Annotated in this window: 48 protein-coding genes (1 of these 48 cut by a window edge); 40 read left to right on the top strand and 8 right to left on the bottom strand. The window is 67.9% G+C overall.

The genetic code is table 11. The features are described from left to right. The 5 genes from ABD134_RS13510 to ABD134_RS13530 all read left to right on the top strand — a co-directional run. Positions 1–312: flagellar biosynthetic protein FliO (locus ABD134_RS13510; protein WP_344230262.1), on the top strand; the 312-nt coding region annotated here is incomplete at its 5' end. Beyond that, positions 309–1151 (top strand): flagellar type III secretion system pore protein FliP, encoded by an 843-nt coding sequence (fliP, locus tag ABD134_RS13515; RefSeq protein ID WP_344230264.1) that lies wholly within the window; start codon positions 309–311, stop codon positions 1149–1151. The genes ABD134_RS13510 and fliP, both read left to right, overlap by 4 nt. A 1-nt stretch (position 1152) precedes the next feature. Next, a complete protein-coding gene (gene fliQ, locus ABD134_RS13520) occupies positions 1153–1425 on the top strand; it encodes a flagellar biosynthesis protein FliQ (protein ID WP_344230266.1) in 273 nt (90 codons plus the stop codon). Positions 1426–1437: 12 nt separating this feature from the next. After that, positions 1438–2199, top strand: coding sequence for a flagellar biosynthetic protein FliR (locus ABD134_RS13525; protein ID WP_344230268.1), 762 nt, complete (start codon positions 1438–1440; stop codon positions 2197–2199). Positions 2200–2206: 7 nt separating this feature from the next. Continuing rightward, positions 2207–3313 (top strand): EscU/YscU/HrcU family type III secretion system export apparatus switch protein, encoded by a 1107-nt coding sequence (locus ABD134_RS13530; protein WP_344230270.1) that lies wholly within the window; start codon positions 2207–2209, stop codon positions 3311–3313. Positions 3314–3404: 91 nt separating this feature from the next. Here ABD134_RS13530 and ABD134_RS13535 read toward each other — a convergent pair whose 3' ends face one another. Together ABD134_RS13535 and ABD134_RS13540 are read right to left on the bottom strand one after the other, a co-directional pair. Beyond that, positions 3405–4391, bottom strand: coding sequence for a hypothetical protein (locus ABD134_RS13535; RefSeq protein WP_344230272.1), 987 nt, complete (start codon positions 4389–4391; stop codon positions 3405–3407). 248 nt (positions 4392–4639) lie between these two features. Further along, positions 4640–5239 (bottom strand): hypothetical protein, encoded by a 600-nt coding sequence (locus tag ABD134_RS13540; RefSeq protein WP_344230274.1) that lies wholly within the window; start codon positions 5237–5239, stop codon positions 4640–4642. Positions 5240–5565: 326 nt separating this feature from the next. On the opposite strand from ABD134_RS13540, the gene ABD134_RS13545 reads away from it, so the two are divergent. The 8 genes from ABD134_RS13545 to tsaD all read left to right on the top strand — a co-directional run bounded on the left by ABD134_RS13545 (position 5566) and on the right by tsaD (position 14509). Next, positions 5566–7626: a flagellar biosynthesis protein FlhA gene (locus tag ABD134_RS13545; protein ID WP_344230276.1), complete on the top strand. Its 2061-nt coding sequence runs from the start codon at positions 5566–5568 to the stop codon at positions 7624–7626. Continuing rightward, on the top strand, positions 7613–8881 hold the full coding sequence (locus ABD134_RS13550) for a hypothetical protein (RefSeq protein ID WP_344230278.1): 1269 nt from the start codon (positions 7613–7615) through the stop codon (positions 8879–8881). The genes ABD134_RS13545 and ABD134_RS13550 overlap by 14 nt, the downstream gene beginning before the upstream one ends. A gap of 88 nt (positions 8882–8969) precedes the next feature. After that, on the top strand, positions 8970–9455 hold the full coding sequence (locus ABD134_RS13555; RefSeq protein WP_344230280.1) for a hypothetical protein: 486 nt from the start codon (positions 8970–8972) through the stop codon (positions 9453–9455). A gap of 105 nt (positions 9456–9560) precedes the next feature. Beyond that, a complete protein-coding gene (locus ABD134_RS13560) occupies positions 9561–9959 on the top strand; it encodes a hypothetical protein (RefSeq protein WP_344230282.1) in 399 nt (132 codons plus the stop codon). A gap of 127 nt (positions 9960–10086) precedes the next feature. Then, positions 10087–10572, top strand: coding sequence for a hypothetical protein (locus ABD134_RS13565; protein ID WP_344230284.1), 486 nt, complete (start codon positions 10087–10089; stop codon positions 10570–10572). Between the two features lie 13 nt (positions 10573–10585). Continuing rightward, positions 10586–12055 (top strand): hypothetical protein, encoded by a 1470-nt coding sequence (locus tag ABD134_RS13570; RefSeq protein WP_344230286.1) that lies wholly within the window; start codon positions 10586–10588, stop codon positions 12053–12055. Between the two features lie 62 nt (positions 12056–12117). Continuing rightward, on the top strand, positions 12118–13335 hold the full coding sequence (locus ABD134_RS13575; RefSeq protein WP_344230288.1) for a hypothetical protein: 1218 nt from the start codon (positions 12118–12120) through the stop codon (positions 13333–13335). A 10-nt stretch (positions 13336–13345) separates the two neighbouring features. Continuing rightward, positions 13346–14509, top strand: a complete 1164-nt coding sequence (tsaD, locus tag ABD134_RS13580; protein ID WP_344230289.1) for a tRNA (adenosine(37)-N6)-threonylcarbamoyltransferase complex transferase subunit TsaD — start codon at positions 13346–13348, stop codon at positions 14507–14509. 41 nt (positions 14510–14550) lie between these two features. On the opposite strand, the gene ABD134_RS13585 is transcribed toward tsaD, so the two are convergent. Further along, entirely contained in the window at positions 14551–15723 is a 1173-nt protein-coding gene (locus tag ABD134_RS13585; RefSeq protein ID WP_344230291.1) for a glutamate--cysteine ligase, read from the bottom strand. Positions 15724–15895: 172 nt separating this feature from the next. Here ABD134_RS13585 and ABD134_RS13590 point away from each other — a divergent pair, with 172 nt between their 5' ends. From ABD134_RS13590 to ABD134_RS13615, 6 genes are all read left to right on the top strand, one after another. Further along, a complete protein-coding gene (locus ABD134_RS13590; RefSeq protein WP_344230293.1) occupies positions 15896–17818 on the top strand; it encodes a glycoside hydrolase family 3 N-terminal domain-containing protein in 1923 nt (640 codons plus the stop codon). Between the two features lie 159 nt (positions 17819–17977). After that, entirely contained in the window at positions 17978–19015 is a 1038-nt protein-coding gene (locus ABD134_RS13595; RefSeq protein ID WP_344230295.1) for a siderophore ABC transporter substrate-binding protein, read from the top strand. Positions 19016–19315: 300 nt separating this feature from the next. Next, positions 19316–20275 carry an ABC transporter permease gene (locus tag ABD134_RS13600; RefSeq protein ID WP_344230914.1) on the top strand — a complete coding sequence of 320 codons (960 nt, stop codon included), beginning with the start codon at positions 19316–19318 and terminating at the stop codon, positions 20273–20275. After that, on the top strand, positions 20268–21347 hold the full coding sequence (locus ABD134_RS13605) for an iron chelate uptake ABC transporter family permease subunit (RefSeq protein ID WP_344230297.1): 1080 nt from the start codon (positions 20268–20270) through the stop codon (positions 21345–21347). The genes ABD134_RS13600 and ABD134_RS13605 overlap by 8 nt, the downstream gene beginning before the upstream one ends. Next, positions 21344–22099, top strand: coding sequence for an iron ABC transporter ATP-binding protein (locus ABD134_RS13610; RefSeq protein ID WP_344230299.1), 756 nt, complete (start codon positions 21344–21346; stop codon positions 22097–22099). Before ABD134_RS13605 ends, ABD134_RS13610 begins: the two co-directional genes overlap by 4 nt. A 193-nt stretch (positions 22100–22292) precedes the next feature. Then, positions 22293–23231, top strand: coding sequence for a hypothetical protein (locus ABD134_RS13615; protein ID WP_344230301.1), 939 nt, complete (start codon positions 22293–22295; stop codon positions 23229–23231). Positions 23232–23380: 149 nt separating this feature from the next. On the opposite strand, the gene ABD134_RS13620 is transcribed toward ABD134_RS13615, so the two are convergent. After that, on the bottom strand, positions 23381–24829 hold the full coding sequence (locus ABD134_RS13620; protein ID WP_344230916.1) for a class I SAM-dependent methyltransferase: 1449 nt from the start codon (positions 24827–24829) through the stop codon (positions 23381–23383). A 178-nt stretch (positions 24830–25007) separates the two neighbouring features. On the opposite strand from ABD134_RS13620, the gene ABD134_RS13625 reads away from it, so the two are divergent. The 3 genes from ABD134_RS13625 (at position 25008) to groL (ending at position 27944) form a co-directional block, all read left to right on the top strand. Continuing rightward, entirely contained in the window at positions 25008–25538 is a 531-nt protein-coding gene (locus ABD134_RS13625) for a hypothetical protein (protein WP_344230303.1), read from the top strand. 309 nt (positions 25539–25847) lie between these two features. Then, positions 25848–26144, top strand: coding sequence for a co-chaperone GroES (gene groES / locus ABD134_RS13630; RefSeq protein ID WP_115931766.1), 297 nt, complete (start codon positions 25848–25850; stop codon positions 26142–26144). Positions 26145–26348: 204 nt separating this feature from the next. Beyond that, complete coding sequence (gene groL, locus ABD134_RS13635; RefSeq protein WP_344230307.1) at positions 26349–27944, top strand: chaperonin GroEL; 1596 nt, start codon at positions 26349–26351, stop codon at positions 27942–27944. Positions 27945–28137: 193 nt separating this feature from the next. On the opposite strand, the gene ABD134_RS13640 is transcribed toward groL, so the two are convergent. Further along, on the bottom strand, positions 28138–29514 hold the full coding sequence (locus ABD134_RS13640; protein ID WP_344230918.1) for a dicarboxylate/amino acid:cation symporter: 1377 nt from the start codon (positions 29512–29514) through the stop codon (positions 28138–28140). 437 nt (positions 29515–29951) lie between these two features. On the opposite strand from ABD134_RS13640, the gene ABD134_RS13645 reads away from it, so the two are divergent. The 9 genes from ABD134_RS13645 to ABD134_RS13685 all read left to right on the top strand — a co-directional run bounded on the left by ABD134_RS13645 (position 29952) and on the right by ABD134_RS13685 (position 42584). Further along, positions 29952–32693, top strand: coding sequence for a CshA/CshB family fibrillar adhesin-related protein (locus ABD134_RS13645; protein ID WP_344230309.1), 2742 nt, complete (start codon positions 29952–29954; stop codon positions 32691–32693). A gap of 121 nt (positions 32694–32814) precedes the next feature. Next, a complete protein-coding gene (locus ABD134_RS13650; protein WP_344230311.1) occupies positions 32815–34311 on the top strand; it encodes a SpaH/EbpB family LPXTG-anchored major pilin in 1497 nt (498 codons plus the stop codon). An 87-nt stretch (positions 34312–34398) separates the two neighbouring features. Beyond that, complete coding sequence (locus ABD134_RS13655; protein WP_344230313.1) at positions 34399–35382, top strand: class C sortase; 984 nt, start codon at positions 34399–34401, stop codon at positions 35380–35382. Next, entirely contained in the window at positions 35379–36104 is a 726-nt protein-coding gene (locus ABD134_RS13660) for a class E sortase (protein WP_344230315.1), read from the top strand. The genes ABD134_RS13655 and ABD134_RS13660 overlap by 4 nt, the downstream gene beginning before the upstream one ends. A 193-nt stretch (positions 36105–36297) precedes the next feature. Beyond that, positions 36298–37842, top strand: coding sequence for an IMP dehydrogenase (guaB, locus tag ABD134_RS13665; RefSeq protein ID WP_344230317.1), 1545 nt, complete (start codon positions 36298–36300; stop codon positions 37840–37842). 186 nt (positions 37843–38028) lie between these two features. Continuing rightward, entirely contained in the window at positions 38029–39165 is a 1137-nt protein-coding gene (locus ABD134_RS13670; RefSeq protein WP_344230319.1) for a GuaB3 family IMP dehydrogenase-related protein, read from the top strand. 36 nt (positions 39166–39201) lie between these two features. Continuing rightward, the gene (locus ABD134_RS13675; protein WP_344230321.1) at positions 39202–41079 is read left to right on the top strand and encodes a glycerol-3-phosphate dehydrogenase/oxidase; all 1878 of its coding nucleotides are present in this window, start codon (positions 39202–39204) and stop codon (positions 41077–41079) included. 9 nt (positions 41080–41088) lie between these two features. After that, a complete protein-coding gene (locus ABD134_RS13680) occupies positions 41089–42039 on the top strand; it encodes an SURF1 family cytochrome oxidase biogenesis protein (RefSeq protein ID WP_344230323.1) in 951 nt (316 codons plus the stop codon). Beyond that, the gene (locus ABD134_RS13685; protein ID WP_344230325.1) at positions 42036–42584 is read left to right on the top strand and encodes a DUF3817 domain-containing protein; all 549 of its coding nucleotides are present in this window, start codon (positions 42036–42038) and stop codon (positions 42582–42584) included. Before ABD134_RS13680 ends, ABD134_RS13685 begins: the two co-directional genes overlap by 4 nt. A 32-nt stretch (positions 42585–42616) precedes the next feature. Here ABD134_RS13685 and ABD134_RS13690 read toward each other — a convergent pair whose 3' ends face one another. Continuing rightward, positions 42617–43495 (bottom strand): LysR family transcriptional regulator, encoded by an 879-nt coding sequence (locus ABD134_RS13690; protein ID WP_344230327.1) that lies wholly within the window; start codon positions 43493–43495, stop codon positions 42617–42619. A gap of 47 nt (positions 43496–43542) precedes the next feature. Then, positions 43543–44097: a RidA family protein gene (locus ABD134_RS13695; protein WP_344230329.1), complete on the bottom strand. Its 555-nt coding sequence runs from the start codon at positions 44095–44097 to the stop codon at positions 43543–43545. A gap of 292 nt (positions 44098–44389) precedes the next feature. Here ABD134_RS13695 and ABD134_RS13700 point away from each other — a divergent pair, with 292 nt between their 5' ends. From ABD134_RS13700 to ABD134_RS13730, 7 genes are all read left to right on the top strand, one after another. Next, positions 44390–45247 carry an ABC transporter permease gene (locus ABD134_RS13700; protein ID WP_344230331.1) on the top strand — a complete coding sequence of 286 codons (858 nt, stop codon included), beginning with the start codon at positions 44390–44392 and terminating at the stop codon, positions 45245–45247. Positions 45248–45406: 159 nt separating this feature from the next. Continuing rightward, positions 45407–46339, top strand: coding sequence for an ABC transporter substrate-binding protein (locus ABD134_RS13705; RefSeq protein WP_344230333.1), 933 nt, complete (start codon positions 45407–45409; stop codon positions 46337–46339). Between the two features lie 22 nt (positions 46340–46361). Beyond that, positions 46362–47141 carry an ABC transporter ATP-binding protein gene (locus ABD134_RS13710; protein WP_344230335.1) on the top strand — a complete coding sequence of 260 codons (780 nt, stop codon included), beginning with the start codon at positions 46362–46364 and terminating at the stop codon, positions 47139–47141. Positions 47142–47183: 42 nt separating this feature from the next. Further along, positions 47184–48836, top strand: a complete 1653-nt coding sequence (locus tag ABD134_RS13715; RefSeq protein ID WP_344230336.1) for a M24 family metallopeptidase — start codon at positions 47184–47186, stop codon at positions 48834–48836. A 265-nt stretch (positions 48837–49101) separates the two neighbouring features. Continuing rightward, complete coding sequence (locus tag ABD134_RS13720; protein WP_344230338.1) at positions 49102–50046, top strand: 5-dehydro-4-deoxyglucarate dehydratase; 945 nt, start codon at positions 49102–49104, stop codon at positions 50044–50046. 21 nt (positions 50047–50067) lie between these two features. Beyond that, complete coding sequence (locus ABD134_RS13725; RefSeq protein WP_344230340.1) at positions 50068–51711, top strand: aldehyde dehydrogenase (NADP(+)); 1644 nt, start codon at positions 50068–50070, stop codon at positions 51709–51711. 146 nt (positions 51712–51857) lie between these two features. After that, positions 51858–52799, top strand: coding sequence for an AEC family transporter (locus ABD134_RS13730; RefSeq protein ID WP_344230342.1), 942 nt, complete (start codon positions 51858–51860; stop codon positions 52797–52799). A 58-nt stretch (positions 52800–52857) separates the two neighbouring features. On the opposite strand, the gene ABD134_RS13735 is transcribed toward ABD134_RS13730, so the two are convergent. Then, positions 52858–54216, bottom strand: coding sequence for an MFS transporter (locus ABD134_RS13735; RefSeq protein ID WP_344230344.1), 1359 nt, complete (start codon positions 54214–54216; stop codon positions 52858–52860). Positions 54217–54326: 110 nt separating this feature from the next. Between ABD134_RS13735 and guaA the strand changes: the two genes are divergently transcribed. Together guaA and ABD134_RS13745 are read left to right on the top strand one after the other, a co-directional pair. After that, complete coding sequence (guaA, locus tag ABD134_RS13740; protein ID WP_344230920.1) at positions 54327–55907, top strand: glutamine-hydrolyzing GMP synthase; 1581 nt, start codon at positions 54327–54329, stop codon at positions 55905–55907. A 165-nt stretch (positions 55908–56072) separates the two neighbouring features. Further along, on the top strand, positions 56073–57671 hold the 5' portion of the coding sequence (locus tag ABD134_RS13745; RefSeq protein WP_344230346.1) for a DEAD/DEAH box helicase. Its footprint extends 2535 nt past the window's final position; 1599 of the gene's 4134 nt are visible here — the first part of the coding sequence; it begins with the start codon at positions 56073–56075; its stop codon lies beyond the right edge, outside the window.

Below are 57671 nucleotides of genomic sequence, written 5' to 3' on the forward strand. Positions count from 1 at the left end.
ATCTCGCGCCAGTCGGTGTCCCGGACGCAGAATCTGGTCGTCGTGGAAACCAACGGGCACCGCCACCTCGTGGCCCTCACCGACGGCGGCGCGCACACCGTCGAGACGTGGGACGCTCCCGGGCCGGAGGCCCCGTCCGTGGCGAGCGGCGTCATCGCGCGCCGCGACGCTTTCGCACGCCGCGATCCAGCGGCGCACCGCGACGCGGCCGGCGCCGGTGGGTTCGCCGCCACGCTCTCCGCGCTGACCGCCGGCACCCAGTGGTCCGGACTGGGCCGCAAGTCCTCGTCCTCCGAGGGCACCCGGCCGTGAACCACTCCGTCTCCAGGGCGCCCCGAGCGCTCCCGGTGCTGACCGGTGTGCTGCTGGCCGTCATCGGGCTCTGGCTCCTGACGGTGCTCTCCGCGGCGCCCGCCGCCGCCGACACGCTGGACCCGGCGCCGGACGGGGCCGACGGCACGGACGGTGCCGCCGGCCAGGGCTTGAACATCGAGATCAACGGACCCGACGGCGAACCCTCCTCCTCGGTGCTGACCCTGTTAGGCATCGGCGTGCTCATGGTGGCCCCGTCCCTGGTGCTGATGTGCACCTCGTTCACCAAGGTCTTCGTGGTGCTGGCCATGACCCGCAACGCGCTCGGGCTGAACACCACCCCGCCCACCCAGGTGCTCGCCGGGATCGCCCTGATCCTGACCATCTTCATCATGCAGCCGGTGATCTCCGAGGTCATCGACGTGGCCATCACCCCCTACGCGGACGGCCAGATCGTGTTCACCGAGGCCGTCGATCGGGCTCAGGTGCCGCTGCGCGAGTGGATGCTGCCGCTCACCCGCGAGGAGGACATCGCCCTGATGACCCGCTCGGCCGACCTGGAGAACCCCGCCACCCCCGCCGACACGCCGCTCGCCACCCTGGTGCCCGCGTTCGTCGTCTCCGAGCTGCGCGCCGCGTTCATCATCGGCTTCGTGATCTTCGTGCCGTTCCTCATCATCGACCTCGTGGTGTCCTCGGCACTGATGTCCATGGGCATGATGATGCTCCCGCCGGTCATGGTGTCCCTGCCGTTCAAGATCCTGCTGTTCGTCCTCGTGGACGGTTGGGGACTGATCATCAGTTCCCTCGTGGGCACGTACAACGGGGCGGGAGGCTGAGATGGACCAGAACGCCGTCGTCGACCTCGGGGTGCAGGCCTTGCTGATGGCCGCCAAGCTGGCGGCCCCCCTGCTGATCACCGCGCTCGCGGTGGGCCTGCTCATCGGCCTGCTGCAGTCCGCCACCCAGGTGCAGGAGATCACCCTGTCCTTTGTGCCCAAGGCCATCGCCGTTGCTGTGGTCCTGGCGCTGTCCGGATACTGGATGATCCAGGAGATGGTCACGTTCACACAGTGGGCCTTCGATCAGATACCGAATCTGATCAACGGTTAGCGCCGGCCCCTCATGGATGTCACCCTCGACCCGGCGTGGCTGCAGGCGTATCTGTTGGTGCTGCTGCGGACCACGCTGTTCATCGCCATCGCCCCGCCCTTCTCCAACTCCTCCTTCCCCTGGCGCATCAAAGGCCTCGTGGCCCTGGGAGTCGCCCTGCCCTTCGCCGGCCGGGTGGACGTTCCCGACGGCGGCCTGGACACCGGGGCGCTGTTGGCCGCCGGTACCGCGGAGGCGGCCACGGGGGCGGTGCTCGGCGTGCTCGTGATGGTGGCGTTCGCCGCGGTGGCCTCTGCCGGCTCCCTCATCGACCTGGCCTCCGGGTTTCAGATGGCCACCGTCTACGACCCGGGGTCAATGGTCAACGGCGCCCAGTTCACCCGGCTGTTCCAGAATGGGATGATCGCCATGATGCTGGCCTCGGGCGCCCACATTCCGCTGTTCCTCGGTCTCGGCACCTCCTTCGACGCGATCGCCCTGGGGGAGCTGCCGGACATGTCTTCGGCGTCCGCCGCTGTCGCCGCCGCCTTCACCGGGATGTTCGCCGCCGCCGCCCAGATCGCAGCGCCGCTGATCGCGGTACTGTTCCTGGCCGACGTCGGGCTCGGGTTGCTGACCCGGGTGGCGCCCACGCTGAACGCCTTCTCCCTGGGGTTCCCGCTGAAGATCCTGGTGACGCTGGCCTTCGGCGGCATGGTGTTCGCGGCGCTGCCGATGGCGCTGGACCAGTTGACCGACTCCGCCGTGGAGCTGATCCAGCAGGTGCTGCGGTGAGGGTCTCGTGAGTTCCGACACCGGTGAGCGCACTGAAGAGGCGTCCGAGCGGCAGATGCGTGAGGTGCGCAAGAAGGGCAAGCTCGGGCGTTCCACGGACGTCTCCGCGTGGGTGGTGGTGGCCGCCGTGGCGGTGATGGTCCCCATGACGATCATCGCCGCACAGGGCGCCGCCACGGATTCGTTGTTCCAGATCATGCGGGCCGCCGAATCGGGCGACCCGCAAGTGGCACTCCAAGTGCTGGCGCAGGCCGGCGGGGCGCTCGGGGCCTCGGTCCTGCCCCTCATGGCCGTGGCGATGCTGGCCGCGGTGGCTACACCGTTCCTGCAGGGGCCGGTGACGTTCCGGTCCCTGGCCCCGAAGTTCGACCACTTCAACCCGGTGTCCGCCGCCAAGAAGATTCTCGGTCCACAGGCGTGGTGGAACGCGGCGAAGGCCCTGGCGAAGTCGGCGGCCGTGGGCCTGCTCATGTACTGGGTGATCCAGGCCGTGGCCACTGGACTGATGGGGGCCGGGCTGCTGCCGTTGGAGGCCGTGACATCGGTGGTGTCCACTGCCGCGCTGCAATTGCTGTGGTTCTCCGTGCTGGCCGGCCTGGTCATGGCCGCTGCTGACGTGTTCGTTGTCGCCAAGCGGAACCGCAAGCAGACGAAGGTCACGAAGGACGAGGCCAAGCGTGAGCACAAGAGTTCCGAGGGTGACCCGCTGGTGAGGTCGCAGCGGCGCTCGCGGCAGCTGTCCATGTCCCGTAACCGCATGATCTCGGATGTCTCCAGTGCCGATGCCGTGGTGGTCAACCCCGTGCACGTGGCCGTGGCACTGCGGTACAAGGACGGCGATGCGGCTCCCGTGGTGGTGGCCGCCGGAAAGGGCGAGATGGCCGCGCGCATCCGTAAACGGGCGGCAGACGCCGAGGTCCCCTTGGTCAAGAACATCGAGCTGGCCTGGATGATGCACGATCATTGCCGGGTCGGCGCGCCCGTGCCCTCCGAGCTGTACGGAGCAGTAGCCGTGGTCATCGCCTTCACCCTGAAGCTGGATGCCAAGCTGATGCGCCGGCGACGTGGCCGCATCCACGATCTGGGGCACCTCCATCTCCCGGAGTTCAACTGAGTAGCACGAATTGGCCCTGCCGCCGCGCTCTGGCGCCAATTCGTGCGACCTGGTTGGAGCGATCCTGCTGGAAGGACGCTGGTGGTGGAGGTTAGGTCCCGGCGGTGAAGGGCATCCACGAGGTCTGCCGCTGCTGGCGCTCGAGGGCTGTGGTCAGCCGGAAGCGGAAGGCGTGCCACCCCTGACGGGTGAAGACCTCGGAGTCGACGCGGATGGGTTCCCAGCCACGCGCCCGGATCTGCTCATCCCGATTCAGGTCCGATCTGTACTGCTTCTCGAGCGTGAAGTGGTGCTTGCCCTCGTACTGAAGACTGATCCGCCACGTCAGCAGGGCCAAATCGATATCGCACTCCCAGCCGTCGGCGAAACGGATCCGGGGGTTGACTGTCGGCTCATCGCAGCCGTCCGCAACCATCTTCAACCGGAGCCGTGACTCCGGCTCGGAGTCGACTCGTGCACGGAGCAGGTCCACAGCCAGGCGCAGCTTCTTGATGCCCGGTGAACCCTTGCGTCGGCTCAAGACATCGAGGATGGAGTCCTTGGTGGCGAGGGGATGGGTACCGATGAACTTCCCGGGCCGGGGGAATCCGTCCTTGCGCTGCAGGAGGGCGTCGCCGGCCGCGACCAGTTCGTTGACGGTCAGCCGCTGGGAGGCCAGATCGACCCAGGTCCATTCCGGCGAGGTGATGCTATAGCCGTCGACAACCCTCACGTCTCGGACACCGGGGCGGATGAAATGGCCCACGGCTCCCTGGTACCGAGGGATCCCGGCCCGGCACCGGACGCGGGACAGGTGGATCTGCGTGGCCTGCATCCTCGACGGCAACCACATCCCCCAGGTCTCGGCGGCGGTCTGGTGACTGATCACGAGGGACCGGTCCTGCCGGGAGAGTGTCCGCGCCAGTTCTGAATTGCTGACGGGGGACGCGGCCCGTTCCAGGGGCGGGGGAGGGATGCGCAGCCGGTGAAACGGAATCTCCAATCCGGAGCGGTAGAGACGGTGGCGCGATAGCCCGAGCCTGCGGCCTTCGTCCAGGGTGAAGATCTCGGGGTCATATTGCGCATCGGAGGGACTCATGTCCCCATTGACTGACACCGTGATCGACCGCAGGGGTCGGCACCGGCCCCACCGTGGACAATTCCGCGACCGCGGTCGCTTGTGCAGTGAGGGGCGGGGCGTGCCGTGAGGGGCCGGGCGCGGCGTTTTCCAGACCCCGACCCGGGACTTGAGTCCGTCAGCGCCACAACTGAGTAGCACGAATTGGCCCTGCCTCCGCGCTCCGGGGCCAATTCGTGCGACTCAGATGCACGGGGTGGTCTGGGTGGTCAGGGACGGTGGCCGTCGATGAGCCGTTCGGCGGCGGCGTACTGGTCCGGGGTGCACTCGCCGCCGTAGCCGACGCTGTAGTCCCTGCCGTCCACGCTGCCGGAGCGCACGGCCCCCATCAGGTCGGCCAGGCAATCCGCCATGTGCTCGGTGCCGGAGGACGTGCCGTCCGGATACAGCCGGGCCATGTCCGACTCGAGGGCCGCGGCATCGTAGTCGTAGGCACGGTACTGAAGGATGTGCGCGCACTCGTGCAGGGCCACCGCCCGGGTGCCGGCATGGTCCGTGGGCCACTGCAGCCCGATCGTGATGTACACGCTCGGGTCCCCACTGCGGCCAAACAGCGGATGCCGGTCCTCGGTGTAGCCCGCCTGGCCGCCGGAACCCTCGTAGACGCTGGTCGGCACGTCGGTGCACCACGGGGCCATCAGCTGCCGGACCCGGACGGTGACCGTAGAGTCCTCCACCACGTTCGAGACCGCGCTCCGGCCCGTCTCGACCGCGTGATCCGCGGCCACCGGCGGTGAGGCGAACCCGGGGAACAGCACCACACCCAGCGCCATCAGGGACGGCACCAGCCACCGAACCGTCGTCGCCATGGATGTCCTCCTTGCCTACTGCCTGCTGGCGGGGGCCGTCGTGTCCGCGGAGCCGCTGGCTTCTGCTCGGGTTATCGGCACGTCGGCACCGTGATTTTCCGTCTCGAGCACTGCGGGCCCGGTGATCCGCCCCGCTGACGGCCGGGGCGCGACGCCGGCACGTCACCGACCGCGTGAAACCGGACGCCCGTGGTCCGGCACCGGGCATAGGGGCTCGCGAGGGAATCTCTGGACCCGCACCACTGCAGGCATGCACGCGTGCGCGCACGCCCGCACCACCGCATCTACGCATGCAGACACCCCCGCACCGAAGGAAGGCAGCCTCCGTGACACTGGCGAAGCTCAAGCCGCTGGCCATGCCCATCGGCTTCGTGTTGATCGTGCTGCTGCTGATCGTCCCGGTTCCGGCACCCATGCTGGACGTCCTGATCGTCGTCTCCATCTCACTGTCGCTGGTGATCCTGCTGAACACGATGTTCGTCAGGAAGCCCCTGGACTTCTCGATCTTCCCCTCACTGCTGCTGGCCGCCACCATGCTGCGGCTGGGCATCAACGTGGCCTCCACCCGGCTGGTGCTGGGGGAGGCCCACGCCGGGCAGGTGATCGATGCCTTCGGACAGGTGGCCGTGGGCGGCAACATGGTCATCGGATTCGTGGTGTTCCTGATCCTCGTGATCATCCAGTTCGTGGTGATCACCAAGGGCGCCGAACGCGTCTCCGAGGTCGGAGCCCGCTTCACCCTGGACGCCATGCCCGGCAAACAGATGGCCATCGACGCGGACCTCGCAGCCGGCCTCATCACCGAGGACCAGGCCCGCACGCGCCGGGGCGAAATCACCGCCGAGGCAGACTTCTATGGCGCCATGGACGGTGCCTCGAAGTTCGTCAAGGGCGATGCCATCGCGGGCATCATCATCCTGGTCATCAACCTCGTCGGCGGCGTGGTGGTCGGCATGATGATGCACGGCATGGGTGCCGTGGAGGCGCTGGAGACCTACGCGCTGCTGTCCATCGGCGACGGCCTGATCACCATCATCCCGTCCGTGCTGATGGCCACCGCCACCGGCATGATCGTCACCCGTTCCACGGCTGACGAGGACCTGGGCACCGCCACCACCAAACAGCTCTCCCAGTTCTCCACGCCGCTCGTGGTGGCCGGCGTGGCCGCGATCGCCATGGGCCTGATTCCCGGGATGCCACTGTTCACGTTCCTGCTTCTCGGGGTAGCGCTCGTCCTGACGGGCCGTGCTGCCGGCAAGGCGCGTGCCAAGGAGGCGGAGGAAGCCGAGGGCACCAAGGCCGCCGAGGACGCCGCCCGTCAACCGGTCAAAGACCCGGGACAGGACCTGATCCAACGCATGCGGACCTCCCCGGTGGAGGTGCACCTCGCCACGGACATCGTGGACCTGGCCAACGGATCGCCGGATGACCTGGTGGCCCGCATCCGCGGCGTGCGCGAACAGATGGCCCTGTCCCTGGGGGTCGTCATCCCGCAGGTCCGCACCCGGGACAACGTGGAGCTGCCCGCGGGCGCCTACCGCATCCTCATCGCCGGCACCACCGCCGCCGAGGGGCAGGCCCCCGCCCGCCGGCTGCTCGCCCTCGGCGGCGACCTGGTCGCCCTGCCCGGCGCGCCGACCCGCGAGGCGGTCTTCGGCCTGGACGGCAAGTGGATCCCCGAGGAGATGCGCACCATCGCCGAGATGGCCGGTTCCGCCGTGTTCGACCGCACCACCGTGGTCACCACACAACTGGCCTCGGTGCTGGAGCGCCACGCCGCCCGGCTGCTGTCCCGCGCGGACGTCCAGACCATGCTGGATGCCGTCGCCGCGGACTCGCCGGAGACCGTGGAGGACGTGGTGCCCGGGCTGGTGCCCGCCTCGACCGTCCACCAGGTGCTGCAGGGCCTGCTCGCCGAAGGCGTGCCCATCAATGACCTGCCCCGCATCCTCGAGACGATCGCCCAGCGTGCCGGCACCTCCAAACTGATCGAGCATCTGGTCGAGGGCTGCCGCCTTGCCCTCGCCCCGGTCATCGCCGAACGCGCCAGCGTGGACGGCGTGCTGACGGCGATCACCCTCGACCCGGTGTTCGAGCAAGGGCTGCTCGAGGGCCTGCGCACCGGCCCGGACGGCTCGTCCATCACCGGTTCCCTCGAGGTCTTCAACCGGCTCGCGGACGGTGTGCGCACCGCCGTGGCCGCCCGTGTGGCCGAGGGTGAGCAGCCCGTGCTCGTGTGCGGAGAGTCCCTCCGCGCCGACCTGGCCCGCAAGCTCGACTCCTGGTCCGTGGAGGTGGCCGTGCTGTCCTACACCGAGGCCTCCTCCCAGCCCAGCCTCCAGGTGAGGACGGCCGCGACAGTGGGTGGCGAGCGTGCGCTGGCGTAAGTCCGTCTTCGCCGACACCCTCGAGGAGCTCGAGCACGAGGCCGAACTGCACTTCAGGCCCGGCACCACCTACTCCATCTTCAGCATCCGCGAGGAGGGCGGCGCCGAGGACCGTGTCAGCTACCGCGCGGACGCCCACCCGCCGCAGGAACCCGGCCAGCACCGGACACGGTCCCGTGGGTCGTCCTCCCCGAAGGACGGGCGCACGCGGGTCGGCCGCAACGTCGGGCACGACGGCGGCCCGGAGGCCCCGCAGGATGCCGGCCAGATGCCGGGAGGCAGCGCCGCCCGGCCGAGTATCGGCGGCGACGGTGCGGCCCCCGGTTCGATCTCCGGGCGCCTCGCCGCACTGGGGGCCGGTCCCCGGGGCGTCTCGGCGGGCGACCGGGTGAGTGATGCTCGGAGTGCTCCTCCGAGAGGTCCCGACGCCGGCCAGCCCGGTCTCGAGCGCACGCGCAGCGGCTCCGTGGGTGCAGTCAATCCGGACACCGTCCAGGAGATCCCCGGCTGGGGCCCCGGACGGATCCCGACGACGGCCCTGCAGGGCGGTCCCGGACTGAACACGGCCTACGGCCTGCTCATGGACGGCGTCGCTGCCGGAGCCAACCCGAGCACCGAACCCGACACCGGAGCGAGCACCGGAGCGAGCACTGATCCGAGTACTGATCCGAGCACCCCCACGAGCATCGGGGCGGGCGCCGGATCCGGACACCGTCCTGCCGCCGTCGTCCCGGTGTTCTCCACCGAAGACCCGCACTTGCACGAGATGCTGGACCACGCGGCCGCGCCGCCGGACCTCCCGGACACCCTGCACGGCCTCCCGCACGCCGATCCGCCCGGCAGCTCCTCCACGCCGCGCCGCTTCCGGCTCGTGTTCGCGGGCCTGCTCGACGACGCCGTGGAGGCGGCCGAGCGGACCGGCCACCACACGTGGTCGGCGGCCGGCGTCCTCAATGGAGGACGGGCCGGGGCACCCGTGGTCTGCTACGGGCTCGGCGACGGCTCCGACGCGGCGCATCTGGCCGAGGGACTGCTCCGGTACGCGCCGATGCACCTGGTGCTGGCGATCGACTCCTCGCGCAAGCATGCCGATACCCAGGTCTGGGTGCGGCAGGTGGCGAAGGTGACCGAGCCGGCGTCGGTGGTGGCGGTGCCGCGCACCGTGACGGGCACCCCGGGAACCGTGCGGGACCTGGGGTACCGTCTGTACACCCCGTCTGAGTTCGCCGAGTTCGCCGAGCACCCGCACCGGTGACGGGGCACAACCGACGCCCGGGCCCGGTTTTCTGCGCATGTCAGAGGGTATGAACCGCACTCGGACCGAGTATCCCCAGGAGCCCACGGTGCACGACCTTCCCGCCCGCGATGACCTCCCGGACGGCACCACGGAGACGTGGCAGGACATTGCCGGTCAGTACCGTGCGGACCACCGCGGCCCGCATTCCGTGGTGGACGCCGTGGACGAGATCCTGCTGGAGCTGGCCGAGGCCCTCTCCGACCGGTCCGCCCGAGAGTCCAGTGCCGGCGAACTCGCCCTGTCCCGCCGGACCCAACGCTACCGGCGCCGCGTCCACGAGCTGTATTCGCTTGCCGAGACCGTGGCCCAGGCGCAGATGGCGGCCTCCGTTCTCGAACTCGGGGCGCCGGCGTGGCTGTATGAACGGGAGGATGGGCGAGCCTGGCACCGCGAGATCGTCGCGCTGAACGACTATGCCTCCTGGGCCGTGAACCGCTCTGGCCGCGCCGTCCGGGACGGTCGCGCGGACGGTTTCGATGGTGTGGCAGATGGGTCGACCGCCGAGGACGGGGACACAGCCGGCCCCGGGTGACTCATCGACCACGTTACATATCAGCAAGTACCAGCAGTTCTGGAAACCGTCAAGGGGTAGGCCTGCCCATCGCCGGGTGAGGTCATGCTGCCTAGCGTGGACAGCATGTGGAATTCTGCCGAGAGCCCCTTGGGGGGCGTGACCGTCCTGGATGGCACCCCGGCCGAGTCGACCACCCTCACCGGCTCTGTCTCCGGTCTGGTGCAGGTCCCCGCCGGCGTGACCGTGGACGTGACCGGCGTGCTCGAGAACGCGGTCGTCGCCGGCGCCGGCGCCGTGCGCGTCAGCGGCCTGATCGCCGAGGTGCTCCACGCCGGTGACACCCAGATCCTCGCCAGCGTCGGCTCCGTGCTGGCCCCGGCCGAGGCGGACGGCGACTGGCGCGTGCTCACACCCGGCGGCACCTGGTCCGCGTCCCCCGAGATGGTCTTCCCGACGCCGGCCGCGGACTCCTCCGGTCGCCTCACCGACGATCTGGCCTGGTACCCGGTCCCGCGCCACTGAGATGCGGCGTGCATGGGGAGAGGTCCCCATCGACCCCGTACCGGGGGCTCGATAGCCTGAATCTCAACCAGTGGAGAGCGGGGCATCGGACACCGGACCCTGCACCCAGACCCAAGGATGGATCGGCATGGTCTCGTACAACATCGTCACCGATGAGTGCCAACGTGTGCTCAACCTCGTCTCAGAGGAACTCTTCGCCCTGCGCACCGACTACAAGTACGTCGATGACGACATCAAAGAACTCCGGGAGTACGTTTGCGGCAGGACAGAACGCGTAGACCAGACGGCCAGCCAGGCCGGCCTCGATGAGGCGTTGACAGCGTTCTATGACGAGGTGGACCCGTTTTTCGAAAGCCTCGCCGGTGAACTCGGTCAGGTGTATCTGGCGATGCAGGATGTCTTGAACTACTTCGTCTCCGGAGACGCCGAGATGGATCACAACGCCGGCATGGGCCACCATGAGTTCCCCTACGAGTTGACGACGACGGGGGCGGGGGATCCGCCGCCCGCCTATGACACCAGGCAGATGTGGGAGGACAACCCCCACGCGATCCCGCTGAGCACCACTCCGAACAACCACTTCAGCACGTCCCTCGTCAACCACGCCTCCTGAAGGGACGTTCCCTATGGCCACCGTGAACTCTGTCAGCAACGTCGATTTCCGCGGCGATGGCACGTCAACGCAGATGTACTCCGGCAGTGCCCCGGCCATGCCGGTCTTGCCGAATACCGCCACCGCGATGGAGATAGCCTCCCGCATCAACGAGAACATGCGCAAGACGTTCGACCGCTTGATGTCCGCGGTGGACACGTGGTCTCAGTTGCGGCACTGCTATGAGGGACCGGAGCAGGAGACCGTGTACGCCGCCTTCAATGACCGATTGGAGCGCATCTCCGCCCTCAAGCTGGCCGGCGAGGCCCTCTTCGACGCCTACGCCATGTACGACGCCTCCCTGTCGTCGGACATCGTCGGCCGGCGCAACTCCTACACCGAGTGGGCCCCGGGCCACGTCAGCGAGTGTGCTGCGTACGAGCCATACATCGGCCAATGGTGCCGGAACCAGTACGGCACCGCGCATGGCCTCTGGCTCGCGATGGGGACCGAGGACGACGAGAAGATGGCCGTTCTCGAAGAGATGAACCGGCTGAAGGAAGCCAGGACCGCCCGGAAGTTCGAGGTCGAGCAGATCGTCTTCGACTTCAACGGCTACCGGGACGACCTCGCGCGGAGCCTCGAAGACGTGGACATGGAGGACCTGTCCGAGATCCGGTTCGAGACCCGCAACGAGGCCACCACCACGGTGGAGTCACAGGAGGACGTCAAGTCCCTGATGCGGGAGTCGGCGGCGTTCGAGAGCCTGGGCCTGGAGGACGCGGAGATCGAACAGATCGCTGCTGAGGTCTGGGCGGACCGCGGGTCCTTCCAGATCGGTCAGTTCACCGATGACCAGGGACGCCACTGGGTGATGACCGCCGAGGGCACCATGGTCCGGGCCGGTTCGGCCATGGACCCGCGGCTCAATGCCACCGTCATGAGGACCATCGCCGAAGACCCGATCCTCGGACGGAAGGAGATTGAGTATCCGGGGATGGACGGCCGGGACTCCATGACCGTGGAGGCGCTCGTCTTCGGCCTGAATAAGGGCAACGAGGCCTTCACCGAGTGGGGAGTCGCGCAGTTCACCGGCGAGAACGCCAACATCCTGGGGATGAAGGTGAACTCCGGGATCATCGGTGCCGGCCTCTCCGTCCTCTCGATCGGTGCCACGGCGGGGGACTACAAGAACTCCCAGGCGATGCTGTATCCGTTGATGTCCTCGACCGACCTCGATGAGCGTCATGGACGCGCCGTGGTGGTCGAGGGGGCCAGGACCGCGGGAACCGTGGTCCTGGGATCCGGAATGATGTTCGTGGCGGCGGCCGCAGGAGCCCCGACCGGGGGCGTCGGGGGTTTCATCGTCGCCGCAGTGGTCGACGACGTCACGGGGCGGGTCGTCGGCTGGATCGTGGACACGGTGAATGAGGGCCAGATCAGCGCCACCCAGGACGACATCAATGCGATGTCCGACGACGAGCTGGAACGGGCCGACCAGTGACGGCCCTCGGTGCGCGTCGGCCGCCGGGGACGGCGATCGAGGGCTCAGTGGACGGCCATCCCGTGTCCGTCCTCCCCGTCCCGGCTACGGCAGCAGGTCATCTGGACTGGGTCGCCCTGGCCGCATCACTGCCGTCGCCGCCCGCGGACGGCCCGCGGTTGCCGGTGCCGGACGGCTGGGTGCAGATCCCCCTGGCCGGTGCCGAGCAGACGCTCTTCCTGGCCGAAGGGGCCCGGTACGAGGGGATCATGCCCCAGGTGTCGCTCCGCCACGTTCGGTCCACGGCCCTGGGGGACCTCTTGACCGGCGATGTGGCCGCGAGGTGGCTGCCGCTCGGTATCGAACCGTGGACGGCGGGGGCGTGGCGGGGCGTACACGTCTCGTGGAGCCTGTCCAGATACGCCTCCACCGTCATCCGGCGTCAATGGATGCTGGACGACCGTCAGGGGGGCCTGTGGGAGGTCGTCGCCGAGACCAACGCGTACCTGTCCCACCACCTCTCCGCGGTGCTGGACGGCATGGTCGCCGGGATCCTCCCGGCCCCGGCGGCTGAGAGTGGCCTCACGGCCGACCTCGCATGGTCCGTTGCCGCCGCGGAGGAGGCCCGTGGGCGCCTGCCGGCACCTGCCGCCGATGGCCTGGTGCAGGCCTCCGCGCACCGTGGCGAGGACCGGGACCGTATCGTCTCCGGCTTCGGTGCCGACGAGCCGGCCTGGATCATCGAGGCGGGCCGAGACCATGCCGCCACCGTCCGCCCCAGGCTCATCGGCCGGGTGTGGACCCACGGTGCCGAGGCCCTGGTCGAGTCTTCCGCCGCCGGCCCGGAGACTGCCGGCCCGGAAACCGTCGGCCTGGGCCGTTACACGCGGGACGACGCCGCGGACATGATGCTGCGCCTGGTCGGGCACCGCCCCGAAGGTCCGGCGGACGTCCCGGCCCGTCTCCTACCGGCCGAGGAGTTCTCCGCCCGGCTGCACGATCCGACGATTCCGCTGCCCACGGAGGTGCCCTCGAACGCCGAGATCAGCCAAGCCATGGACCCGCAGGACATCTACCGGTGGTGGACCGCGGACTGGTCCTGGTGGTCGGTGCGCCGGAATCAGGACGGCCTGCGCGTGCTGACCGTCGAGGGATTCGGCCACTACCTCTGGGACGGTGCCGGCGGCGTCCCGGGAGCCGACGGCAGCATGGTGCGAGTGCGCCCCGTCGACGGTCTGACCCTGTTCGGGGCGCTGACCGCGCTCGTGGGCCCGGCGGGGGCGAGTTCAGACGCGTCGTAGACTGGAAGGCATGCCTGCCTCCCCCCTCGTCCTCGGCATCGAGACCTCCTGTGACGAGACCGGATTCGGCATCGTGCGCGGGACCGAGTTGCTGGCCAACGCGGTGGCCTCCTCGATGGAGGAGCACGTCCGCTTCGGTGGGGTCATCCCCGAGATCGCGGCCCGGGCCCACCTCGAGGAGTTCATCCCCACCTTGCAGCAGGCCCTGGACACCGCGGGCGTCACCCTGGAGGACATCGACGCTATCGCCGTGACCTCCGGCCCGGGACTCGCCGGGGCCCTCATGGTCGGGGTGGCCGGGGCGAAGGCCCTCGCGCTCGCCGCGGACAAGCCGCTCTTTGGCATCAACCACCTGGTGGCCCACGTCGGGGTCGGCCTGCTGGACGGGGTGGCCGAGGGCGGAACCAAGCCGGCCGCCGTCGTGCTCGGGGACGGGAGCTCGGGCGGGCAAGAGTCCGCGGGCCACCGCAACGCGCCGCTGCCCGAGAACCTCGGGGCCTTGCTGGTCTCCGGCGGGCACACCGAGATCCTGCAGGTCAACCGCCTCACCACGGACGTCACGCTGCTCGGCTCCACGATCGACGACGCCGCCGGCGAGGCTTACGACAAGGTGGCCCGGCTCCTGGGCGCCGGCTACCCGGGCGGGCCCGTGATCGACCGGCTGGCGCACCAGGGCGATCCGATGTCCTTCCGCTTCCCGCGGGGACTGAGCGCGCCGAAGTTCGTCGGCAGCGCGGAAGAGCCCGGGAAGCACCGGCACAACTGGTCCTTCTCCGGCCTGAAGACCGCCGTGGCCCGGTGCGTCGAGCAGTTCGAGGCCGCCGGGGTGCCGGAGGACCAGATTCCGACGGCGGACATCGCCGCGTCCTTCCAGGAGGCGGTCGCGGACGTGATCACCGCCAAAGCCGTCCGCGCCTGTACGGAGCACGGCATCACCCACCTGTTGCTCGGCGGGGGAGTGGCCGCCAACTCCCGGCTGCGCTCCCTGCTGGCCGAGCGGTGCGAGGCCGCCGGGATCGGGCTGACGGTGCCGCCCGTGCGGCTGTGCACGGACAACGGGGCCATGGTTGCCGCGCTCGGCGCCCAACTGGTGGCGGACGGGGTGGCCCCTTCCGGCCTGGACTTCGCCGCAGACCCCGGCCAGCCGGTGGAGAGCATCTCGCTGCCGGCCTGACCCGTCGGCCGTGCTGGTGCTCGGAGCTTCTCCGCCCCGCCTCAGCCCCCGATCGACACCCGGGTCCGGGCCACCGCGTCCTGGACGACCGCGCGGAGGGGAGCGCCGGCGTCGTGCCCGGGTGCTGACGCCACGGCCGCGGCCACCCGCCGCTGGTGCGCCGCCGAGCCGCCGCCGGTGAGGATGTCCTCCACCCCGGCCAGCTCGGCCGAGCAGCCGAGGCGCTCGGCCACCGGTGCCAACCGGGTCAGCTCGGCGCGCAGGTGCTCGGAGACGAGCGTCTCCTCGCCGGCCGAGTCGAGGATGATGATGGCGTCCTGGCCGTAGCGGGCGGCCCTCCACTTGTTCTCCTGCACGTGCCACGGCGGCATGGTCGGGATGGTGCCGCCGGCCTCCAGGGTGTCGGAGAAATCCTGCACCAGGCACTGGGTCAGGGCCGCGATCGAACCCATCTCCTCGAGGGTGGCCACGCCGTCACACACCCGCATCTCCACGGTTCCCAGCCGCGGCACGGCGCGTACGTCCCAGCGGCACTCGGTGACGTCATCGATCACGCCGGTCTTGGTCAGATCCGCCACGCACTGCTCGAAGCCGGACCACTCCCGGAACTGGAACGGCAGCCCGGCGGTGGGCAGCTGTTGGAACATCAGGGTCCGCTGGGACTGATACCCGGTGTCCACGCCCGCCCAGAAGGGGCTCGAGGCGGACAGCGCCAAGAAGTGCGGCACGTAGTTCACGAGCCCGTCCACCACGGGCATGGCCTTGCGCACGTCGTCCAGGCCCACATGTACGTGCACCCCGTAGATCAGCATCTGCCGGCCCCACCACTGGGTCCGGTCGATCATCTTGCCGTAGCGGTCCGCCGGGGTGACCTGCTCCAGGGTCGGCTCCGCGAACGGGTGCGACCCCTGGCAGTACAGCTCCACGCCCATGGGATCGGTGACGTGACGAACGGCCCGGGCGGAGTCACGCAGCTGACCGATCCCCTCCGCCACCGAGTGGCACACATCCGTGACGAGCTCCACCGTGTTCAGCAGCAGCTCGGGTTTGACGTGCGGGTGCTCCTGCCCGAGGTGCAGCTCCGCCTGGTCCGCGACGCCGGCCAGCACCTGGTCCGCGACCGGCTTCAGCGTGCCGTCGGTCGCGTCCACCAGTGCCAGCTCCCACTCGAGGCCCAGGGTGGACTGTTCGGACCGCGCGAAGGGAAGGTTCATGGGCTCATCCTAGAACTCCCGACCCGATGCTCCGTGCGATGGCACCTTTGGGGCTGATGGGAGTCCATCGGCCCCACAGAAGCCACCACACGGGAGAGGGGGAGTCATGGGAGGTGAAGTGAGGGGTGGGTGGCGTGGCGGAGGCGGCGACTGCGGTCCCTACGATGGTCAGGTGAAGACCTCCTCCCGCCTGCGCCCGTCCGCCACTGCCCCCACGGCTGTCCTGACCGCTGTTCTGGCAGCCGCCCTGGCACTCACCTCCTGCACCACACCCTCCGGGCCGGACGGCAGCGGAGAGGCCCCGACGCCGGCCCCCGGCTCCGGCACAGACGGTACCGGGGGTGCCGGTGGAACAGGCGAACCCGAACTGAACGACCTGGAGCTGGCCTTGAACGGCCCCTCGCCGGAGCTGGAGGAGGCCGCGGCTGACGCCGTCGCCGGAATGGACACCGCCGAGAAGGCCGGGCAGGTCCTGGTCGGCCAGCTCGGGGCGGCGGGGACCGATCCGGCCTCGATCGAGGAACTGAACCTGGGCGGGGTCATCGTCATGGGGGACGCCGTCCCGGTGGCTGCGGACGGAACCCATGACGTGGAGGCCCTGGCGGCCCGCCTGGAGGAGACGCAGGCGGCCCTGTCCGCGGGGCGGGACTGGTCCGGGATGGTCTCCGTTGACCAGGAGGGCGGACTCGTGGCGCGGATCAAGGAGCCGCTTGTGGAGTGGCCCACGCCGATGAGCTACGGCGCCGCGGCCACCGGGATGGCGGGTGCCGATGGCGTGGGCGCGGACGGTGGCGCCGCAGGTCAACTCGCCACCGACGGTCACGCCCTGATGGGCGCCCAGCTGGCGGAGCTGGGTTTCACCCTGGACTTCGCGCCCAGTGTGGACGTGACGATCGGCGCGGACGATCCGGCCATCGGCGCCCGCTCGTTCTCCTCCGATCCGGAGACCGTGTCCGTCCTTGGTGCCGCGGCCACTGCGGGGTTGCTGCACGCCGGTGTGCTGCCCGCCCCGAAGCACTTCCCAGGCCACGGGTCCGTCACGGATGACTCCCACGTGACCGCCCCCGTGCAGGACGCCTCAGTGGCGGACCTGGAGGACCGTGACTGGCGGCCGTTCCATGAGCTGCTGGTCAGCGGGGGACAGTACACCCCGATGGTGATGATGGGGCACGTCGTCGTGCCCGAGCTGGAGCCGGATGTGCCGTCCTCGGTGTCCGCTACCGCCTATGAGGCGCTGCGTGGACTCGCGGTACCCGGTCCTGCCTCGGACGGTGCAGCGAACGGCGCGGCGGGTGGTGCGGCGGACGGCACCCGATCGGTGGACGACGGCCCGTATGACGGCGTGGTGGTGACTGACGCGCTGAACATGGGCGCCCTCGTGGAGCGCTACGGCGCGAACGAGGGCCCGGTCCGGGCGCTGGCGGCGGGTGCCGACCTGTTGCTGATGCCCTCCGATCTGCCGGGCGCCCGGGACGCCCTGGTTGAGGCGGTGGACGCGGGCGGGGTCCCGGCCGAGCGCCTGGACGAGGCCGCCGAGCGGGTGGTGACCATGCTGATGTGGCGGGACCACCTGGCCCAAGAGCTCGAGGAGGCGACGGACGAGGAGAGGGAGCAGGCCGGCGTCGGAACAGAAGACGGAACAGAAGACGGGACGGAAGACGGGGCCGGAGACCGGACAGAGGCCGAGTCGGAGCAGGTCTCCCGAGACCTGTCCGCGGCGGCCATCACCGTGGTGGACGGCGTCTGCGGCGCACCACTGGTGGATGACTCCCTGCAGATCACCGGCGGCAACGAGACCGACCGTGCCCGGCTGGCCGAGGCCGCTGGGGCCGCCGGGCTCACGGTGGGCGCCGGCCCCGTGGTGGCCCTCATCGGCAGCGCCCGCGGGTCCGGGCAGGGGGACGTGGTCGTCGCCCTGGACGCGCCGTTCGGTTTGGCCCGGTCCTCGGTGTCCGACGCCGGCGCGAAGGTCGCGCTGTATGGCCGCACTCCCGGGGCCTTCGAGGCCCTGGTGGCCGTCCTGACCGGCGAGGCGGAGGCGCCCGGGGCGTTGCCCGTTGACGTGGGCAACTGGTCCGCCGGGACCGGCTGCTGAGTGAGATCTGCGTCACTTTCCGACATGTAGCCGCAATAACCGACGAAGTGCGTGACCTAATCGACTAAGGTAAGGCTTACCAAATGCAGGAGGTCGGAGCGAGGATGTCCCGCCACACCTGCGCTCGCAGCACTGCACTTCCCAAGGAGTCCCACTCTCATGCAGAACACGAATCGACGCCTCGGCCTAGCAGCCCTGGTGACCACTGCCGCTCTTGCCCTGACCGCCTGCGGAGGCGGTTCTGAGGCCGAGACCACCGGCGGCTCGGCCACCGCCTCCTCGAGCGCGTCCAGCTCGGCCGGCGCCAGCGCTGAAGCGCAGTCCTTCCCGCTGGAGATCGAGGACATGGCCGGCAACCAGGTGACCATCGAGTCCGCCGATTCGATCATCGCCACGGACAACCGCATCTTCCGCACCCTCGAGGACTGGGGCGTGGAACTGTCCGCCGCCCCGCTCACGCTGATGAACGAGGGCACCGTGGACTACCCGTCCGACGACTCGATCATCGACCTCGGCAGCCACCGTGAGCCCAACCTGGAGGGCTTCGTGGAGGCCGCGCCGGATCTGGTGCTGAACGGCCAGCGCTTCTCCGACCAGGCCGAGGCGATCAAGCCGCTGATCGGCGAGGCTGCTTTCCTCGACACCAACGTGGTGGAGGGCGAGCCGCTGGAGAGTGAACTGCGCCGGCAGACCACCCTGCTGGGTGACATCTTCGCCCAGCAGGCCGAGGCCGAGGCCCTGGTCGCCGACTTCGACGCGGCCATCGACGAGGCCAAGGGTGCCTACGATGCCGAGCAGACCGTCGTCGGACTCATCGCCACCGGCGGCGACCTCTCCTACGCCGCCCCGTCCACCGGCCGCGCCATCGGTCCGGTGTTCGACATGCTCGAGCTGACCCCGGCGCTGGAGCGCGAGGGCTCCACCAACCACCAGGGCGACGACATCTCCGTGGAGGCCATCGCCGAGGCCAACCCGGACTGGCTCCTGGTCATGGACCGCGACGCTGCCACCTCCGACGCCGAGGCCGACGGTTACCAGCCGGCCGCCGAACTGATCGAGGGCTCCGAGGCACTGCAGAACGTCACCGCCGTCCAGGAGGGCAACATCGTCTACCTGCCGGAGGACTTCTACGTGCACGAGGACATCCAGAACTACACCAGCTTCCTCACCGAGCTCGCCGAGGCCTTCGGCGCCTGACCCTTCCGTGTGGCTCGAAACGGCCACGTCAGCGAGAGAGTCAACACCATTCGGCCCGGATGCGACGGGTGGGTTCAACCGCCCGCCCAGCGCATCCGGGCTGAGCCGTGAAACGCCGAGGGGTCATCCGATCGCCGCGGCAGGACGAGGGAACGCCGCCCCAGGCCGACCCCGACAGGGACACCAGTGACAGCACCGTACGAACACCGGAACCCGGAGGCCCAGACGGCCCCCCTGGGCGCCGACTACCAAACCGTCCACCCGGGGGGCCATGACGGCCTGCCCCCGGAGGCCAGCGGAATCGGCCGGCGCCCGTGGCGCACCGCGGGCCCGCTGCTCATCGGGGTCGCCCTCACCCTCGGACTGATCGTGGTCTCCCTGTTCGTCGGCGTCTATGACATCGCCACCGCCGAGGGGGGCTGGGAGATGTTCTTCATCACCCGAGTTCCGCGGACCATCGCCCTGGTGCTCGCCGGCGCGGCCATGGCCATGTCCGGACTCGTCATGCAGCTGATGACGCAGAACCGTTTCGTGGAGCCGACCACCACGGGCACCACCGAATGGGCCGGCCTCGGACTGCTTGTGACCATGCTGGTGGTCCCCAGCGCCACGATCTTCGACCGCATGCTCGGCTCGATCCTCTTCGCCTTCGTCGGCACGATGGTCTTCTTCCTCTTCCTGCAGCGGGTGACGCTGAAGTCCTCGCTGATCGTGCCCATCATCGGCATCATGCTCGGCGCCGTGGTCGGAGCCGTCTCCACGTACCTCGCCCTGCAGACGGACATGCTCCAGCAGCTGGGCATCTGGTTCGCCGGCTCCTTCACCGGGGTGGTGCGCGGCCGGTATGAGCTGCTCTTCATCGTGCTGGCCGTCGGCATTCTCATCTTCCTCCTGGCCGACCGGTTCACCGTTGCGGGCCTCGGTAAGGACATCGCCACCAACGTCGGCCTGAACTACAACATGGTGTTGCTGACCGGTGTCTCCATGATCGCGATCGTCACCGGCGTGGTCACCGTGGTGATCGGCGCCCTCCCGTTCCTCGGGCTGATCGTGCCCAACGTGGTCTCCATGTTCCGCGGGGACAACCTGCGCACCAACCTGCCCTGGGTCTGCCTCGTGGGCATCTGGGTGGTCACGGTGTGCGACATCATCGGCCGCGTGGTCATCATGCCCTTTGAGGTCCCCGTCTCCCTGATCCTCGGGGTGGTGGGCGCTGTCGTCTTCATCGGTCTGCTCGTCAGGAGGCGCAAGCATGTCTGAGACCATGACCAAACAGACCGAGGCGACGGCCGGCGTCGGGCCCCAGAAAGCAGCGCAGCGAAGCCGGCCGGGGCGCCAGTCCGGGCCGTTCGGGGAGCCCAGGCACCGCCGGCGCTACCTCTGGCTGGTGGGTGGGCTACTGGTGCTCGCGGCGCTGGCGACCTACGGCAACCTGGCGTGGGACAACCCCATGCCGCTCGGATCCGACGGGTTCTGGATCATCGCGAAGCTGCGCGTGGAGTCGATCGTGGTGATGCTGGTGGTCGCCGTGTGCCAGGCCGTGGCGACGGTGAGCTTTCAGACCGCCACGAACAACCGCATCATCACTCCCTCGATCATGGGGTTCGAGTCCCTGTACACGCTGGTGCAGACCGCCGCCGTGTTCTTCTTCGGCGTGGCCGGCGTGACCATGGTGGTCGGACTGCCGCAGTTCTTCCTGCAGGCCGGGCTCATGGTGGTCTTCGCCGTGCTGCTGTACTCGTGGCTGCTTTCCGGGCGCTTCGGCAACATGCACATCATGTTGCTTGTGGGCGTGGTGCTCGGCGGTGGGCTGGGCGCCCTGTCCACCTTCATGCAGCGCGTCCTGGACCCCAACGAATTCGACGTGCTGACCGCCCGGCTCTTTGGCAACATCTCCAATGCCCAGACCGAGTACCTGCCGTACGCCATCCCGATCGTGGTGGTGTGCGCCTCCGTGCTGTTCATCCGGGCGCGGCGGCTGAACGTGATGTCGCTGGGTCAGGACGCCACCAACAACCTGGGGCTGAACCACAAGCGCGAGACCATGATCGTGCTGACCCTGGTGGCCGTCCTCATGGCCATGACCACCTCCCTCGTGGGACCGATGACATTCCTCGGCTTCCTCGTGGCGACGCTGGCCTACCAGTTCACGGACACCTACGATCACCGGCTCATCCTGCCCGTGGCCGTGCTGATCGGCTACACGATCCTGTCCGTGGCCTACTTTGTCCTCCGGAACATCTTCTACGCGGAAGGCGCCGTGACCATCATCATCGAACTGGTCGGCGGCCTCGTGTTCCTCATTGTCATCATGCGAAAGGGCCGACTGTGATCACACTCGACGGCGTTCAGAAGAGCTACGGGGACGAAACCCAGATCGGGCCCGTCACCGTGGAGTTGCCCCAGGGTGGCATCACCGCCCTGGTCGGCCCCAACGGTGCCGGCAAGTCCACGATCCTCACCATGATCGGGCGGCTGCTCAAGGTGGATGCCGGGCAGATCCAGGTGGCCGGGCAGGACATTGTCAACGGCCCGTCCAAGGTCGTGGCCAAGATCCTGTCCATCCTGCGCCAGGAGAACCACTTCGTGACCCGGCTGACCGTGCGGCAGCTGGTGGGCTTCGGGCGGTTCCCCTATTCCAAGGGCCGGCTGACGGTGGAGGACGAGAAATACATCTCGGAGGCCATCGACTTCCTCAACCTGGACAAGCTGGAGAACCGTTACCTGGACCAGCTCTCCGGCGGCCAGCGCCAGCGCGCCTACGTGGCCATGGTGCTGGCCCAGAACACCGACTATGTGCTGCTGGACGAGCCGTTGAACAACCTGGACATGCAGCACTCCGTCCAGATGATGAAGCAACTGCGCCGGGCTGCTGACGAACTCGGGCGCACCGTGGTGATCGTGCTGCATGACATCAACTTCGCCTCCCGCTATGCCGACTGGATCCTCGCCATGAACGACGGCAAGGTCACCGAGTTCGGCACGCCCGAGCAGATCGTCACCGACGAGGTGCTGACGCGGGTGTTCTCCACTCCAGTGAAGGTGATCCAGGGCCCCGAGAGCCGCCTGGCCGTCTACTACTGAGCCCTCCTGATGTTGAGTCTGGAGGGATTCACCTGAATGTGGCCGTTTTCCGTGAATCCCTCCAGAGTCAACGCGGGGTGGCGGCGGGCCCGCTGTCGCCGGATCACTCCACAGGTCCTTGATCGGACGGTTCTGTCCACACACGGCGGCGGGATAGCGGCTCGGGCACCGCAGCCTGTTCGACCCTTGGGGCATGCCCGAACCTCAGAACCCACTCCACACGGCGTTGACCGGACCGTATTTCTCGTCCCGGGTCCTCCAGGAGCAGTCGCTACCCTGGCGTGCCCTCCACGCTCCTGGGATTCTCCCCGTCAGCCAGTCGATCTGGCGCCACGTCGGCTCCCCGGCCGATTCGCCGCATTACCTGAAACTGCTCCAGGGTATCCACCCGGAGGGGGTGTTCTCCCACGAGACGGCGGCCGCACTCTGGGGGATGTGGATGCCCTGGGGCAACACGGGATTCTCGCCGGTCCATCTGTCGAAGCGGCGTACGGACGGCGGGCCGCCCTGGCGTCAGGGGATCAAGGGGCACCAGCTTCCACCCCATGTGAAGATCCTTGACCGTGTGGGGGTGCAGGTAACCTCGCCGGCGTGGACGTGGGTCGACCTTGCCGGCACCAGGATGTCGTTCGAGGATCTCGTGGCAGCCGGGGACAGCCTGTTGCAGCGGGGCAACGGCCCCGCCGGTCAACGGGAGCCCGGTCTTCATCCGCTGAGCAGCGTGGAGGAAATCAAGGCGACCATCGCGGTCCGGCCCAAGGTCAAGGGGATCGTGCGGTGCCGTGAGGCCGTAGATCTCCTGCGCGCCCATCATGATTCACGGCCGGAGAGCCTCGTCAGGACGCGGCTGCTGGAGGCGGGCCTGCCGGAACCGTCCATCAACCCTGTCCTGCGGATGTCCACGGGGACGACGATCCGGCCGGACCTCGCTTGGATCGATCTCAAGGTCTGCATCCAGTACGAGGGCGACCACCACCGCGCTGACAAGGACCAATGGCACCGGGACATCGGAAGGGACCGGACCATGCATCAGGATGGGTGGGTCGTGCTGAGGCTGACCAGCCGTGACCTGGAGTCCCACCAGTGGCAGACCTTCCTCGGCGAGGTCCGTCGGGCGCTCGGCATCGTCTGAGACTCGGTCTGCGGGGGCGGGGGCCCGGCCTGAGGCCCGTGATCGTCCGCTTGAGTCTGGAAGGAATCACCTCCAGGGCGCGATTTCGGTGAATTCGTCCAGACTCAACGGTTGGAGGGCAGCGGGGGGTGGGGGATCGATGGTGGGGTTCAACGGGGCAGGGGCTCGACCACCACGGCCACTCGCTCCTCACCGATGCGCGCCAGCACCAGGGTGGCGTGGCGGCCCGCGGCCATACCGCCCTTGCTTTTGCCGCCCTTGCCTTGGCCGGACATGAGCAGGCGGCGGAGCTCCTCGGGCGTGACATCCACGCCGCGCTTCTTGATGTCCAGCCGCCCCACCCCGGTCTCCTTAACCCAGCGCCGCAGACCCTTGACCTTGTAGGGCATGACCTCCAGGACCCGGTAGCCCGTCGCGAAGGGAGTGTCCACGGCATCATCCGCGCAGAAGTACGCGATGCGCTCGTCCAGCAACCGCCCGCCCACGGCAGTGAACTCCCGGCCGATCAGGTCCGCGACGAGTCCGGCGCGGATCACGGCCGGATCGGGCTCGTAGAGGTAGTCCGTCAGTCCCTCGAGCCCTGCCACGGGAACTGCGGGGGAGTCGCCGAAGTCCTCGTTGGAGGACAGTTCAGCCGGACCGCGGCCACCCTCAGCGCCCGACGCCGGCCACGCGCCGCCCACTGCCGACGCACCACCACCGCTGGCCGCCCTAGAGCCGCCCACCGCCGCCGCACCACCACCGCTGGCCGCCCTAGAGCCGCTCACCGCCGCCGCACCACCACCACTGGCCGCCCTAGAGCCGCCACCCAGGACGAGCGCCGATCGGCGGACCCCCGGGCGGGCCAGCACGTTGAACCACAGCACTGCCTCGGTCAGAGACCCGTCCACGGACACCCACTGTGCCTCGCAGCCGCCCGGTATGGAGTCGTGCGGCAGGGCCGGCCCGAGCTTCACGCCCACGGGCGCCCCGGTATCAGCCAGCCGCTCCACGAAGGACAGGGGAGGGGAGAAGGCCTCGGGGTCGAAGACCCGGGAGGAGCCGGATGAGGACACCACGCGCCGGGCCGGGTCGAGCCAGAACCCCGCGGGCCGAGCGCTGGTGCCGCTGGTGTCGGTGGCGTCCCCACCGGACGTGTCCAACGCGCCCAGCCACTCCTCGGCATCGGCGCAGACCACGGACGCGTTCGGGAACGGCATGAGGTTGATCGTGGCGGCGGCGGCCACGGTCTCGTCCCGCTCCACGGCGGTGACCTCGAGGTCGAGTGCAGCCAGGGCCATGGAATCGGCGCCGAGCCCGCAGCCCAGGTCCGCCACGGACGCCACCCCGGCAGCAGCGAAACGCCCGGCGTGGACTGCGGCCACGTTCATCCGCGTGGCCTGCTCCAGACCGGCCCGCGTGAAGACCATGTGCCCGGCGAACGGTCCGAACTTCGCGGCGGCCTTCGAACGGAACTTCAGCTGGGTCAGCACGGCGGACACCAGTTCCGGTGTATGCCCCTCGCTCCGTAGGCGAGTCGACAGTGCCAGGGCCTCGGATTCCCGGTACCCCTCCAGTGAGTTCAACAACGACCACCCCTCCGGCGTCAGCACGGGCATGAGCACCGTGTCCTCCTGCGTGGAGTCCCTAGCGGAGGCGCGAACCTGACCGCCTGGAGCGGAGTGGGTGGAGTGAGGGTCATGCGAGGAGGAAGCCACGGATCCACGGTACCGGCAGGCCTTGCCCGGCAGTCCACATGTCCACCCGCTGCCGCGGGCCCACCGGTAGGCTGGGACCATGCCTAGCCGTCCCACCTCGCGCCCTCCGTTGCCCCACTCTGCGCGCCCGAACCAGGACCGGCCGGATCTGGACCATGGCGGAGAAGGTGAGCCGCGCCTCGACTTCTTCGGCCGCTTCGATGATGAGCACCCGGATACGAGGGACGAGCAGGACGGGTATGACGACGGCCCCCACCACGTCGATGACCTCGCCCCGGATGCGGGACGGGCCGACGTCGGGCGGGATTCCCGTGCGTCACGGCAGGCGGCGACCGCACCCCTGTGGTGCAAGATCCTGCTGTACGCGTCCATGGCCGTCGGTGTGGTGGCTGCACTGCTGCTGATCGTCACCGTGATCGCCCAGGTCTTCGTGGCCGGCACCTTCACGCTCGGCGGTGGGGACATGCTCTCTGATTCCGAGGCGGCGGACGCCATCCGTCGGGACGTGGTGTGGGTACCTCTCGCCGGGCCGCTGATCGCGCTCGGCGCCGCGTTCGCGGGACTGTGCGTGGCCGCCGTCGGGATCTTCCGGGCCCGACGGAACGCCTAGCTACGCGAGCGGCGGCCGCACGGCCGCGAGTACGGACAGGACGGTGGCGGGGACGAGTCATCGGCAACCTGCTGTCGGATGACTGACCGCTGCAGCTCCCGATGACGCTCTTTGGCACTCACCTTGACCGAGTGCTAAACCCGGCCTAGAGTCATTTCTGGCACTCCGGGGCACCGGGTGCTAAGCCTGAAGGACCTGCCATCCGGCACCCGCGACGACGGTTGGCCAGCCTCCGGCGCACAACACCATCCATAGACGCTGGCTGCCCGCACGCTCGGGTGGCCCACCCAAAAGAAGGAGAGTACAGACGTGTCTGTCTCTATCAAGCCCCTTGAGGATCGTATTGTTGTCCGTCCGCTGGAAGCCGAGCAGACCACCGCTTCCGGCCTGGTGATCCCGGACACCGCCAAGGAGAAGCCGCAGGAGGGCCAGGTCGTGGCCGTCGGCGCCGGCCGCATCGATGACAAGGGCAACCGCATCCCGGTCGACGTGGCCGAGGGCGACGTGGTCCTGTACTCCAAGTACGGCGGCACCGAGGTCAAGGTCGGCGGCGAGGAGTACCTGGTGCTCTCCGCCCGCGACGTGCTGGCCATCGTCACCAAGTGACCCTGCGCCGGACCCGAGCGTCCGGCTGATGCGCCCAGGCCCGGCCAGGCACCTGAGCCGGCCGGGCCTGCGTGCGTCCCGCGCCGCCGTCGTCAGTGGTGGTTCTGAACTGAACCAGCGCACGACGCCGGCCGCGCACCTTGAGCTTTTCCCCGCAATTTTCATTGGAATTCGCAGATTTCCTTTACGAAAGGAGCTTCGTTCATGGCGAAGCAGCTTGCCTTCAACGATGAGGCCCGCCGCGCACTGCAGGCCGGCATCGACAAGTTGGCCGACACTGTCAAGGTCACCCTCGGCCCCAAGGGTCGCAATGTGGTTTTGGACAAGTCCTGGGGTGCCCCGACGATCACCAACGATGGCGTGACCATCGCCCGTGACATCGAGCTGGACGACCCGTACGAGAACATGGGCGCCCAGCTGGCCAAGGAAGTGGCCACCAAGACCAACGACGTGGCCGGCGACGGCACCACCACCGCCACCGTGCTGGCCCAGGCCCTCGTGAACGAGGGCATGCGCCAGGTGGCCGCCGGTGCCGCGCCGAACGAGATCAAGCGCGGCATCGAGACCGCCGTGCAGGCCATCGACAAGCGTCTGGGCGAGAACGCCGTGGATGTCTCCGGCAACCAGGTGGCCGCAGTCGCCGCCATCTCCGCCCAGTCGGACGAGATCGGCGAGCTGCTGGCCCGTGCCTTCGACACGGTCGGCACGGACGGCGTCATCACCATCGAGGAGTCCTCGACCACCTCCACCGAGCTGGTCATCACCGAGGGCATGCAGTTCGACAAGGGCTACCTGTCCCCGTACATGGTGACCGACGCCGAGCGCCAGGAAGCCGTCCTGGAGAACCCCTACATCCTGCTGAACTCCGGCAAGATCTCCAACGTGCAGGAGTTCCTGCCGCTGCTGGAGAAGGTCCTCCAGGCCAACAAGCCGCTGTTCATCATCGCCGAGGACGTCGAGGGCGAGGCCCTGTCCACGCTGGTGGTCAACAAGATCCGCGGCACCCTGAACGTCGTGGCCGTCAAGGCCCCGGGCTTCGGTGACCGCCGCAAGGCCATGATGCAGGACATCGCCACCCTCACCGGTGCGCAGGTCGTCTCCCCGGACCTCGGCATGAAGCTGGACCAGGTCGGCCTCGAGGTGCTCGGTTCCGCCCGCCGCGTGACCGTCACCAAGGACAACACCACCATCGTCGAGGGCGCAGGCTCCGCCGACGAGGTGGCCGGCCGCGTCTCGCAGATCCGCTCCGAGATCGAGAACACCGATTCGGACTGGGACCGCGAGAAGCTGCAGGAGCGCCTGGCCAAGCTGGCCGGCGGTGTGGGCGTCATCAAGGTCGGCGCCGCCACCGAGGTCGAGCTGAAGGAGGCCAAGCACCGCATCGAGGACGCCGTGTCCTCCACGCGTGCGGCTCTCGAAGAGGGCATCGTGGCCGGCGGCGGTACCGCGCTGATCAACGCCCTGACCGCCCTGGATGAGGACGAGGCCATCAAGGCACTGTCCGGCGACGCCGTCTCCGGCGTCGGCATCGTCCGGAAGGCCCTGGTCGAGCCGCTGCGCTGGATCGCGCAGAACGCCGGTGAGGACGGTTACGTCGTCACCTCGCGCGTTGCGGACCTGGAGCCGAACTTCGGCTTCAACGCCAAGACCGGCGAATACGGTGACCTGTTGGCCGCCGGTGTCATCGACCCGGTCAAGGTCACCCGCTCCGCCCTGCTCAACGCCGCGTCCATCGCTGCGCTGGTGCTGACCACCGAGACCCTGGTGGCGGACAAGGTGGCTGACGAGGACGAGAAGTAACCTCGAGTCCCCCTGAGGTCCAACACGAAGGGGCCCCGGCATGCATAATGCATGCCGGGGCCCCTTCGTGTTGTCAACGCTGGCCGCCGGAGCGGGCGTCAGGAGGCGTCAGCGAACGTCTTGATCCCGCGTGGCCCGTGGCCCCTGGCCCGTCGGAGAGCACCGTCGGCCGGGGACGTGCTGGGCGGCATGCTCAGGCGCGGGACGGCTCGCTCTGGCGCTCCGCACCGGTGCCGGCGCCGCCGTCGTCATTGGTCTCGAGCGGGGCCTCGTCGTCGGCCAACAGGTTGCTGCCCGAGCGGGAGGCGTTGTACTTGTCCTCATCCAGGATGCCCTCCTGCTTGGACACCAATGTGGGCACCAGGGCCTGCCCCACCACGTTGACGCCCGTGCGGCCCATGTCCACGATCGGGTCCACGGCGAGCAGGAGCCCGACGCCGGCCAGTGGCAGTCCCAGCGTGGAGAGGGTGAGGGTGAGCATCACGACGCCGCCGGTGGTGCCCGCGGTGGCCGCGGAGCCCAGGACGGACACGAGGATGATCAGCAGGTAGTCGCTCCAGGCCAGGTCGATGCCGAAGAACTGGGCCACGAACAGAGCGGCGATGGCCGGGTAGATGGCGGCGCAGCCGTCCATCTTGGTGGTGGCGCCGAGAGGGACGGCGAAGGCGGCGTAGCCGCGGGGGACGCCGAAGTTCCGCTCGGCCACGCGCTGGGTGACCGGCAGGGTGCCGATGGAGGAGCGGGACACGAAGCCCATCTGGAAGGCCGGCCACATGCCGGTGAAGTACTGGCGGATGGACAGGCCGTGGAACTTGGCGAGCAGCGGGTAGACCACGAGCAGCACGACCGCCAGGCCCACGTAGATGGCGGCCACGAACTTGGCCAGCGTGCCCATGGTGTCCCAGCCGTAGGAGGCCACGGCATTGCCGATCAGGCCGACGGTGCCGATCGGGGCGATGCGGATGATCCACCACAGCACCTTCTGGATGACCTCCAGCATCGAGGCGGAGAAGTCCAGGAACGGCTTGGCCTTCGCGCCAAGCTTGAGGGCGGCCACGCCCACGGCGATCGAGATGACCAGCACCTGAAGCACGTTGAAGCTGACCGAGGTGGACATCGAGCCGTCCTCGGCGGCGGTGGTGCTGGCGGAGAGTCCCAGGAAGTTGGACGGAATCAGTCCCTGCAGGAAGGCCCACCAGCTGCCGGTCTTGCCCTCATAGTCCGGCGGAGCGGTCTGCCCGGTGCCGACGCCCGGCTGCATGACGGCCCCGAGGACGATGCCGATGACCACGGCGATCAGCGAGGTGATGGCGAACCAGAGCAGCGTCTTGGCAGCCAGCCGGGCAGCGTTGGTCACCTGGGCCAGATTGGCGATGGAGGCGACCACGGCGAAGAACACCAGCGGGACGACGGCGGCGCGCAGCAGGGAGATGTAACTGGAGCCGAGCACCTCCAGGGTGGTGCCGAGGCCGTTCGGGGTGTCCTCCGTGTGCCCGGCGGAACGCGCGGTGAGGCCGAGGACCAGGCCGAGGACCAGGGCGGCGAGGATCTGCACGCCGAAGTTGGTCATCCAGCCGGGCAGGCGCCGGGTGCGGGACGGCTTGACGGGATGGCTTGCGTTGGAAGGTGCTGGAGTACTCACCGGCACAGCGTAGTCCTGCTATATCACGGTCCTAGAGTTAGATGTCTTTCTGTGACATCACTGTGACAACGCCAACGTGATGCGCGGCCGATGCCCCAGCCCATAGGGAGGCCCGAGGGTGAAATAGAGGGTGAATTTGGTCATTGGCCTGCAGAATCTTGAGCGTCTCCGGTGGTTGGTCAGGTTTGATGGAGCCAACTCATCACCGTCTCATTCGACGAACGTGAGAGGACGCTGCAGCGCTTCATCCCCGAGCGGCTGCCGCTGTGTCGTGTGGTCATCCCCGTCCGCCGGTGCGTCGCGTCCTCGCACGTTCGTCCGTCGTGCCCGGGTCACTCGCATGCCCCGGACTCTAAGGGGTTAATGTGCTCAACAATCGCAGGTGGCTGTCGGCCGCCCTGGCCGCCGTCCTGGTGCTGGCCGGGCTCGTCGCCATGCCGTTCTCCCACCCGCAGCCGGTCCAGGCCGCCGCGGCGAGCGGCCATGGCCAGCACGCCGGGTCGATCTTCTGGCTGGACTGGTCCTCGGCGACCCGGACTGCAGGATCCGGCACCAACAACGGCCGCCCCTTCCACCGTGTACAGAACGGTACCCGGCTGGTCGCCACGCCCGCCCAGGGAGTCACCGTGACGGCCGAGTTCTCACAGGTGCTCGCCACGCAGCGAGGTGGCACCGCGGCCCGGGAAGTCCACGTCACGCAGCAGGACCCCAACTATTCCGAACTCAAACTGAACGGCTACGACACCGGCCAGCAGTACAGCGTGATCACGCCGAACACCAACCAATCCAACGTCAACTTCCGCTTGACCTTCACTGCCACACTGGCCGACGGTTCCACGATCCCATTGAACGTCATCGCTGCCGACGGCGAGAGCGCCGGCCCTCCCCAGAACGAGTCGATCGCCTTCACGACGAACGGCGAACCGTGGCGGAACATCGACAACACGACGCGCGCTGGCGCCAACATATGGTGGTCCAATAAGACCCAGCCTGGTCAATATGGTGGATTCAACACCACCACCATGGGGCCGTGGGTGACCGAGCGATCAACGGGACAAGGCATGGCCCCGATCGGTGTCTCTCGGGGAGCCAGCACCGTCGACGTGGCCATCAGCGCTACCGGCATGCAGAACGTCATGGTCGGCTTCATGCTGGCGACCGACTTCGGTGATGCGCCCGCCTCCTATGGCCAGGCCTCCCACTTCATCGATTGGACCGCCAAGAACGTCGATCCGCGGGGGCTGCCGGGCACCACGGACGCCCCGGGCATCACCTATGACTGGTCGAGCAATCCCTACCTGGGTACCGTGCCCGCAGATCCGGACAGCGGCCAGCTCGGGGGCTGGACGGGGGATGACACGACCGGCACCGCCGATGAGGGCTGGAAGCAACTCACCGGGCAGGATGATCCGCCCGTGATGTATCCGGGGGAGCGTCGGGACTACTCCGTCACCGTGGCGGTCGGCAACGGCAACAACCGCACCGTGGCCGGATGGATCGACTGGAACAACGACGGCGTCTTCCAGGCGGGCGAGCGGGCCACCGCCGTGGCCACCGAGGGCAGCGCCATCCTCACCTGGGCCGACGTCCAGGTGCCGTCCGACGCCAGGGCCCTGGGATCCCGTTTCCGGGTCGCCAGCGACGCCCAACAGATCCAGAATCCGACCGGCCCGGCTCCCAATGGTGAGGTCGAAGACCACCTTCTTTCGGTCACCCAGCCGGCACTGGCCAGCGTGGTCAAGTCCTCGAACCCGGATCGCGGCACCGACGTCCGTCCGGGACAGAAAGTCGACTACACGCTGACCTTCAGCGGCTCCCCGGACGCTCCCACCGACGTCAGGCACACCGACCACCTCGCCGTGGTGCTGGACGACGCCGACCTGGACTCCGACTCCATCAAGACCACCGGAGGTCTCACCGCCACGTTCGACCAGCCCCAGCAGACCTTGGCCGTCTCCGGGCGCCTCCTGGCCGGTGCCGAACCTGCCACCGTCACCTACTCCGTGACGGTCAAGGACTTCGCCGCCACCACGGACCAGCTCCTGCGCAACGTGGTGGTCCCCAGCGGCACCGTTCCGCCGGAGACCTGCGCATCCGCTGCCACGAACTGCACCGAACACCCGGTGGTCGACTACTCGCCGAACCTGGTGCTGGGCAAGGCATCCGACCCCGTGAGCGGTTCGACCGTGGCACCCGGTGACCCGATCACCTATACGGTCACCACCACGAACCAGGCGGGTGCCGGTGCCGACGCCGCGTCGGTCGGGCCGGCGGCCGGCGTCGTGCTGACCGACGACCTGACCGACGTGCTGGACGACGCGTCCTTCATCCCGGGCTCCGCGCGGCTGGAGATCTCCGGCGGTCCCGAGCCGATCACCGCTCCCGTGGCGGACCCGGTCGAGGGACTCCTGACCACGGAACCCTTCGACCTGCCCGCGAATGGTACGGCGGCATTGACGTACCGGGTCACCGTGCACGACGACGCCTGGTCGGCCACCATCGGCAACGTCGTCTCCGGCGCCTGGGACGACCCGGGCACCCCGGAGCCGTCCGATCCGATCGACTGCGCCAGCTGCTCCACTGAACACGGCACCGATGCCAAGGTCCTGATCGAGAAGATCGGTGAGTCCTCGGACGGCTGGGTGCGGATGGACGGTTCGGACTGGTCAGTTCGCCATGACGACGGCGGCGCTCCCGGTGAGGTCCTCGAGGATCCGCTGGTGGACCCGGTCGCCGGAACCGGCGGCGGCACCACGGACGGCCTGTTCACACTGGAGGGCATCTCGGCGGGAACCTACTGGCTCACGGAGACCCGCGCCCCCGAGGGTTTCAGCCTGCTGGCCGAACCGGTGCAGTTCACCGTGGACGCTGACGGTGCCGTCACCCTCGGCTCGGGTGAGGGCGACGGCGTGGTGACGTCCGCCGATGAGGACGCCGATGGCATCCACACCGTCACCGTTCGAGACGTCCCGGCGCTTCGGCTGCCGGAGACCGGCGGCACGGGATCCGCCGGATACCTGGCCGTCGGCGCGGGTCTGTTGGCCCTCGGTGCCGCACTCGCCCTGCAGTGGCGACGGCGAGAACCCGCCGTGTCCCAGGCGCGTTGACCGCTCCCCGGCGCTGAGCGTCGGCCGGCACCGGCCACCCCCGCACTTTCCCGCGAATACCCCCCCGCAGTATCCACTCATCATCCCCTTCGTCTGTACCGATCCCATGAGGAGAAGCACCATGAAAGCACTGTCCTGCCGTCGCGCCCTGCTGAAGGCCACCACCATCGTCGCCGGCGCCACTCTGGCCCTGGGCGGCCTGGCCCTCCCGGCCCACGCCGCACCCGTGGTGAACGGCGGCGCCGAAGGCTCGCTGACCATCCACAAGTACGACAAGCTGGACACCGCCAGCGGTGTGGCCCACAACGGCACCCAGGTGACCGTCCCCGAGGGCTACACCGCCTTGGAGGATGTCCGGTTCGCCGCCCAGAAGGTCGAGGACATCGACCTGGGCACCAACGCGGGGTGGAGGGAGGCCAGTGAGCTGGCCGTGGCCTTCGACGCCGCCAACGTCCGATACGCCGATGGCGCCGCTGCCGCCGTCGCGGACGCCGGCCACTCCCTGGCAGCGGCCGTCACGCAGACCACCAATGCCGAGGGTGAGGCATTCTTCACCAGCCTGGAGGTGGGCCAGTACCTCATCACGGAGACCGGCTACCCCGCCGGCGTCACCCCCTCCGCGCCGTTCCTGGTCACCGTGCCGCTGACCGATCCGAACAACAACAGCCAGTGGATCTATGACGTCCACGTGTACCCGAAGAACGCCGTCACCACCGCGGATAAGGCGGTCTCCGACGCCGACGACATCAAGCTCGGGGACCAGATCGACTACACGATCACCGGCCAGATCCCGAACGAGGAGATCATCGACGGCTACAAGGTCGTCGACACCCTGGACGCAAAGCTGGGCTACGCGGGCACCCGCGTGAGCCTGTCCAACGGCACGGCCGTGACCGAGGGGACGCACTTCACGGTCACCCACAACGAGTCCAGCAATGCCGTGACGGTCGAGTTCACCGAGGCTGGCCGCGTGGTCCTCGCCGCCCACCACACGGCGGAGGTGCTGGTCCAGATCTCCGCCGTTGTCAACGGGGTCGGCGAGATCTCCAACCAGGCCCACGTCTACCCGAACCGGCCGAGCTTCGATGTCGAGCCCGGCCAGCCCGGCGGGCCGACCACGACCCCGGAGATCGAGACCAAGTGGGGCGGGATCACCTTCCAGAAGACCGATGAGGAGAACCGCGCCCTGTCTGGTGCCCGCTTCTCCGTGTTCGCCTCCGAGACGGATGCCCGCTCCGGCGCGAATCCGATCTCCCTGGGTGGGAAGACCGTGTTCGGCGTCAACGATGAGGGCCAGCTGACCCTCTCCGGCCTGCGCTACTCGGACTTCGCTAACGGCGAGGCCGTGGCGGAGGGTGAGGAGGGCTACCAGTCGTACTGGCTCGTCGAGACCGAGGCCCCTGCCGGCTACGAATTGCTGGCGGCCCCGGTCGAGTTCACGATCACGGCCGGCACCACCACACCGGGCGTGGACCGGGACATCGTCAACGTGCCGAGCAACGCCGGCTTCGAGCTGCCGCTCACCGGCGGCACCGGGACCACGCTGCTCTACGCCGCCGGTGTCCTGCTGGTCGGCGGGGCCGTGCTGATGGCCATCCGTTCACGCCGCAACGCCTGATCGGCGGTCCGGCCGACACCTGGCGGGCCCTGAGGCGGCACCCTTCCCCCGGAAACCACGCACCACACCACAGAACCGCAGGAACCTATGAGCTCCCGGCACCGCCAGATCGACCTTGAGGCACCCGGCACCACGGTTGGTGCCGACGCCACCGCCGACGACCACGGCGTCCATGACGGCCCCACGCGTCGCCGCTGGCACAGGTGGCGCGCCGCCTGGCCGGTGCAGCGGGTGGTGATCGTCGTCGTCGCCGTCCTGGGCATCGGTGTGCTGCTCTACCCGGCGGCCGCCACCTGGTTCTCAGACCACAAGCACGCCACGGACGTCAACGGCTACGTCTCCCAGGTCGAGTCGATGGACTCCGCCGACGCGGACGCACAGCTGGCCGAGGCCCGCCGGTACAACGAGTCCCTGCCCGGCGGGCCACTGCGGGACCCGTGGGCGTTGGATCCGAACGGGCAGCAGACCGCCGTCGGTGACGGGACGAAGACGTACTTCAATACTCTGGACGGGCTGGCCGGTGGCATGATGGCCCGCATCCGGATTCCGAGGATCGACGCGGACCTGCCGGTCTTCCACGGCACGGACGAGGACACGCTGAAACAGGGCGTGGGCCACCTCTACGGCTCCGGTTTGCCGGTCGGGGGAGTGGGCAACCACTCCGTGCTGACGGCGCACTCCGGTCTGGTCGGCTCCACACTGTTCACCGAGCTGCACCTGCTGGAGGCCGGGGACGTCTTCTCCGTCACGGTGCTGGATGAGGTCCTGTACTACGAGGTCGATCAGATCCTCTCGATGGAACCCGATGACACCGACGCGCTGCGCCAGGACCCCGGGGGTGACTACCTCACCCTGATCACCTGCACCCCGATCGGCATCAACACCCACCGGCTCCTGGTGCGCGGCGAGCGGGTGGACGGTCCGGCGGCCGAGGAGGCGGGCGTGGTGACCCTGCCCTCACAGACCCAGGAACCAGGCTTTCCTTGGTGGGCCGTGGGCCTGACCGTCGGCGGTGCGATCGCGGTCATCGCCACCCGTCCTCGGCGCGGCAAGGGTACCCTCGAGGCATGACCAGCACCCTTGATCGGCCGGCCGGGCCTCGAGCTCCGCGGCGGCGAAAGCCGCGGCGCGGAGTGCTCTCCGTGCTGGGCAAGCTGTTCATCACCCTCGGCATCCTGGTGGGCCTGTACGGCGTCTACGAGCTGTTCATCACGGACGTCATCGCCGAATCTGATCGAACCGAGGTCGCCACGCAGTGGCGGGCCGGGCAGGCCCCGGTGGATGACGGCGTGGGCGCGGAGTACCGGGACAACTTCCCGGTGGTCGAGGGCGAGGGCATCCTGGGCATGCTGCACGTGCCCAGCTGGGGGGAGGACTTCGAGGTCCCGATCGGTTCCGGCGACGGCGCAGACGTGCTGGACTCCGGCCAGGTGGGCCACTATGACGCCACCCAGTCGATCGGTGCCGTGGGCAACGCCGGACTGGCCGGGCACCGGACCACCCATGGCAAGCCCCTGCGGGAGGTCCACCACCTGGAGCAGGGCCACGAGATCGTGGTCGAGTCCGCGGACCACTGGCTGGTCTACAAGGTCGTGGCCCAGGACATCGTCAAACCGCACCAGTCCGAGGTACTGGATCCCATCCCGCCGTTCGAGGGCGCCACCCAGGGCCGCTACCTCACCCTGACCACGTGCGATCCCATCTTCGGCATCACCGACCGCTACATCGTCTGGGCTGAGGCCGACTACTGGACCCCGAAGAGCGAAGGCCTGCCGCCGGCGCTGGCGTCCTGAACGGCAGCGGCCCCGGTTGAGCGGAGGTCTCGGGCGGGATCTGCGGAGGGTCTGTGGCGTGGCTCACCGGTGGAATACGCGGGGCGGTCCCGGGCGTTGCACGAGCCACTACATCGAACAACGTCGAACAGACTGTTCCCTGCTGGCGGGCCTAGACTGGGCCCAACCCCGCTGACTGAAAGGCCCCTCGCCCGTGAGTGCACAGATTCCCGGTCCCTCGGTAGACCCGGTGGCCACCGCCGCTGATCCCTTCGGTTTCGTCGGCCTGACCTATGACGATGTCCTCCTGCTTCCGAACATGACCGATGTCATTCCGGCCGAGGCGGACACCTCCACCCGCCTGACCAAGCGGATCACCCTGACGACCCCCATCGTCTCGGCGGCCATGGACACCGTCACGGAGGCGCCGTTGGCCATCTCCCTGGCCCGGCAGGGCGGGATGGGCATCATCCACCGCAACCTGTCCATCGAGGAGCAGGCTGCCCACGTGGACCGGGTCAAGCGCTCCGAGTCCGGCATGATCTCCGACCCGCTCACCGTGGGTCCGGAGGCCAGCCTGGCCGAGCTGGACGACCTCTGTGCCCGCTACCGCGTCTCCGGCCTGCCGGTGGTGGACGCGGACAACACGCTGCTGGGCATCATCACCAACCGGGACACCCGTTTCATTCCTGACGCGGAGTTCGAGCACCGCACCGTGGCCTCGGCCATGACCAAGATGCCGCTCATCACCGCACGCGTCGGCATCTCCCGTGAGGACACTGTCCGCCTGCTCTCCGAGCACCGGATCGAGAAGCTCCCGCTGGTGGACGGCAACAACAAGCTCCAGGGCCTGATCACGGTAAAGGACTTCGACAAGGCCGAGCAGTACCCGGAGGCCACCAAGGACGAGGAAGGGCGGCTGCGCGTCGGCGGCGCCGTCGGCTTCTTCGGTGACGGCTACGAGCGGGCCATGGCGCTCGTGGAGGCCGGTGCGGACGTGCTCGTGGTGGACACCGCCAACGGCCACACGCAGGGTGTGCTGGACATGATCGCCCGACTGAAGAAGGACCCTGCCTCCGCGCACGTGGACGTCATCGGCGGTCAGGCCGCCACCTACGCCGGCGCCAAGGCGATCGTCGATGCCGGCGCGGACGCCGTCAAGGTGGGCGTGGGCCCGGGCTCGATCTGCACCACCCGTGTGGTGGCCGGTGTCGGGGTCCCGCAGATCACCGCCATCTACGAGGCGGCCAAGGCCACCATTCCCGCCGGCGTCCCCCTGATCGCCGACGGTGGCCTGCAGCATTCCGGTGACATCGGCAAGGCGCTGGTCGCCGGGGCCGACTCCGTGATGCTCGGTTCGCTGCTGGCCGGCACCGCCGAATCCCCGGGCGACCTGGTGTTCTACAACGGCAAGCAGTTCAAGGCCTACCGCGGCATGGGCTCCCTGGGCGCCATGCAGACCCGTAACGGCCAGCGCTCCTTCTCCAAGGACCGCTACTTCCAGGCCGATGTGCCGAGCGAGGACAAGCTGATCCCCGAGGGCATTGAGGGCCAGGTGCCCTACCGCGGCCCGTTGTCCGCCGTGGTGCACCAGCTCGCCGGCGGGTTGCGCCAGACCATGTTCTACACGGGCGCTTCCACCATCGCTGACCTCAAGCAGAATGGCCGCTTCGTGCGCATCACCCCGGCCGGACTGAAGGAATCACACCCGCACGACATCATGATGACCGTCGAGGCGCCCAACTACCGGACCCGCTGACGGTCCTTCAAGCGACGCTGGAGCCCACCCCTCGGCCCCAGACGTGACGCTTCGCGGAGGACAGGCTCCGAGTCTCCCTGTCGCCGAGGAGGATGAATCGATCCTCCTATGGTCTGGATGCGTACGGAGATGACGGCCGCTACGTCCTGAACTAACCCGTCCGGCGCCTGCACTAGGCTGGAAAGCGTGAGCAACGAGATCGAAATTGGCCGCGGCAAGCGGGGACGTCGGGCCTACGCCCTGGATGACATCGCGGTGGTGCCCGTGCGCAGGACCCGAGACCCCGAGGACGTGTCCATCAACTGGCAGATCGATGCCTTCAAGTTCGACATGCCGGTGATCGGTGCCCCCATGGACTCGGTCATGAGCCCGGACACCGCCATTGCCCTGGGTCAGCTCGGCGGCATGGGCGTGCTCAACCTGGAGGGCCTGTGGACCCGCTACGAGGATCCGTCCTCCGTGCTCGAGGAGATCGCCTCCTTCGAGCCCAGCAACTATTCGCCGGCGAACACGCGGCGCCTGCAGGAGATCTACTCGCAGCCGATCCAGGCCGAGCTGATCACCGAACGCCTGGCTCAGATCCGTGAAGCCGGCGTGGTGGTGGCCGGGTCCCTGACCCCGCAGCACACGCAGGAGTACTACGAGACCGTGCTGGCCGCCGGCGTGGACATGTTCGTCATCCGCGGCACCACGGTGTCCGCCGAGCACGTGTCCCAGAACCGCGAGCCGTTGGATCTGAAGAAGTTCATCTACGAGCTGGACGTCCCCGTGATCGTCGGCGGAGCGGCCGGCTACACCCCGGCCCTGCACCTGATGCGCACCGGTGCGGCCGGCGTGCTCGTCGGCTTCGGCGGCGGTGCGTCCTCCACCACCCGCCGCGCCCTGGGCATCCGCGTGCCGATGGCCACTGCCATCTCGGACATCGCCGAGGCCCGCCGGGACTACATGGACGAGTCCGGCGGACGCTACGTCCATGTGATCGCCGACGGCGGCGTGGGCAACTCCGGGGACATCGTCAAGGCCCTGGCCATGGGCGCCGACGCCGTGATGCTCGGTGCCGCGCTGGCCCGTGCCCAGGAGGCCCCCGGCCGCGGTTGGCACTGGGGCGGGGAAGCCGCCCACGAGGACATGCCACGAGGGGACCGCACCCACGTCGGCACCGTCGGCAGCCTCAACGACGTGATGTGGGGCCCCAGCCACCACACCAATGGCACCTCCAACCTGATGGGCGCCCTCAAGCGGGCCATGGCCACCTCTGGCTACTCGGACATCAAGGAGTTCCAGAAGGTCGAGGTCCTCGTGGCCCCGACCGGGGACCGCTGAGCCGGACCTGACGGAACCGGCGACGGCCTGAGCGAGATGATCACCACCGGCGCACTGGGACCCGCACACCGAGCCGACACGCTCGCCACCCTGCGGGCCACCACGCCAGAGCGTCCACTGGATGTGCTGGTCGTCGGTGGAGGAGTCGTCGGCGCCGGGACGGCCCTGGACGCCACCACGCGGGGGTTGTCCACGGCACTGGTCGAGGCCACCGACTTCGCCTGGGGTACCTCCTCCAGGTCTTCCAAGCTCGTCCATGGTGGACTGCGATACCTGGAGATGCTGGACTTCCCCCTCGTCCACGAGGCGCTGCGGGAACGGGGCCGGCTCGTGGAGGACATCGCGCCGCACCTGGTGCGGCCCGTGCCGTTCCTGTACCCCCTGTCCAAGCCGTGGGAACGGCCCTATGTGGGGGCCGGCGTCGCGCTCTATGACGGCATGGCCGCCGGGCGCACGGGACACCTTCCCGTCCACAAGCACCTCGGCCGGTCCGCCGTCTCCCGCCTGGCCCCAGGGTTGAAGCCCGAGTCGTACATCGGCGCGATCCGTTACTACGATGCCCAGGTGGACGACGCCCGCCTGGTGATCGAGCTGGTCCGCACGGCTGCCGTCCACGGGGCCCACTGCGCCTCTCGCCTCGAGGTCACCGCGTATCTCAGGTCCGAGACGGGTGGCATCGTCGGCGCGGAGGTCCTCGACCGGGAGACCGGCGAACGGATCGCCGTCCGTGCCCGGCGCGTCATCAACGCCACCGGAGTCTGGACCGGATCCATCCCGCTTCGCCACCCGGATGGCCGCGAGGAGCCGGTGGTACAGGGCATGCCGCGGGTCACTGCCGCCAAAGGCATCCACCTCGTGGTCCCCCGTGACCGGTTCACCTCGACCTCGGGGCTGATCCTGCGCACAGAGAAGTCGGTGCTGTTCGTCATCCCCTGGGACCGGCACTGGATCATCGGCACCACGGACACCCCCTGGCGCGAGAATGTTGATCAACCTGCCGCCTCCAGTGAGGATATCGACTACGTGCTCGAGCGCGCCAACGCGGTGCTCTCGAAACCGCTGGGCCGGTCGGACGTGGTCGGGGTGTTCGCCGGGCTGCGGCCCCTGGTCACTCCGCCGGGTGAGGATGAGCCGCTGGGGGACACCGCTGCGGCCGCGGGTACGGCCAAGGTCTCCCGCGAGCACGTGGTGGCGACCCCGCTGCCGGGGCTGACCGTGGTCACCGGCGGCAAGCTGACCACCTACCGGACCATGGCCGCTGACGCCGTGGACGCCGCCGTCCGAGCTGCCGGTGCCCAGGACACCGGACCGCTGACCGGCCAGGACGTGACCGGGTCGGGGGATGGCGTTCCCGCTTCCTGCACGGCCGACCTGCCGTTGCTCGGCGCACAGGGCTGGACCCCCGCCTGGAACCGGCGCCAGCTGCTCTCCATGGACTCGGGGCTGTCAGCCGCCGTCGTCGAATCCCTGCTGCACCGGTACGGTTCCGGCGCTCCGGAGGTCATCCGGCTGGCCGCGGCCACCCCGGAACTGACCGAGGATCTGCCCGGATTGCCGGGACACCTCGCCGCCGAGGCCGTGCACGCCGTCACGCATGAGGGTGCGCGCTCGGTCCAGGATGTCCTGGCCCGGCGGATCCGTGCGGTGTTCGAGGCGGACGACGCCGGCGCTGCCGCCGCCGTAACGGTCGCCCGACTGATGGCACCCTTGCTCGGCTGGGACGCCGAGCGTGCCTCCGCCGAGGCTGGGCGATACCGGAAGTGGACGCTGGCCCAGCGGGCCACGCAGGAGGCCGGCACGGATGCCGAAGCACATGCCCTGCTGGTCGAGGCGGCCCATGGATCAGTCCGCGATGTGGCCCGCGGTGGTCTACCCGAAGACGTGAGTTCTACGTCCGGTAGAGAAACCGCGTAGTCTGGTGGGGTGCTGAAAACCGCCCTGAAACCCCAGTGGATCGCCGGACTCGTCCTGGCGCTCGTGGTCTCCGCGGTGTTCGTGCTCCTCGGGAAGTGGCAGATGGACAACTCCGCCTCCGCGCCGCCGCCGCTGACGCAGACCGAGACCCCCGTCGAGCTGACGGAGCACTTCGTCCCGGAGAAGGCGATGTACGGCACTGAGGCGGACCAGGTGATCACGATGACCGGCTCCTTCGTCCCGCACACGGACGTGTTCATCCACCCGCGACTGCACGGCGGCCCAGAAGGAGCCGAGGGCTACTGGCTGGTCAGCGCCTTCCAGGTGGACGGCGCCCCGAACGGGGAGGTCATGCCCGTCGTCCGCGGCTGGACCGCGTCCACCACCCAGACCGACCCGGCGCCACGGGGAGACCTGCACATCACCGGGCGGCTGCTGCCCGCCGAGGGGCCGAGCCCGGAGGGCATTCAGCACACCGAGGACGGAACGGTGCTTGCCAACCTGGCCTCGTCCGAACTGATCAACCTGTGGGACGTGCGCTCCTATGCCGGTTATGTGGCTGCCTTCGATGTGGTGACCATGGGCGGCCCGGGGTCTGCCGCGAACGGCCAGGAGGTCGGTGCGAAGGCCGCTGGCGGCGAGTTGGAGCCCGTGCTCGTGGGCCCCCAGCCGCAGGAGACCACCTACAACTGGATGAACATCTTCTACGCCATCGAGTGGGTCGTGTTCGCCGGATTCGCCATCTTCCTCTGGTGGCGGTTCCTGCGGGACGACTACCTGCGCAGTCAGGACGAGGACGAACTCGACCGCCAGTGGGCCGAGGAGTGGAAGGCCGCCGAACTCGAGCGTCGCCGCACCGAGGCCCTCGAGGCCAAGCGGAAGGCCATCGAAGAGTACGAACGTTTCTACGGGGCCTCCACTGGCCCGACGTCAGTCCACCAACCCCAGGAGAATCAGTGACCACCCCGGACCAGCAGCCCCCGGTCGACCCGAACACCCTTCCTGACCCCGAGGACATCACCGAGGCGGATCTGCCCGCACCTCCGCCGCGGCCGGAGAAGAGTGCTCCGCGGCGGTTCGCGGGCACGGATCAGCAGATCAAGTCGGCCCTGATGATGTACAAGATCTGTGCGTGGATCACCGGCATCATGCTGCTGCTGCTCGTCGGCGAGATGATCTTCAAGTACGGTTACGGTACCGAGCTCTATGCTGGCGGCATCCTGGCCGACGGCTCAAGGAACGGCTTGTCCCTTCAGCCGGAGGACTCGGTGACGGGCGGGCTCAACCTCTCCATCGCCGTACTCATCGCCCACGGATGGCTCTACGTGGTCTACCTCGTTGCCGCATTCCGCCTGTGGTCACTGATGCGCTGGAACGGCTTGCGCCTGCTGGCCATCGCCGGCGGTGGTGTGGTGCCCTTCCTGTCCTTCATCGTGGAGCAGCGGGTCCACCGCGAGACCCTGCAGGAACTCGCCGACCATCCCGAGGCCCTTCGCCGGTACTGATGTTCAGGAGGGCGTCTCCTGGTTGTGCCTGCTCACACGAGTGCGTCCGGCCGGAGTTCCTGCAGAGTTCGGTGCACGAGCGGACGCCTGTCATCCTGGCGCCAGATCGCATGAAGCTCGACCGGTTGTGGCTCTGGCGTCATAAGTGGCGCGAACCGGACGGCGCCGAAACCCAGCTGGGACGCTGAAGCAGGGACGATGGCGATGCCCCGACCAGCGGCGACCAGACCGACCATGGTCACAATCTGACTCACCGTGTGCGTGTACTTCCACCGGGACACGGGCAGCAGGCGCACGACCATGTCATAGAAGTACGTCGCGTCCAACGGGGAGTGCATGATGAGGTCTTCATTCGTGAGGTCATCGGCCGAGAGTGGACGAGTCCGCCGTGTCAACGGATGTTCCGCAGGAATGGCCGCAACCAGGGCCTCACTTGTCAGAAGCCGGGACCTGTAGATCTCCGGGTCCACGACTGGACGAGCTATGGCGATGTCAATCTCTCTGTTGTCCAGCGCCGTGAGCTGATCCCGGGTGACCATCTCCCGTAGCTCCACTGAGACGTCCGGCATGACGTCGGAGAGCCGGTTGAGCACAGCACCCATCAACCCGAAGGCACTCGCCGCCGTGAAGCCGATCCGAAGGACTCCGACGGATCCGGCAGCCACGAGCCGCGCGACTTCGGGGGCGGCAGTGGCCACCCCCAAAAGGCGACGAGATTCGACGAGGAACGCCTTGCCCGCCTCTGTCAGATCAACGCGACGATTGTTCCGCTCGAACAGTCGCACTCCGATAGTGGCTTCCAGCCGTTGTATCTGCCGGCTCAGGGGCGGCTGCGTCATGCGCAGACGGTCGGCCGCTCGGCCGAAGTGCAGTTCTTCGGCGACGGCGATGAAAGCGCGAACTTGATCCAATGAGTAACTGATAGGCGAACGGTATCACCAGTGGAATGAATCCCCCGTCATCGATGCACTGATGGACCGTTGTTGCCGGGGCCGGCTGAAACAGGTTTCTCAGCCTTTGGGCGGAGGCCGACGATCAGTTCGATCTCGACCAACGCATCAGCGGGTAGGCGCGGGACACCCAAAGCAGTACGAGCGTGGCGACCGGCCGGACCCAGAGCAGCCTCGAGGAAACGCGAGGCGCCTTCCATGACGTGGGGATGCTCGGTGAATTCTGGGGTGCAGGCCACATATCCGTTGAGTTTCAGGACCTGAGCTACTTGGTCCAGGCCGACCACGTTGTCAAGGTGTGCCAAGGCATTGGCCGCACAGAGTTCAGCTGCAGCGAAGGCATCCGTGCTGGTGTTTCCGTCACCGGCACGCCCCGTGAAGGCCAGGCGGCCATCCTCCTTGGGGATTTGGCCGGACACAAAGGCCACATCCCCCCAGACCATCACAGGGGTATAGGTGAAATTCGGTGCCGCTGGTGACGGCAGACGGATGCCAGCACGGGACATCCTCAGCCTGACATCGTTGCTGTCATGCTCGCGTGTTGACATCTGAGGCACAGTCATGGGTCTTCCTTCAGGAAATTTCTACGGATGGCGCCAGTTTTGCGTGTCGAACAGAACCTGTCCACGTCCACTTCGGACCCTCTCAATACTCCAAACGCATCAATCATCGTCCGTTGAGTAAGGGATTTGTGATGCTAGCAAGGCATTACTGAATACCAAAGCGGTGTTAGACAGGTATGGAATGACCTTCAATACTGGGTGGTGCGCTCTTGAGTGATCCATATCACCGTCAGGCAGGCGGGAGCGTGTTCGACAAGAGCAAGCCTTCGAATCGGAATGCAACGGAGAAGCCATGAGCCAGGCAACGCCAGTGAAGAACGAAGTCCCGTTGGGCATCGCTGAGACCCATGCCCCGTCACAGGGGGGCCAGACGGCCCGGCGGGGGCCACGCATGCCTCAGGGAGCGTCCAATGCAGTGAAGGCTGTGGTGGGCATCGTGGGTGTGCTCGCGCTATGGGAGCTCGTAGTCCGCCTCCTTCAGTTGCCGGACTACCTTATGGTCGGACCGATCTCCGCAGTGGAAGCGTTCTTCTCCAGGCCCTCGTACTTCGTCGAGAATGCCTTCATCACCGTGCAGGAAGCGCTGGCCGGATTCGGTCTCGGGACCCTGCTAGGGGTGGTGTGCGGGGCCGCGCTCTACTACATCCCGGCGATGCGCCACTTCCTCTACCCCACGCTCATCGCCATAGACACGATTCCCAAGGTGGCGCTAGCCCCACTCTTCATAGTCTGGTTTGGTTTCGGATTCGAGTCGAAGGCCTTCGTCGCCATGGCAATCGCCTTCTTCCCGCTCGTGATCAATACCTTTGACGGCCTGTCGTCGGTGCCCAATGAGCTGAAGGAACTGGCCCGGATTAACAAGGCCAGCCGCTGGATGCAAATGACCAAAATCGAGTTCATCTATGCGCTGCCTTCCATCTTCACGGGTGCGAAGATCTCCATCTCGCTCGCTGTGGGCGGAGCGGTCGTCGGTGAGTTCATCGCCGGGTCCTCCGGCCTCGGGTATGTGATCCTCCTGGCCAACAGTCAGGTTGACCTGCCTTCCATGTTCGCTGCCTTCATGGTGCTTGCGACCATCTCGCTCACGCTCTTCTTTGTCATCAATATGGTGGCTACCAAATTGCTTCCGTGGCGCAATAATGTCAAATAGAGAATCCGACTAATCAGAAATGCAGGGATCAAGATGAAAAAAACTCTGGGCACGCGTGCAGTCTTCGCCGCAGCCTCCCTAGCCTCAGTCAGTCTCGTCCTTAGTGGTTGTTCAGGAGCATCTGAAGGCTCAGAGGGAGAATTGGAGGACGTTACCTTCATGGTGGATGTGGCCTTCCTCCCCAAGCACGCGCCGTTCTTCTCAGCCGCGGCTCAAGGGTTCTTCGAAGCAGAAGGCATCTCGTTGGAGATCATGCCGGGATCGGGATCGAACAACACGGTGACGTCTGTTGATACGGGTCGTGTGGACTTCGGCTGGGCGGACTACGGGGTCACGATCCTCAACAAGGGTGAGGGCGCTTCCGTCAAGCAAGTCAACCTCGTCCAGGGAATGTCCGCCTATGCCACCTTGGCCCTGCCGGACAGTGGCATCAGTGACTGGTCGGACCTTAAGGGAAAGACGGTGGCGACGGAGGGGGCAGGCGCGATGACAGCCATGTGGCCGCTTGCGGTGGAAGGGGCGGGGCTTTCGGAGTCGGACGTGGAAGTCGTCCATGCGTCCGGCGAGTCGAAGATCCCGGGGCTCCTCGCGAACCAATGGGATGCGAATATCTCACTCTTCGTCTCTGACGAGCCTGTTCTTATCGGTGAAGGGATCGAGCCGGTGGTACTCAAGTGGGCGGACGTTGGGGTCAGCTACTACGGCAACGGGATCGTGGCCTCGGAGGGCACTATAGAGGCTGATTCTGATTTGGTGTCCCGTTTTAATCACGCGATGCAGCAGGGCTACCTATGGGCCTGCCAGAACCCTGAACTGGCGGCAGCGGACTTTATGGCCGAAGTCCCGGGATTCACGGCGGAGACGGTGGAAGCCGCCATCGATGGGCAGTGCAGTCTGAGCTGGTCACCGGAGAACGAGGAGCTCGGTTTCGGAGCGATGAGTGACGAAGGCGTGCAGGATTTCATCGACGTCGCGGGTGACTATCTCGGCCTGGAGGATCCGGAGGGGTTGGACCCGAGCTCTGTGTACACGAATGAATTCCTGATGGACATCGAACGAGGCGACGAGATTTCGTTGCCGCAGGCCAACTAGACAGAGCAGAACGGAGTGAACCATGGATGATCAACCAGTCATCAGCGTGCAAGACGTCGGCATGACATACAGGTCGCGAGACGGGATGGAGAACACTGTCCTGCAGGGCTGTAGCTTCGATGTCGCGCCCGGCGAGTTCGTGTCGATTGTCGGCCAATCGGGCAGCGGCAAGACGACCCTGCTGAAGATCATCTCCGGCTTGGTGCAGAACACCGCCGGGGAGGTTTCAGTAAGGGGACTCGACGTGAGTGAAGCCCTTCGTGACATTGCGATGGTGTTCCAGAGTCCCGTCCTCCTGCCCTGGAGAAACAACCTCAACAATGTCATGCTCCCGATGGAGTTCCGGAAGAAGGTGACCAAGGACAGCCGGCAGCACGCTTTGGAACTCCTGGAGATGGTGGGGCTGGGAGACAAGGCCAACAAATTCTCCTATGAGTTGAGCGGTGGCATGCAGCAGCGGGTCGCCATCTGCCGGGCACTGGTCTCCCATCCAGAGATCCTGCTCATGGATGAACCGTTCGGGGCGTTGGACGCCATGACCCGAGATTCGATGAACATCGAGCTGCAACGCATCTGGCAGGAGACCAAGCGAAGCGTGCTCTTCGTGACCCACAGCATTCCCGAGGCGGTGTGGCTCGGTGACCGCGTCGTCGTTGTCGGCGACAAGCCTGGCCGCATCATCGCCGATATCCGAGTGCGCCTCCCGCGGCCCCGGACCAAGGCGGACCGTTTTACGGAGGACTTCGCCCAGTACGTGGCGGAAGTGGAGTCCCTCATCGGCGTCTCCGGAGCCATCAGCTAGTCCTCGGGTCGAACCCGAACACCATCCCAAGGAGGAAATCCCATGTTGCGTATCGTATGCGACGCTGAGGCCGTCGCCGCTAGATTCGGTTTCGAGCCCCTGAGTAGTCTGCTGTTCACGGCGATCCGGTTGGACTCGCATCGCTTCGTCACCCCGCTGATCGCCGAGGGTGACGGCGCAGACCTTTTGTTGGTCAGGCAACAAGAACAAGGGAATGTCCTGTCCGCCGGTGTGGACCCCGAACGGATCCGGTTCTACGACCCATGGGTCACCATCGATCAGCGCATCATAGAGGACACCGAAGCCGCGTCTTCCCTGCCCTCTCTCGTCAAAGAGCTGTCCCAAGGCAAGGCTGTCGAGTTGGATCCACGCGCCCCCTACATCCACTATGTCGGCATCGCCGGCGAAGTGGACGTCAAGGTCACCGGAGCAGCGAAAGCGCGGCCCGTGGTTGCCTATGCGGTCGATCAACAAAGCGTCCTCCAGCGATTCGCCTCCTGGAGGCAGGAGGCAGTCGAGGTCGCGAGACGGGTCGTTGACGCGGTGCCGAGCCTCGCTGGGCTGGAAGGCGAGCTGACATCCGACCGGGACTCCCGGTTCGACGCCATCGGGTCACTGGCGATGGAACTGGATGTTGATGCGATCGTCGTGTCATCACCGCCGAATTTCTCCGAGCTCACGGGAACTCGGGCCAGGGTGGGAGCCATCGCGCTGTGGAATGCCTCGGACCGTCAAGCAGTGATCATTGCCGATGAGAACGTCACAGATATACCCGGTGAACCCGTCGGGCGTTTCCAGTCGGCGGCAGACGCCGTCGTCAGTATCGCTGGGACCGGCCGGCTTGCTTTTGAAGAGCAGTGGGAGAGTACCGAGTTCGCACTTGATCTGATGGAGCGAGGAAGCACTCTGGTGTCAGCCTCGAAGTCACTTGGATCCTGGCGGGACCTGCGTGATCACGAGGACTTGGCCTTCCAGGTGATTGCCGCACGCGCCAGCGTGAATGCCATCGAGGATACAGTCGCCTGGGTTCACCAACAGCTCGACGATGGCTGTTCTATCACAGAGCTGGATGCCTACTCCATGTACCTGCAGTATGTACAGGAGTTCCGGGTGCAGAACTCCGTCCCCTTCGCCATCGAACCGTACTTCACGAATCTCCATTCGTCTTCGCGCATGCTATTTCCGGGCCCCCCTGTTGATTTCCCGATCAACGGGGACACGAAATGCGTTCAGCTAGATGCCGGCGTCAAGGTGACTGTGGATGGTGTGGTTATGGGAACGTCGGACATGGCGCGTTCCATTCTGCGTAGCGACAACGGTCGGGAGGCCTATGATCTGCTGACCCAGGCCGTCCGGGACGGCATCATCGCTCACCTCCGCCCAGGCGTCGTGTGTGAGGAGGTCCATGCGCATACTCTGAGGTACCTTGAGGGGCTGCGTCCGCGCATGATCGAGATCGGCCTTCTTGGAGCGGACGTCGACTTTGACGCCGAGTACTCCAAGCGCAACGTCGGTCACTTGATGGGCAAGCAAGAGTCGTTCGCCAATGAGCTACGGCCTGGCTACACACATGAACTGACGGTGGGAAGTTATGGTGCGGCGGAGATTCCCTGGCGCTACGGGGACCATGCGATCGGAACCGAGGATCTCTGGTACATCGGCCAGAGCAGGACGTTCAATTTAACACTGCGGTAGAAGACCATTCTCACAAGGTGAGTCCATGCGGACCCGCCACTCCTGCCGGAGTGGCGGGTCCGCATCGTCGTGTGCGAGAAGCTCTCCTGCCTCGTGACGTGCCGGTGGTGATGCACCTGCAGATGGATGCCTAGAAGGTATTGGAGGATGCAAAATATGCCTTGGACAGGAATGAATAACTCTTCCTACGGTGGTGGTGAACGGCACCGATGCCGTCCAGCTTCAACGTGGACACACCGCGTTGCCGATGAGGAGGATGGTCTTCGTGGCCCAGTACACCCCGCAGGAACTTGCCGCACGTCTGAAGGAGGGACTGTTGTCCTTTCCCGCCACCGCATTCAATGCGGATCAGGCGGTGGACGAAGACGGCGTGCGTGAGCATGTGGCCTGGCAATCGGGCTACGATGTCGCCGGCCTGTTCGCTGCCGGCGGCACCGGTGAGGGATTCTCCCTCACGCTGGAGGAGCACGCACAGGTGGTGCGGGCATCCGTCGAGTCCTCCCGTGCCGAAGTACCGGTACTCGGTTCCGCCGGAGGCTCCACCCGCCAGGCGATCGCTCAGGCCCAGGCCTCTGAGGTTGCCGGTGCCGAGGGAATCCTGCTGTTGCCGCCCTACCTGACCGAGTGCGACCAGCAGGGTCTGTTGGAGCACGCCTCAGCCATCATCGGATCCACTCGGACGGCCGTCATCGTCTACAACCGAGCGAATGCCGTCTACTCGGCCGAGACCGTGGCCGAGTTGGCCCGCCGCCATGAGAACTTCATCGGATTCAAGGACGCTATCGGGGACATCGAGCACCTCGCCAAGGTCTATGCGGGCAATGGCGACCGCATGTTCTACCTGGGTGGGCTGCCCACGGCCGAGACCTATGCGTTGCCGCTGCTCCAACTGGGCATGAGCACCTACTCCTCGGCCATGTTCAACTTCGTTCCTGAGTTCGCCCTCGACTTCTATCGCGATGTCCGCAATCAGGACCGGGACTCTGTGACGGAGAAACTCAATCGTTTCGTCCTGCCCTACCTGGATATCCGGGACCGGGGGAAGGGCTTCGGCGTCTCCATCGTCAAGGCCGGGATCCGGGCCGTTGGCCGCAGCGTCGGCTCTGTTCGTCCGCCGCTACACGACCTCTCAGAGCAAGACCATGCCGACCTCATCGCCTTGATCAAAGAAGCGGGTATCTCCCCTCTCTCGCCCGCCATGATGGCCTGACTCGATCAATTAGGGAATCTCATGACCTCCACAACTGTCACGTCCACCACCAGCACCACTCTGACTGGCCATTCGATCATCGCCGGCTCCTCCCTGCCCGGCACGGGAGGCACCACGCACGGCTACAACCCGGCCACCAACGAGCCACTCGAGCCGGCCTACACGCTCATCGACAACGATCAGCTGATGCGGGCCACATCTGCCGCGGAGGAGGCCTTCGAGTCCTTCAGCACCCTGGACCCGGAGACGCACGCCGCCTTCCTGGACCGGGTGGCGGACAACATCGAGGCGTCCCGGGAAGACGTGGTGGCCCGCGCCATGGCCGAGACGGGACTGCCCGAGGCCCGCCTGATCGGAGAGACCGGCCGGACCACCGGCCAGTTGCGCCTGTTCGCCCGGGTGGTCCGCCAGGGTGATCACCACGGCGTCCGCGTGGACCCGGCCCAGCCGGACCGCGCCCCGGCCCCTCGGGCCGACATCCGTCAGCGCAAGGTTCCCCTGGGGCCGGTGGCCGTGTTCGGCGCCAGCAACTTCCCGCTGGCCTTCTCCACCGCTGGTGGGGACACGGCGTCGGCACTGGCCGCTGGCTGCCCTGTGGTCTTCAAGGCCCACAACGCGCACCCCGGTACGGGCGAGATCGTCGGCCGGGCCATCGCGGATGCTGTCGTGGAGTTGGGCCTGCACCCGGGTGTCTTCTCGCTCATCTACGGCCCCGGAGCCTCCGTGGGTCAGGCGCTCGTAGCCGACCCGCGGATCAAGGCCGTCGGCTTCACCGGCTCCCGCGGCGCCGGCACCGCCCTGATGGCCACTGCCGCTGCTCGCCCCGAACCCATCCCGGTCTATGCCGAGATGAGCTCCATCAACCCGGTCTACTTCTTCGAGGGCGCCCTGACCGGTGATGACGAGGCCGTCGAGGCGCTCGCCGCCTCCTTCGTCGGGTCCCTCACCGGCTCCTCCGGCCAGTTGTGCACGGCCCCGGGCCTGGTGTTCGTCCCGGCCGGAGCCGCGGGGGACCGCTTCTCCGCCGCGGTGTCACGCGTCCTGGCCGAGAAGGCCGGGCAGACCATGCTCACCGCCGGGATCGCGCAGTCCTGGACGGCCGGCGTCGAGCTCCTGTCCTCCCAGCAGGGCGTCAGCGCTGTGGGCCAGGGTCAGGCCGGCACCACCGAGAACTCCCCGGCGCCAGTGGTCTACGGCACCGATGTGGACACCTTCCAGACCAATGAGATCCTCCACGAGGAGATCTTCGGCGCAGCCTCGCTGTTCATCCGCTACGGCTCCCTGGACGAGCTCATCTCCGCGACCCGCCGGATGGAGGGCCAGCTGACCGCCACCCTGCAGTTGACGGAGGCAGATCACGCCGCCGCGGCTCCGCTCATCCCGGAGCTGGAGCGCAAGGTGGGGCGCATCCTCGCCAACGCCTGGCCCACGGGAGTGGAAGTGGGCCACGCCATGGTGCACGGCGGGCCGTTCCCGGCCACCTCGGATTCCCGCACGACGTCGGTCGGAACCTTGGCCATCGAGCGGTTCCTGCGACCCGTGGCCTACCAGGACCTCCCCGAGGGCCTGCTGCCGGCACCCGTGCAGGACGCCAACCCCTGGCAGCTGACCCGTCGCGTGGACGGGGAGTTCACGGTGACTGAACAGACAGGACCGGGGCAGTGATGACCACGCGGTCCACGGCCGCCGGGATCGCGACGGCAGCACCCATGGCGGCGCGCGATTTCTTCCTGATCCCGGGGTGGGAGTTCGACGCGAAGCGACCCTGCATGGTCCGCTGACGCGGTCCGGCAAACGCGCAACCAGCACCCGTGGACGGAGTATTCCTCGGATTCAGCATCGTCCTGGTCATCATCGGGATCGGGTTGCTGGCCGCCGTGCTGCTTCCACGCGGCACCACGGTCAGCATCCAACAGGGTCTGACGCCGGCGATCTACTACGTCACCAATCCTCTGCTCATGGTGGTGCTGGTCGCGGAGATCGACCTGGGAGCCCTGGTCCAGGTCTATGCACCTGCGGCGCTCGTCACCGCTGTGGTGGCCGGCGCCTGTTACGCGCTGGTCAGCTGGTTGGTGTTGAAGCGGCCGGCCGGACAGACGGCGGTGGGTGCCATGGCCTCGTCCTACGTCAATGCGGGGAACATCGGGCTGCCCATCGCCCTCTATGCCGTGGGCAGCTCGGTTCCGGCCGTCTCCGTGCTGGTGACGCAACTGCTGCTGATCGCCCCCTTCTACCTCACCGTGTTCGGCTGGTGCTCGCGCCAGCGGGGATCCGCCCAACCGAGGCTGGCACGCACGGTGCTGGCCTCGGTGGCGAACCCGGTCACCGTGGGCACTGCCGTCGGCGCCGTTCTGGCCCTGGTGGACTGGGTGCCCCCGGAGTTCCTCTGGACACCCATGGACATGCTGGGGCGGGCCTCCATCCCGTTGCTGCTGTTCGTGTTCGGACTCTCCCTGGCCTCCCAGAGTCCGTTCCGGGACCGCAGCCAGGTGCCGGACATCGTGTGGGGATCCTTCGTCAAGCTCGCCCTGATGCCCGTGGTGGCCTGGGCGGTGGGGCATGCCGTGTTCGGGCTGCAGGGCGTGGAACTCTTCGGCGTCGTGGCCATGGCGGCTCTGCCGACGGCCCAGAACGTCTACTTGTTCTCGAGTCAGTTCAAGCTGCCCAACCTGTTGGTGCGGGACATCGTGTTCGCCGGTGCGGTGTTGTCCCTGCCGGTCATCCTGGTGGTCGCCCTGCTGCTGGAGCCGTGACCGGGGCCGTCTGACATGATGGCGCCCGGAACCCTGCCTAGGGCCGGGCGGGCAGCGCCTACGGCCGGGCGGGCTGCCCGCGGACGAGCGCCGCCACCCCGATGCCGCACAGCACCACCACGCCGGCCAGCGCGGCCGAGAGTCCCGTGAAGCCGAGCCCGCCCATGATCGGGCCCGCCGCCAGTGAACTGACCGCCGCCGCCAGGGACATCACCGCGTCTGAGAAGCCCTGGGCGGGTACCCGGTCGGCGGGGCGCAGGGCGGCCACGAGCAGCGTGGACCCGGCCACCGTGGCGGCCGACCAGCCCAGTCCGAGCAGGACGAGCCCGATCACCACGGCGAGGCGTTGATGAGGGAAGAGCCCCGTCAAGGCCGCCGCGGCCACCAGGACCGTCAGGCCGCCACCGGCCACGCGTGCCGAACCGAGGCGGTCCGCGAGCATGCCCATCACGGGGGAGAGGGCATACATTCCGGCCACATGCAGGGACAGGGTGAAGCCGATCAGCACCACCGTGTCCGGATGCTGTCCCAGTTCGCTGCTGGTGAGCCCTGCCTCGTGTTGCAGGTGCAGCGGCGTCATGGACATCAGGCCGACCATCACGGCATGGGCGCCGACCACCGTGAGCACGGCGGCCAGCGCGGTGGGCTGTGCCCGGATGATCCGCCACCCGGCGGCCCATCCGCCGGAGCGTGGGGAGATCCGGGAGTGCCCGGAGTACTGAGAGGCGGGGCCGACGTCGGCCGACGCCGGGCTCTCCGCAGCACCTTCCAGCCGCCGGCGCAACAGGAGGGGATCCGGACGCAGGGCGGTCAGGATGATGGCGGCGCCCACGGCCATGCCGGCGCCGGAGATCAGGAAGGGACCTGCATGGACGGGCAGATTCAGCCAGCCGGACACCACGGCGCCCGGCCCCACCATGTTGGGACCCATCACGGCGCCCACGGTGACGGCCCAGACCACCACTGACAGGTCCCGTCCACGGTGCTGCGGCTCGGACAGGTCCGTGACGGCGAACCGGGCCTGCAGGTTCACGGCGGCGCCGAAGCCCACCAGGAACGACCCGAGCAACAGCACGGGGAAGAACCGGGCGACGACGGCGGCCACCATGAGCACCTGACCCAGCAGCCCTGCGGCGAGGCCGATCCCCAGGGCGACCCGCCGTCCGCGTCGCACCGCCAGGGTGGACAGCGGAATGGACACCGCCGCTGAGCCGAGCGTCATGGCGGTGTTCACGAGGCCGGCGTTGGATTCGGTACCCGAGAGCTCCACGGCCAGGATCGAGCCCAGGGACAGCGTGGCGCCGTTGCCCAACCCCGAGAAGACCTGGGCGGTTCCCAGGACGCGGACGGCGCGGCGCTGGGCCGCCCGGGCGTGCGGGAGGAGGGCGATGACGTCGGCGGGGGAGTCTGGGGCCACGAGGACATTCTGCCCTGCTCCTGCACTATCCTTGACGGGTGACTTCCTCCCAGGCTGACGACCAGACCACAGCACCGGACCACCGGCCGGACACCCCGGACAACCCCCAGATCGCCGCAGACTTCCCGACCGTGCTGGTCGTGGACAACGGCGCCCAGTACGCCCAGCTGATCGCCCGGCGCGTGCGTGAGGCCAACGTGTACTCTGAGGTCGTCCCGCACACGCTCTCGGCCGAGGACATCCTGGCCCGCAATCCCGCGGCACTGATCCTCTCGGGCGGCCCCTCCTCGGTCTACGCCGAGGGCGCGCCCGGGCTCGACCCGGAACTCCTCGAGGCCGGGGTCCCCGTGCTGGGCCTCTGCTACGGCTTCCAGTCGATCGCCCAGGCGCTCGGTGGCACCGTGTCCAAGACGGACACCCGGGAGTATGGCTCCACCCGGCTGGAGGCCATCGGCTCCACCTCGGTGCTCTTCGCCGGCCAGGACGTGGACCAGGTCGTCTGGATGAGTCACGCCGATTCCGTGACCGAGGCCCCGGCCGGCTTCTCCGTCACCGCCCGCACCCCCGGAGCCCCGGTGGCAGCGTTCGAGAGCCCGGAGAAGAAGATCTACGGCGTGCAGTGGCACCCGGAGGTCGGCCACTCCGAGCGCGGTCAGGAGGTGCTGCGCAACTTCCTGCATCACGGTGCCGGCCTGAAGGACACCTGGACCACCTCCTCCGTGATCGAGGAACAGGTCGAGTTGATTCGCGAGCAGATCGGCGAGCACCGGGCCATTTGCGGCCTGTCCGGCGGTGTGGACTCCGCCGTCGCGGCCGCCTTGGTCCAGCAGGCCGTGGGGGACCAGCTGACCTGCGTCTACGTCAACCACGGCCTGATGCGCCAGAACGAGTCCGAGGAGATCGAGAAGGCGTTCGGTGCGGCCACCGGCGGTGCCAAGCTCATCATGGTGGACGCCGAGGACGTGTTCCTGGAGGCGCTGGAGGGCGTGACGGACCCGGAGGCCAAGCGCAAGATCATCGGCGAGAAGTTCATCCGCACCTTCGAAAAGGCTCAGGCGGACATCATCGCCGAGTCCCGCCATGACCCGGATGCCAAGGATGTGAAGTTCCTGGTTCAGGGCACCCTCTATCCGGACGTCGTGGAGTCCGGCGGGGGCGAGGGCACCGCGAACATCAAGAGCCACCACAACGTGGGCGGGCTGCCGGAGGACATCGAGTTCGAGCTTGTCGAGCCGCTGCGCGCCCTGTTCAAGGACGAGGTCCGCGCCGTGGGCTCCGAGCTCGGCCTGCCGGATGAGATCGTGTGGCGTCAGCCCTTCCCTGGCCCCGGGCTGGGCATCCGCATCATCGGCGAGGTGACGCGGGAACGCCTGGACCTGCTCCGCCAGGCCGATGCGATCGTGCGCGCGGAACTGACAGCCGCCGGCCTGGACCGCCACATCTGGCAGTGCCCCGTGGTGCTGCTGGCCGATGTCCGGTCCGTGGGAGTCCAGGGTGACGGCCGCACTTACGGCCACCCCGTGGTGCTGCGGCCGGTCACGTCCGAGGACGCGATGACCGCTGACTGGGCCCAGCTGCCGTACGACCTGCTCTCACGGATCTCCAACCGCATCACCAACGAGGTGGGCGGCGTCAACCGGGTGGTCCTGGACGTGACCAGCAAGCCCCCGGGAACCATCGAGTGGGAGTAAGCCCCCCGTCAGGAGGCGGACGCCGGGGAACCGGCCCGTTTCCCTCGGGGGAATCCGCGGTGCGCCTGTGTACCGTGGAACCAAGCATTGGTGCCTCGCGGCCCCACCGCACCGGCCGTCGTCGTGGGCAGGGCGGGGAAGCGGCCGGCGGCAGGAAGGACAACTGTGACTGAGCAGGACCCCCAGCAGAGCCCCGCGGCGTCTCGCCTCCACGGGGGCAGGGACACGGGCCTGCCCGACGACGGCCCCGCCGAGTCCGATTCCCGCCTGACCTTCCCGGCGTGGCTGGCCTCGCTGGGCTCGGGCACCGAGAACGACACGATGCTGCGCTTCGCCCCGTCCGGCGCGAACAGCATCGACATCTCGCACTCCCACCCGTCCGGGCTGAGCCAGTTCATGTCCGGTCGCCGCACTCGACTGTCCACCCTGCTGCGGGACGGCGACGCGTTCATGCACGCCCGCGGGGCGGCCCGCCAACTGCGGGGGAAGATCCAGGAGCTGGCCGAGGACCGCGGCGTTGACGTCGGGTACCTGGCCGCCGGCCTGGCGACGTGGCGCGTCATCGAGGACGGCCGGTCCACGCAGATGTCCGCTCCCGTGATGCTGGCCCGGCTGAGTCTGACACTGCGGGGTGAGCAGGACGACTACGAGCTGCAGATCTCGGACCGTGCCCGGCTCAACCCCGCCCTGGCCCGCTACTTCCGAGACCACCACGGGATCGTGCTGGACGCGGATGACTACCTGCGCGCGGCCTACGCCACCGCCAAGCTCGAGCCCATGCCCGCCATGGAGCTGCTGCGCTCGCAGGGACGTGAGGTCCGGGGGCTGGTGGTGGAGCACCGCCTGCTCGTGTCCACTTTCGCCGATCTGGCGGACACCGCCTCCGTGGACGTGGTGGACTCCACCCACCCCGTGGTCTCCGCACTGTATGACGCCGGGTCGGGCATGGTCCCGCGCCGCACGGAACTGCCGGAGACGGGGCTGCCGCCGGTCGACGAGCGGGACCCGTCCACCGAGAGCCTGATCCTGGATGCGGACCCGTCTCAGCAGCGGGCTCTCGACCACATCGCCGCCGGCCACGACCTGGTGGTCGTCACCCCTCCCGGCACGGGCCAGACGCAGACCGCGGCCAACGCCGTGGCCCAGCTCGCCGGGGACGGCAAGCGCGTGCTCGTGGTGGCCGAGCGCACCGCCACCCTGGACGACTTCCGCCGCCGCCTGGGCTCCGTAGACCTGGACTCCCTGGTGCTGGACATCCCCGCTGCGGCCACTCCCGAGCTGATGCGCCGCCAGCTCATCCAGGCCCTGCTGCGCGTGGAGCGGGCCCAGGAACCGGGAACCAGCCGGCTCAACGCCACCCTCGTGGAGCGCCGCCACCAACTGCGGGACCACCTGCGCAGTCTGCACAACGTGCGGGAGCGCTGGGGTTGCTCGCCCTTCCAGGCCATGCAGTCGCTGGCCTCGCTCACCGCGATGGATCCAGCCCCCTCCACCACCGTCCGCCTCAAGCGCTCCGTGTTGGACGCCACCGTCAATCGTGACGAGACCGCAGCGACCTTCATCCGCGCTGGGGAACTCGGTGCCTTCTCCCGCTCCTCCACCGAGAGCCCCTGGTACGGGGCCCGGTTGCGCAACGTGCAGGAGACCGAGGACGCCTACGGGCTGGCCGAGGATCTGGCCACCGCCCTGCCCGTGCTGCGCGAGCAGCTGGACCAGGCCACCGACCAGGCCCAGCTGTCCACCGGGGGCACCTTCGCGGACTGG

The sequence above is a fragment of the Citricoccus alkalitolerans genome (assembly GCF_039528175.1).
Taxonomy (GTDB): Bacteria; Actinomycetota; Actinomycetes; order Actinomycetales; family Micrococcaceae; genus Citricoccus; species Citricoccus alkalitolerans.

Coding starts and splice junctions, on each gene's coding strand:
- ABD134_RS13650 (WP_344230311.1), top strand. CDS start 32,815: ATGAAAGCACTGTCCTGCCGTCGCGCCCTGCTGAAGGCCACCACCATC.
- ABD134_RS13535 (WP_344230272.1), bottom strand. CDS start 4,391: ATGAGTCCCTCCGATGCGCAATATGACCCCGAGATCTTCACCCTGGAC.
- ABD134_RS13525 (WP_344230268.1), top strand. CDS start 1,438: ATGGATGTCACCCTCGACCCGGCGTGGCTGCAGGCGTATCTGTTGGTG.
- groL (WP_344230307.1), top strand. CDS start 26,349: ATGGCGAAGCAGCTTGCCTTCAACGATGAGGCCCGCCGCGCACTGCAG.
- ABD134_RS13725 (WP_344230340.1), top strand. CDS start 50,068: ATGACCTCCACAACTGTCACGTCCACCACCAGCACCACTCTGACTGGC.
- ABD134_RS13605 (WP_344230297.1), top strand. CDS start 20,268: ATGTCTGAGACCATGACCAAACAGACCGAGGCGACGGCCGGCGTCGGG.
- ABD134_RS13620 (WP_344230916.1), bottom strand. CDS start 24,829: ATGCCCGTGCTGACGCCGGAGGGGTGGTCGTTGTTGAACTCACTGGAG.
- ABD134_RS13595 (WP_344230295.1), top strand. CDS start 17,978: ATGCAGAACACGAATCGACGCCTCGGCCTAGCAGCCCTGGTGACCACT.
- ABD134_RS13585 (WP_344230291.1), bottom strand. CDS start 15,723: ATGAACCTTCCCTTCGCGCGGTCCGAACAGTCCACCCTGGGCCTCGAG.
- tsaD (WP_344230289.1), top strand. CDS start 13,346: ATGCCTGCCTCCCCCCTCGTCCTCGGCATCGAGACCTCCTGTGACGAG.
- ABD134_RS13675 (WP_344230321.1), top strand. CDS start 39,202: ATGATCACCACCGGCGCACTGGGACCCGCACACCGAGCCGACACGCTC.
- ABD134_RS13655 (WP_344230313.1), top strand. CDS start 34,399: ATGAGCTCCCGGCACCGCCAGATCGACCTTGAGGCACCCGGCACCACG.
- ABD134_RS13715 (WP_344230336.1), top strand. CDS start 47,184: ATGTTGCGTATCGTATGCGACGCTGAGGCCGTCGCCGCTAGATTCGGT.
- ABD134_RS13565 (WP_344230284.1), top strand. CDS start 10,087: ATGGTCTCGTACAACATCGTCACCGATGAGTGCCAACGTGTGCTCAAC.
- ABD134_RS13560 (WP_344230282.1), top strand. CDS start 9,561: ATGTGGAATTCTGCCGAGAGCCCCTTGGGGGGCGTGACCGTCCTGGAT.
- ABD134_RS13570 (WP_344230286.1), top strand. CDS start 10,586: ATGGCCACCGTGAACTCTGTCAGCAACGTCGATTTCCGCGGCGATGGC.
- ABD134_RS13695 (WP_344230329.1), bottom strand. CDS start 44,097: ATGACTGTGCCTCAGATGTCAACACGCGAGCATGACAGCAACGATGTC.
- ABD134_RS13705 (WP_344230333.1), top strand. CDS start 45,407: ATGGTGGATGTGGCCTTCCTCCCCAAGCACGCGCCGTTCTTCTCAGCC.
- ABD134_RS13700 (WP_344230331.1), top strand. CDS start 44,390: ATGAGCCAGGCAACGCCAGTGAAGAACGAAGTCCCGTTGGGCATCGCT.
- ABD134_RS13710 (WP_344230335.1), top strand. CDS start 46,362: ATGGATGATCAACCAGTCATCAGCGTGCAAGACGTCGGCATGACATAC.
- ABD134_RS13660 (WP_344230315.1), top strand. CDS start 35,379: ATGACCAGCACCCTTGATCGGCCGGCCGGGCCTCGAGCTCCGCGGCGG.
- ABD134_RS13625 (WP_344230303.1), top strand. CDS start 25,008: ATGCCTAGCCGTCCCACCTCGCGCCCTCCGTTGCCCCACTCTGCGCGC.
- fliQ (WP_344230266.1), top strand. CDS start 1,153: ATGGACCAGAACGCCGTCGTCGACCTCGGGGTGCAGGCCTTGCTGATG.
- ABD134_RS13615 (WP_344230301.1), top strand. CDS start 22,293: ATGCCCGAACCTCAGAACCCACTCCACACGGCGTTGACCGGACCGTAT.
- ABD134_RS13540 (WP_344230274.1), bottom strand. CDS start 5,239: ATGGCGACGACGGTTCGGTGGCTGGTGCCGTCCCTGATGGCGCTGGGT.
- ABD134_RS13640 (WP_344230918.1), bottom strand. CDS start 29,514: ATGACCAACTTCGGCGTGCAGATCCTCGCCGCCCTGGTCCTCGGCCTG.